General features: G+C 29.5%; 48 protein-coding genes (2 of these 48 running past the window's edge). 37 read left to right on the top strand and 11 right to left on the bottom strand.

The features are described 5' to 3' along the window. Positions 1 to 521, bottom strand: the 5' end (the start) of a protein-coding gene (locus Q4Q47_RS16530) for an HD domain-containing protein (RefSeq protein ID WP_303307743.1). The gene continues 700 nt to the left of window position 1, outside the view; 521 of the gene's 1221 nt are visible here — the first part of the coding sequence; it begins with the start codon at positions 519 to 521; its stop codon lies beyond the left edge, outside the window. Positions 522 to 769: 248 nt separating this feature from the next. Here Q4Q47_RS16530 and porX point away from each other — a divergent pair, with 248 nt between their 5' ends. The 4 genes from porX to Q4Q47_RS16510 all read left to right on the top strand — a co-directional run bounded on the left by porX (position 770) and on the right by Q4Q47_RS16510 (position 3751). Continuing rightward, on the top strand, positions 770 to 2323 hold the full coding sequence (gene porX / locus Q4Q47_RS16525) for a T9SS response regulator signal transducer PorX (RefSeq protein WP_303307742.1): 1554 nt from the start codon (positions 770 to 772) through the stop codon (positions 2321 to 2323). 193 nt (positions 2324 to 2516) lie between these two features. Further along, complete coding sequence (tsaE, locus tag Q4Q47_RS16520) at positions 2517 to 2930, top strand: tRNA (adenosine(37)-N6)-threonylcarbamoyltransferase complex ATPase subunit type 1 TsaE (protein ID WP_303307741.1); 414 nt, start codon at positions 2517 to 2519, stop codon at positions 2928 to 2930. Positions 2931 to 3117: 187 nt separating this feature from the next. After that, the gene (locus Q4Q47_RS16515) at positions 3118 to 3255 is read left to right on the top strand and encodes a hypothetical protein (RefSeq protein WP_303307740.1); all 138 of its coding nucleotides are present in this window, start codon (positions 3118 to 3120) and stop codon (positions 3253 to 3255) included. Further along, complete coding sequence (locus tag Q4Q47_RS16510) at positions 3224 to 3751, top strand: hypothetical protein (protein ID WP_303307739.1); 528 nt, start codon at positions 3224 to 3226, stop codon at positions 3749 to 3751. Before Q4Q47_RS16515 ends, Q4Q47_RS16510 begins: the two co-directional genes overlap by 32 nt. Positions 3752 to 3798: 47 nt before the next feature. Here the strand turns inward: Q4Q47_RS16510 and Q4Q47_RS16505 are convergent, their stop codons facing one another. Further along, complete coding sequence (locus tag Q4Q47_RS16505; protein ID WP_303307738.1) at positions 3799 to 6231, bottom strand: TonB-dependent receptor domain-containing protein; 2433 nt, start codon at positions 6229 to 6231, stop codon at positions 3799 to 3801. Between the two features lie 205 nt (positions 6232 to 6436). Here Q4Q47_RS16505 and Q4Q47_RS16500 point away from each other — a divergent pair, with 205 nt between their 5' ends. From Q4Q47_RS16500 to Q4Q47_RS16485, 4 genes are all read left to right on the top strand, one after another. After that, positions 6437 to 7642 (top strand): alanine dehydrogenase, encoded by a 1206-nt coding sequence (locus Q4Q47_RS16500; protein ID WP_303307737.1) that lies wholly within the window; start codon positions 6437 to 6439, stop codon positions 7640 to 7642. A 38-nt stretch (positions 7643 to 7680) separates the two neighbouring features. Beyond that, positions 7681 to 8052 (top strand): hypothetical protein, encoded by a 372-nt coding sequence (locus Q4Q47_RS16495; RefSeq protein WP_303307736.1) that lies wholly within the window; start codon positions 7681 to 7683, stop codon positions 8050 to 8052. A gap of 6 nt (positions 8053 to 8058) precedes the next feature. Next, on the top strand, positions 8059 to 8652 hold the full coding sequence (locus Q4Q47_RS16490) for a sugar transferase (RefSeq protein WP_303307735.1): 594 nt from the start codon (positions 8059 to 8061) through the stop codon (positions 8650 to 8652). 120 nt (positions 8653 to 8772) lie between these two features. Next, the gene (locus tag Q4Q47_RS16485) at positions 8773 to 9843 is read left to right on the top strand and encodes an SDR family NAD(P)-dependent oxidoreductase (RefSeq protein ID WP_303307734.1); all 1071 of its coding nucleotides are present in this window, start codon (positions 8773 to 8775) and stop codon (positions 9841 to 9843) included. A gap of 18 nt (positions 9844 to 9861) precedes the next feature. On the opposite strand, the gene Q4Q47_RS16480 is transcribed toward Q4Q47_RS16485, so the two are convergent. Continuing rightward, positions 9862 to 11034: a proline dehydrogenase family protein gene (locus Q4Q47_RS16480; RefSeq protein ID WP_303308488.1), complete on the bottom strand. Its 1173-nt coding sequence runs from the start codon at positions 11032 to 11034 to the stop codon at positions 9862 to 9864. Positions 11035 to 11165: 131 nt separating this feature from the next. Here Q4Q47_RS16480 and aroB point away from each other — a divergent pair, with 131 nt between their 5' ends. Both aroB and Q4Q47_RS16470 read left to right on the top strand, forming a co-directional pair. Continuing rightward, entirely contained in the window at positions 11166 to 12233 is a 1068-nt protein-coding gene (gene aroB, locus Q4Q47_RS16475; RefSeq protein WP_303307733.1) for a 3-dehydroquinate synthase, read from the top strand. Between the two features lie 102 nt (positions 12234 to 12335). Continuing rightward, positions 12336 to 13082 carry a tyrosine-protein phosphatase gene (locus Q4Q47_RS16470; RefSeq protein ID WP_303307732.1) on the top strand — a complete coding sequence of 249 codons (747 nt, stop codon included), beginning with the start codon at positions 12336 to 12338 and terminating at the stop codon, positions 13080 to 13082. Positions 13083 to 13196: 114 nt separating this feature from the next. On the opposite strand, the gene Q4Q47_RS16465 is transcribed toward Q4Q47_RS16470, so the two are convergent. From Q4Q47_RS16465 to Q4Q47_RS16450, 4 genes are read right to left on the bottom strand one after another with little or no spacing between them, the layout of a single operon-like run. After that, positions 13197 to 15596: a GumC family protein gene (locus Q4Q47_RS16465; RefSeq protein WP_303307731.1), complete on the bottom strand. Its 2400-nt coding sequence runs from the start codon at positions 15594 to 15596 to the stop codon at positions 13197 to 13199. Between the two features lie 6 nt (positions 15597 to 15602). Further along, positions 15603 to 16373 carry a polysaccharide biosynthesis/export family protein gene (locus Q4Q47_RS16460; RefSeq protein ID WP_303307730.1) on the bottom strand — a complete coding sequence of 257 codons (771 nt, stop codon included), beginning with the start codon at positions 16371 to 16373 and terminating at the stop codon, positions 15603 to 15605. A gap of 27 nt (positions 16374 to 16400) precedes the next feature. After that, positions 16401 to 18359, bottom strand: coding sequence for a polysaccharide biosynthesis protein (locus Q4Q47_RS16455; protein WP_303307729.1), 1959 nt, complete (start codon positions 18357 to 18359; stop codon positions 16401 to 16403). Next, a complete protein-coding gene (locus tag Q4Q47_RS16450) occupies positions 18349 to 19485 on the bottom strand; it encodes a DegT/DnrJ/EryC1/StrS family aminotransferase (RefSeq protein WP_303307728.1) in 1137 nt (378 codons plus the stop codon). The genes Q4Q47_RS16455 and Q4Q47_RS16450 overlap by 11 nt, the downstream gene beginning before the upstream one ends. A gap of 601 nt (positions 19486 to 20086) precedes the next feature. Here Q4Q47_RS16450 and Q4Q47_RS16445 point away from each other — a divergent pair. The 4 genes from Q4Q47_RS16445 to asnB (Q4Q47_RS16430) all read left to right on the top strand — a co-directional run bounded on the left by Q4Q47_RS16445 (position 20087) and on the right by asnB (Q4Q47_RS16430) (position 24729). After that, a complete protein-coding gene (locus Q4Q47_RS16445; protein WP_303307727.1) occupies positions 20087 to 20959 on the top strand; it encodes a UbiA prenyltransferase family protein in 873 nt (290 codons plus the stop codon). A gap of 24 nt (positions 20960 to 20983) precedes the next feature. Further along, positions 20984 to 22147: a hypothetical protein gene (locus Q4Q47_RS16440; RefSeq protein ID WP_303307726.1), complete on the top strand. Its 1164-nt coding sequence runs from the start codon at positions 20984 to 20986 to the stop codon at positions 22145 to 22147. Between the two features lie 29 nt (positions 22148 to 22176). Continuing rightward, complete coding sequence (locus Q4Q47_RS16435) at positions 22177 to 22818, top strand: HAD-IB family hydrolase (RefSeq protein WP_303307725.1); 642 nt, start codon at positions 22177 to 22179, stop codon at positions 22816 to 22818. Positions 22819 to 22923: 105 nt separating this feature from the next. Next, the gene (gene asnB, locus Q4Q47_RS16430) at positions 22924 to 24729 is read left to right on the top strand and encodes an asparagine synthase (glutamine-hydrolyzing) (RefSeq protein WP_303307724.1); all 1806 of its coding nucleotides are present in this window, start codon (positions 22924 to 22926) and stop codon (positions 24727 to 24729) included. Between the two features lie 53 nt (positions 24730 to 24782). Here asnB (Q4Q47_RS16430) and Q4Q47_RS16425 read toward each other — a convergent pair whose 3' ends face one another. The 3 genes from Q4Q47_RS16425 to Q4Q47_RS16415 form a co-directional block, all read right to left on the bottom strand. After that, positions 24783 to 26642, bottom strand: a complete 1860-nt coding sequence (locus tag Q4Q47_RS16425) for an Ig-like domain-containing protein (protein ID WP_303307723.1) — start codon at positions 26640 to 26642, stop codon at positions 24783 to 24785. A gap of 426 nt (positions 26643 to 27068) precedes the next feature. After that, positions 27069 to 27986 (bottom strand): hypothetical protein, encoded by a 918-nt coding sequence (locus Q4Q47_RS16420; protein WP_303307722.1) that lies wholly within the window; start codon positions 27984 to 27986, stop codon positions 27069 to 27071. Next, positions 27987 to 29045: an MBOAT family O-acyltransferase gene (locus Q4Q47_RS16415; protein ID WP_331497746.1), complete on the bottom strand. Its 1059-nt coding sequence runs from the start codon at positions 29043 to 29045 to the stop codon at positions 27987 to 27989. 598 nt (positions 29046 to 29643) lie between these two features. Between Q4Q47_RS16415 and Q4Q47_RS16410 the strand changes: the two genes are divergently transcribed. The 23 genes from Q4Q47_RS16410 to Q4Q47_RS16300 all read left to right on the top strand — a co-directional run bounded on the left by Q4Q47_RS16410 (position 29644) and on the right by Q4Q47_RS16300 (position 57250). Further along, positions 29644 to 30666 carry an NAD-dependent epimerase gene (locus Q4Q47_RS16410; RefSeq protein ID WP_303307720.1) on the top strand — a complete coding sequence of 341 codons (1023 nt, stop codon included), beginning with the start codon at positions 29644 to 29646 and terminating at the stop codon, positions 30664 to 30666. 143 nt (positions 30667 to 30809) lie between these two features. After that, on the top strand, positions 30810 to 31805 hold the full coding sequence (locus Q4Q47_RS16405; protein WP_303307719.1) for an SDR family oxidoreductase: 996 nt from the start codon (positions 30810 to 30812) through the stop codon (positions 31803 to 31805). 4 nt (positions 31806 to 31809) lie between these two features. Then, entirely contained in the window at positions 31810 to 33189 is a 1380-nt protein-coding gene (locus tag Q4Q47_RS16400) for a nucleotide sugar dehydrogenase (RefSeq protein WP_303307718.1), read from the top strand. Positions 33190 to 33195: 6 nt separating this feature from the next. After that, positions 33196 to 34476: a nucleotide sugar dehydrogenase gene (locus tag Q4Q47_RS16395; RefSeq protein ID WP_303307717.1), complete on the top strand. Its 1281-nt coding sequence runs from the start codon at positions 33196 to 33198 to the stop codon at positions 34474 to 34476. Between the two features lie 24 nt (positions 34477 to 34500). Then, positions 34501 to 35949 (top strand): MBOAT family O-acyltransferase, encoded by a 1449-nt coding sequence (locus Q4Q47_RS16390; RefSeq protein ID WP_303307716.1) that lies wholly within the window; start codon positions 34501 to 34503, stop codon positions 35947 to 35949. An 11-nt stretch (positions 35950 to 35960) separates the two neighbouring features. Next, on the top strand, positions 35961 to 36863 hold the full coding sequence (locus Q4Q47_RS16385; protein ID WP_303307715.1) for a hypothetical protein: 903 nt from the start codon (positions 35961 to 35963) through the stop codon (positions 36861 to 36863). 28 nt (positions 36864 to 36891) lie between these two features. Then, on the top strand, positions 36892 to 37830 hold the full coding sequence (locus Q4Q47_RS16380; RefSeq protein ID WP_303307714.1) for a glycosyltransferase: 939 nt from the start codon (positions 36892 to 36894) through the stop codon (positions 37828 to 37830). 19 nt (positions 37831 to 37849) lie between these two features. After that, positions 37850 to 39391: an MATE family efflux transporter gene (locus Q4Q47_RS16375; RefSeq protein ID WP_303307713.1), complete on the top strand. Its 1542-nt coding sequence runs from the start codon at positions 37850 to 37852 to the stop codon at positions 39389 to 39391. Positions 39392 to 39404: 13 nt separating this feature from the next. Next, entirely contained in the window at positions 39405 to 40631 is a 1227-nt protein-coding gene (locus Q4Q47_RS16370) for an O-antigen ligase family protein (protein WP_303307712.1), read from the top strand. A 23-nt stretch (positions 40632 to 40654) separates the two neighbouring features. Continuing rightward, the gene (locus Q4Q47_RS16365; RefSeq protein WP_303307711.1) at positions 40655 to 41734 is read left to right on the top strand and encodes a glycosyltransferase; all 1080 of its coding nucleotides are present in this window, start codon (positions 40655 to 40657) and stop codon (positions 41732 to 41734) included. 8 nt (positions 41735 to 41742) lie between these two features. After that, entirely contained in the window at positions 41743 to 42888 is a 1146-nt protein-coding gene (locus Q4Q47_RS16360; protein WP_303307710.1) for a glycosyltransferase, read from the top strand. A 19-nt stretch (positions 42889 to 42907) separates the two neighbouring features. Beyond that, positions 42908 to 44809, top strand: a complete 1902-nt coding sequence (gene asnB / locus Q4Q47_RS16355) for an asparagine synthase (glutamine-hydrolyzing) (protein ID WP_303307709.1) — start codon at positions 42908 to 42910, stop codon at positions 44807 to 44809. Then, positions 44802 to 45962 (top strand): glycosyltransferase family 4 protein, encoded by a 1161-nt coding sequence (locus tag Q4Q47_RS16350; protein WP_303307708.1) that lies wholly within the window; start codon positions 44802 to 44804, stop codon positions 45960 to 45962. Before asnB (Q4Q47_RS16355) ends, Q4Q47_RS16350 begins: the two co-directional genes overlap by 8 nt. Positions 45963 to 46044: 82 nt before the next feature. Further along, positions 46045 to 47085, top strand: a complete 1041-nt coding sequence (locus tag Q4Q47_RS16345) for a sugar-transfer associated ATP-grasp domain-containing protein (RefSeq protein ID WP_303307707.1) — start codon at positions 46045 to 46047, stop codon at positions 47083 to 47085. Between the two features lie 549 nt (positions 47086 to 47634). Further along, on the top strand, positions 47635 to 48672 hold the full coding sequence (locus Q4Q47_RS16340) for a sugar-transfer associated ATP-grasp domain-containing protein (protein ID WP_303307706.1): 1038 nt from the start codon (positions 47635 to 47637) through the stop codon (positions 48670 to 48672). A gap of 244 nt (positions 48673 to 48916) precedes the next feature. Further along, entirely contained in the window at positions 48917 to 49537 is a 621-nt protein-coding gene (locus tag Q4Q47_RS16335; protein ID WP_303307705.1) for a sugar transferase, read from the top strand. Positions 49538 to 49580: 43 nt separating this feature from the next. Further along, positions 49581 to 50909, top strand: a complete 1329-nt coding sequence (locus tag Q4Q47_RS16330; protein ID WP_303307704.1) for a phenylacetate--CoA ligase family protein — start codon at positions 49581 to 49583, stop codon at positions 50907 to 50909. Further along, positions 50896 to 51927: an ATP-grasp domain-containing protein gene (locus Q4Q47_RS16325; RefSeq protein ID WP_303307703.1), complete on the top strand. Its 1032-nt coding sequence runs from the start codon at positions 50896 to 50898 to the stop codon at positions 51925 to 51927. The genes Q4Q47_RS16330 and Q4Q47_RS16325 overlap by 14 nt, the downstream gene beginning before the upstream one ends. Before the next feature lie 56 nt (positions 51928 to 51983). After that, positions 51984 to 53015: a peptidoglycan bridge formation glycyltransferase FemA/FemB family protein gene (locus tag Q4Q47_RS16320; RefSeq protein ID WP_303307702.1), complete on the top strand. Its 1032-nt coding sequence runs from the start codon at positions 51984 to 51986 to the stop codon at positions 53013 to 53015. A 36-nt stretch (positions 53016 to 53051) separates the two neighbouring features. Then, positions 53052 to 53780 carry a class I SAM-dependent methyltransferase gene (locus Q4Q47_RS16315; RefSeq protein WP_303307701.1) on the top strand — a complete coding sequence of 243 codons (729 nt, stop codon included), beginning with the start codon at positions 53052 to 53054 and terminating at the stop codon, positions 53778 to 53780. 30 nt (positions 53781 to 53810) lie between these two features. Further along, entirely contained in the window at positions 53811 to 55055 is a 1245-nt protein-coding gene (locus Q4Q47_RS16310) for a GNAT family N-acetyltransferase (protein WP_303307700.1), read from the top strand. Positions 55056 to 55061: 6 nt separating this feature from the next. Next, complete coding sequence (locus tag Q4Q47_RS16305; protein WP_303307699.1) at positions 55062 to 56012, top strand: hypothetical protein; 951 nt, start codon at positions 55062 to 55064, stop codon at positions 56010 to 56012. 65 nt (positions 56013 to 56077) lie between these two features. Continuing rightward, the gene (locus Q4Q47_RS16300) at positions 56078 to 57250 is read left to right on the top strand and encodes a GNAT family N-acetyltransferase (RefSeq protein ID WP_303307698.1); all 1173 of its coding nucleotides are present in this window, start codon (positions 56078 to 56080) and stop codon (positions 57248 to 57250) included. Positions 57251 to 57310: 60 nt separating this feature from the next. Here Q4Q47_RS16300 and Q4Q47_RS16295 read toward each other — a convergent pair whose 3' ends face one another. Next, positions 57311 to 57671, bottom strand: partial view of a hypothetical protein gene (locus tag Q4Q47_RS16295; protein ID WP_303307697.1) — the 3' portion only. Its footprint extends 176 nt past the window's final position; 361 of the gene's 537 nt are visible here — the last part of the coding sequence; its start codon lies beyond the right edge, outside the window; it ends in the stop codon at positions 57311 to 57313.

Below are 57671 nucleotides of genomic sequence, written 5' to 3'. Positions count from 1 at the left end.
CCGGTATAAAAACTATCCCTCTTTAAATAATCGGCCCGATCCATATCCAATTGTCCGGAAATAAGCTGACACATAAATTTTCGATGATATTCTCCTTTGAAAATTTGAATAGCAAGCGTTAAACTTCCGTTAAATTCTTTATTTAATAGCTCCATAAAAAGCAAAGAAATGTCTTCGTGCGATACATTATTAACGATACTATGTTCCATAGCATGAGAGAAAGGGCCGTGACCTATATCGTGCAACAAAATAGCAGCGTACAGTCCTTTTTCTTCCTCTTCAGAAATCGCAACTCCTTTAAAACGAAGTACATTGACCGCTTGTTGCATTAAATGCACACAGCCTATAGCATGATGAAATCTAGTATGGTGTGCCCCGGGATAAACCAAATATGACATACCCATTTGAGTAATTCTACGTAACCGTTGAAAATATTTATGCTGAATTAAATCGAAAATAAGCGAATTTGGAATAGTAATAAATCCGTAAATTGGGTCGTTTAATATTTTAAGTTTGTTCAAACTTGAAAAAGTTAATGTTTAATAGACACAAATATAATTATATACAGACTATTATTTAATACATAACAAAAATTAAAACAGTGCCTCCTCGAGCACAGTCGAGAGGTCCCTTTATTATAGAGTCTTAAAAAAGAAAGTCTCGACTGTGCTCGACCCGACATTTAAGAGCTTATATTAATTTTTGTTACGTATTTAAAGAAATCTAGATAAAAGACAATTACCAATAAATGATTATTAAAAACATTTAAATGAATACAATACAAATACTTTGGGTAGATGATGAAATTGATCTACTAAAACCTCATATTCTATTTCTGGAACAACGTAATTATAGCGTTACAACATGCATGAGTGGCAGTGAAGCTATTGATGTCATAGATGATAAAAATTTTGATATCGTATTTTTAGATGAAAATATGCCTGGGCTTACTGGTCTTGAAACTTTAAATGAAATAAAGGAAAAGAAAGACAACCTCCCTGTTGTTATGATCACCAAAAGTGAGGAAGAATATATTATGGAAGAAGCTATTGGTAACAAAATAGCGGATTATCTCATTAAGCCTGTAAATCCAAATCAAATATTATTAAGCTTAAAGAAGAATTTGGATCATTCTCGATTAGTATCTGAAAAAACAACTTCAAACTATCAGCAGGAATTTCGGAAAATCGCTATGGATTTATCTATGGTTAATTCTTATGAAGAATGGGTCCATTTGTATCAAAAACTTATTTATTGGGAAATTCAACTTGAAGATATTGAAGATGCAGGGATGTTCGAGATTTTAGAGTCTCAAAAAAATGAAGCAAATATTCAGTTCGGTAAATTTATAGAGAAGAACTATGCCAATTGGTTTAAACCGAACTCAGAATCCCCCATAATGTCCCACATGCTTTTTAAAGAAAAAATTGCTCCTGAGATTAGTGAAGATCAACCAACGGTTTTAATTGTTATTGATAATTTACGTTATGACCAATGGAAAGTTTTTGAACCTATAATTAACAACTATTATAAAAAAATCAAAGAAGAGGCTTTTTTCAGTATTTTACCAACGGCCACTCAATATGCTCGTAATGCTATTTTTTCTGGGTTAATGCCTAGTGAGATGGAAAAGTTATTTCCAGAATATTGGAAAAACGATACCGATGACGGTGGTAAAAATTTGCATGAAGCGGCCTTTTTAGATACCCAGATGAAACGATTAGGATTAACTCATTTAAATTATGATTATCATAAAATCACAAATCTGAAAAACGGTAAGAAATTAGCTGATAATTTCAAATCACTTAAGTCTAACGACTTAACAGTTGTTGTCTATAATTTTGTTGATATGCTATCACATTCCAAAACAGAAATGGAAGTTGTTAAAGAATTGGCTTCAAACGATAAGGCATACAGGTCTTTAGCTTTAAGCTGGTTTAAAAACTCACCCCTTTTAGAAATGATACAGCAGGCCCAACAACTAGGGTTTAAACTCATTTTAACAACAGATCACGGTACTATTAATGTTAAAAATCCATCAAAAGTAATTGGTGATAGAGACACAAGTTTAAATCTTCGTTATAAAACCGGAAGGAGCTTAACTTACGATGATAAGGATGTATTGGTTTTTAAAAACCCAAAAGAAGCTCACTTACCGTCAATAAAGATGAGTAGCTCTTATATTTTTGCAAAAAGCGACTTGTTTTTTGCATATCCAAATAACTATAATCATTATGTAAGTTACTTTAGAAACACCTATCAGCATGGTGGTGTTTCTCTTGAAGAAATGATTATCCCTTTCGTAGTTTTTGACCCAAAATAAATATAACCGTTATTATTAAAACAGTGTCTGAATTTATAAAACTAAATCTACTATCGGAAGGAAATTAAATAACCTTTATATAGATCAATTAAAAATAAAAACTCTATGTAAAGCAAAAAACATCGATAAAATACATTTTTTTGTTGTTTTTTTGATTTTTTATGGTTATACTTGCGTATAAAATTTAATAAAATTGGAGATTAGCTTTGGATTAAATGATGTTGAAAATATTGCAAAACAGCTCATTAAAAATGTAAAAACTAAAACCTTATTGTTTTATGGCGATATGGGTGTTGGTAAAACAACATTAATAAAAAACATAGTAAAAGTTTTAGGTAGTGATGACGAAGTAAGTAGTCCAACATTTTCTATTGTAAATGAGTATCAATTAAATAATGATAAAGTATATCATTTTGATTTATATAGGATAAATGATTTAGAAGAGGCTTATAATTTTGGAATTGAAGATTATATAGACTCGGAGCATTGGAAACTGATCGAATGGCCAGAAAAGATTGAACCCATTTTAACGGATCATTTCGATAGAGTTGATTTAGAATTAAGTACTAATAATAGGATTTTAAGACTAAATTTAAAAGACATATAACTAACATAATTACTAGCTTATACAAATAAATAACATAAAAAACACTCCGAATTTTGAAGTTTTACGGGAAAACCACATTGGAAATTTAAAAAAACTCTTTTTTTAACATTTTTTTAACATTTCAAGAAAAACTTCAAAATTGCCTTTAGTTACATTTGGATATATTAATTAATAAATCCCTTTAAAAATGAAAACTAAAAAGTATGTAATTGCAATCGCAATTTTCGGAGGAATGTTGTTTATGGCTCAAGCTGCTGATGCTTACAACCAAAATGGACAACAAACAGCAAAAATTGAAAAGAGTAAAATCAGACTCCCAAAATAATAATATTAATAAAAAGGATCTAATCCTTGGGAGTGTAATAGCTACTTTGGTAGCTATTACACCTTATTTGTTCGATTTATACCAAAGTGTTCCAGATATAAAAATTTGGAACACTTTTTTATTTAACTATGAGAGTACACATTATGAAAGCGTTCGAACTGTAGCATGGACGCTTACCAATAAATTAGTTCCTTTATTATTAATATTTCTATGGTTTTTTACATGTCGTCATTGGTGGTATCATGCATTACTAGTGCCAATTGCTATGTATTTTTATCAAATAATTATGACTTTTAATGATGATATTGAATACTTAGATTCTAATCACATAATGTATTTAATACCAGTCATGGCAATTGTAATACCTACCATTTATTTGATTAGGGCAAGAATATTTAATAGCTTATCTGAAGTCAATAAATCAATGCAAGAACTTGAAGATGAATTTAAAATGTCTCCTAAAAACTTTTGGGGTAAGGTTAAGAATTATTTTTAGCTTAACACACTTTCGTTTGATTACTGCCAATTTTAATCAAAAATCAATTAATTTGTATTTTCTTTAAATCGCTCTCGCTCATTTAGATCTATTTCTTTTTTATTTGTACGCAATCTAAAGTTTCCAAACTTATAATTAAACCCAAAAGTAAGTAATCTGTTTTCTCTTCTCGATTTTAAAAACACATCTTGATTTAGGTATTGAGTAATTGTTTTAAAGTTTTGAGTATTAAATATATCTGTAGCTCCAATACTAAGTGTTGCTTTTTTATTCCAAAATGTTTTTTTTATACTTATATCAATTCCCGATCGTGCACTTGCATCTGTTGGCCCATTAACTATAGGTGATATATATAAATAGGAAATATCTGCTGTTAAACTATGATCTTTTAAAAAACTATAGTAATTGATTATTTGCCCAAAGATTGACCATCTGTTATTTACTAATAGGGCGTTACTGCTTTTTAACGCAAAAAATTCTTCTTCATAATAAAAAAGAGATGATAACACATATAAATTCCAGTTATTAGCTAACTTTTTATATGTTGTAAAATCTAAGCCATATGAAATACTACGATTTATATTAGTATCTACATATGTTAACTTATTATTGTCATTGTCTTGAAATATGATTCGAATTGTTGGATCAGTTTCATAGCGATAATAGAGCTCAAAAGCATAATCCTTTTTTAAAGTGTATCCTAAAGTAAATGTATCATCAATTTGAGGCTTTAAATTTGGGTCTCCAGTTATATATACATTATCATTTAAAAAATACTTAAACGGGTTTAATTCATTATATCTCGGCCTATGTATGCGTTTATTATAGTTAAAATACAGTTCATTATTATCGTTTAACTTATGCAGTAAATGAAGAGATGGAAACAACTTTAAATAATCATTATTACTATTTTGACTAGTAGATAATGAATTCCCTTTTATATCCGTATGTTCAACTCTTAGTCCAGATTTAAAACTCCAACGCTCCCAATCTTTGGAATAACTTATATAGGCTGCATAATTAATTTCATCATATAAAAAAGTATCAGAATTTTGTAAATCCTCTATTTTTATATCATTTTCAAAAATAAACTGATTTAAGATACTTTCAGAATTAATATTAGAAACCTTGCCTCCTGCTTCAAATTGTGCTGAACCATTTATTGGCAATTCATAATCTAGCTGACCTGTATATAATTTTATAACCTGACTTGAAAATGTTTGAAATCGATTACTTCGTATGAGTATATTATCAGGAAAACGATAGTCTGTATCTACATTTTGGAAACTCGAAAAATCATAATTTGTATGATGCGTACTTATAGAGAGCTTCTCCCCTTCCTTTTTAAATTTATGCACATAATCAAGTGTGAAAGCCAGATTGAAGGTTTCATCCACCTTACGGTTTAAAGTATTAAATGTAGAATCTAAAGTTTTATTTGCGTTAAAAACTTCGGTTAGAGAATTAACAAAAGTGTTTGTATGGTCTCTTGGAGTGATTAACATGCTTGTTGAAAAACCAAGACTATTACGATCATTTATATCATAATCTATATTGGCATTTATATTTTGGTTTGAAGTTTCGCGTGTTCTTTTATAATCTGTTTCCCAACTTGATGTATTTTGATTGTTGTCATTTAAAAAGTTTATAAATTCGTTATTATGCTGAAAATCCTTTCTAGGGCTTATACTATAGTTTATATAGGTGTTGAGTTTTTTTGCTTTAAAAAAGTGACTCGTTCCAAATGAATATTTTGGAAATTCTGAGCCTTGTCTATAATTCCCAAAAACACTTCCGTTATAGCCTGCTATAATATTTCTATTGGTTACAATGTTAAGCACGGCACCACCTTCTGCTTCATACTTTGCAGGAGGATTTGTTATGACTTCAATCGATTTTACATTAGTGGCAGAGGTGCCTTCTAAAAGTTGCTGAACCTCGCTTGAAGACAAATGCACCCTTCTGTCATTTATATATACCGTGGGTGTTGATTGTTTTACAGTTATAGTACCATCATGAACCAAAACACCAGGTGTATGCTTTAAAACATCTAAAACATTATCATTCGATAACGTAGAGTTTTCTACATTAAAAACCAAGCGATCTACCATGCGATTAACTGTAGGTCTCTTTGCGACCACCGTTATTCCATCAAGCGTTTCTAAATTTTCTTCAAGTATTATAGTATCAAAATGAATGTTTCTATCGAGTTCGACTCTTGTAGAATATGTTTTAAACCCAAGGAATCTAATTTTTAATATATAATCCCCGGCTTTTAGATTTTCGATTATAAAATAACCTTTTTCATCTGTAGAAGTACCATTTGCAATTTTTGAACCTCCTAAACTAGTAATTAATATATTAGAATGCGCTATTGGATTATTATTGTCATCTTTAACATAGCCATTTAACCTATATTCTTGAGAAAAAGATGAGAGAGAAAGCAACAGAATAAAGTGATAAAATAGATTTTTAATCATGGATGTATTTGATAATGCAAACTTATAAATAATTAATTTAAAACATTTTATTGAGGAGTTATAAAAATAATAATTATTTTCTTACAAGAATTGAAATTAAAATATTAATCTTGTTAGCTTTTAAAAAACTAAAATAATTATTTTCAGTTTGTGTTAACAATAGAAAATTTATTTGTAATTTGATTTTTTATTAATTAAACTAACCATGTCGAAACCACTCTCGCCTTTTACTAAGGAACAACTTTTACCTCAAGAAGAAACTCTTGAACTACTAAAACGCAAGGGAGAACTGTTTATAGGTATACCTAAAGAGACTGCTTTTCAAGAAAAAAGGGTATGTTTAACACCGGATGCAGTATTTGCTTTAGTAAGTAACGGGCATAAGGTATTGCTTGAATCTGGAGCAGGAAATGGTGCCAGTTTTAGTGATAAGGATTATAGTGAAGCTGGTGCTGAAATTACAAAAGATACGGCTAAAGTATATGCTTGTCCTATGGTTCTTAAAGTGGAACCTCCAAGTATAGAACAAATTAAACTTATTAATCCGCAAACCATATTAATATCTGCGCTTCAGATAAAAACCCAATCTAAAAAATATTTTGAGGCATTAGCCTCAAAACGCATCACAGCATTAGCTTTTGAGTTTATTCGTGATGCCGATGGTGCATACCCTGCTGTAAGATCATTAAGTGAAATTGCAGGAACGGCTTCTGTCTTAATAGCTTCAGAGTTATTATCTGATACTAAAGACGGTAATGGTAATGGGTTAATGTTTGGAAACATTAGCGGCGTACCTCCTGTAGAGGTTGTCATACTAGGAGCTGGTACCGTTGGGGAATTTGCAGCTAGAAGCTCGATGGGGTTGGGTGCAAATGTAAAGGTCTTTGACAATTCTATTACAAAATTAAGACGTATACAAACAAATCTAGGCAGGCCATTTTTTACATCTACAATTACTCCAAAAAATTTAACAAAAGCTCTAAAACGCTGTGATGTTGTTATTGGAGCGGTGCGAGGAACAAATAGAGCTCCTGTAATCGTTTCTGAGGATATGGTGCGATCTATGAAAAAAGGAGCCATCATAATAGATGTAAGTATCGATATGGGAGGTTGTATTGAAACCAGCGAAGTGACTACACATAAAAACCCAATATTTATTAAGCATAATGTGATACATTATTGTGTTCCTAATATTCTAGCCAGATACTCGCGTACTGCCTCTGTTTCCATAAGTAATTTTTTTACACCTTATTTATTAAAAATAGCAGAAGAAGGCGGTATAGAAAATTCTTTAAGATTTGATAAGGGTTTGAAAAATGGATTGTATTTTTACCACGGAATTTTAACTAGTAAATCTGTAGGTGATTGGTTCGATTTGGATTTTAGCGATGTTAATTTGCTTATTTTTTGATTGATTGCAATTCTGATTTATTTCACTAAACACATTAAATGAAACTTATACAGCGCGTTGGTTATTATCTTGGTGGTTTTTCTATCGGATTAATAATTTTAGCTTTCTTTTTAAATGGAAAAAAAACATCATGCAGCTATGGTCCAGATGCTAGAGTTTTAAAGAATATTAGGCTGAAAAAAATAGTTTATAGCAATCATATTCAATCTCATTTAGAGGATTATAATTTAGATTCTGTAGCTATAAATTATATTTTGAAAAAAGGAAGTATTGATTTTTCTAAAAGTAATGCAAGACAAAAGCCATGCGGTATGTACAATATTGAAGGTGAATTTGAAAAGAAAGATATTATTTTAACTGTTGAAAATTGTGATAGTATTGCGACTATAACTACTTTAAAAATAGAATAAACCATAATGCTTAAACGTAGTTTCGATGTTGTTTTTTCTATAATGGGGTTATTTATTCTATCTCCATTTTTAATATTAATTGCTGTTTTAATTAAATTAGATTCAAAAGGACCTGTTCTTTTTGTTCAGGGACGTGTTGGCAAAAACAATATAGACTTCAACATTTTCAAGTTTCGTACTATGCGTGTACAATCTCAAGGGAAGGGACTCCTTACCTTAGGAAATAATGATTCTAGAATAACTAAAGTGGGTTATTTTTTAAGACGTTATAAAATTGATGAGTTTCCACAACTTATTAATATTCTAAAAGGAGACATGAGTTTTGTAGGTCCAAGGCCAGAATTAAGATATTATGTGAATTTTTATAGTGAAAGTGATATGAAAATTTTCGCTGTTAGACCAGGTATTACAGGTCTAGCATCTTTAAAGTACAGGAATGAAGTAGAGCTTTTGAAAGCGGCTAAAAATCCAGAAGATTTTTTCGTTAATACCATTATTCCAGACAAATTAAAATACAATAAGGAATATATTAGAAGACAAAATTTCTTTTTTGATTTAAAACTTATAGGTATTACCATAATTAAAGTTATTACCAAATAGCTTAATGTGAGTTTAAGTATTGGCACTATTTCACAGTATTTGGCATAAAACATTATTATTCTTATTTTGCAAATGAAACTCACTTCGTAAAACATATGTTAAGCGAAGCTAAACCCTAAAATGAATACATCTAAAACTAATCATATAGATCAATTATTGATTGATTCTGGGTTGTTTCCTACTAAAAAAGCATCGCAAAAACCATTAAGTAATTTTGATTTCTCTGATGAAATCATTTTAATCACAGGAGCAGCTGGTTCTATAGGTAGTGAACTTTCAAAACAATTGTTAACATGTAATTATAAAAAGCTCGTCCTTATCGATATTGCTGAGTCTCCTCTTTATGACCTTATAAAAGATATAGAGTTTGAAGATACCAGTAAGATTGTTTTTTTACTTCTAAATATTACAGAAGAGCAATCTCTAAAACACCTTTTTGAAACCTACAAACCTACATTTGTTTTTCATACTGCTGCTTACAAACATGTGCCATTAATGGAAGCAAACCCACATGAAGCGATTAAGCTTAACATTTTTGGAACGAAGTTACTGGCTGATTTATCAATAGAATATAAAGTAAAAAAATTCATCTTTATTTCTACAGATAAAGCTGTAAATCCTAAAAGTGTTATGGGGATGTCTAAGCGTATAGCAGAAAATTACCTAAATTATTTCTTGACTAAATCAGAGACACAATTTATCATAACTCGATTTGGAAATATCTTAGGCTCTAATGGGTCAGTTTTACCACTTTTTAAGAAGCAAATTAAATCAGGTATGCCACTCACGGTTACCAATAGTATTATTTCTCGATATTTCATAAGCAAAAATAAAGCATGCGCCTTAATATTGGAGATTGCTACTTTCAATAATAAAGAAAACAATATTTTTACTTTTAATATGGGTGAACCAATTAAGATAATTGATTTAGCTGAAAGACTCGTGTCACTATATAACAATATTGGTGAAAAAATTGAAGTAAAAATCACAGAATTACGCCCAGGAGAAAAACTTCATGAGCATATCATTTCAAAAAATGAAATATTAGTGCCAACCGATAATAAAAATATTCTATTGGTCAACTCAAAAAATAATTTTGAAACTCAGAAAATTGATTTTACTAAATTAGCAAACATCACACCAAACATGTCAAGTTCAGATATCAAATCTATTTTAGAAAAATATGTTTAAAAAACGATAATAGTTTTATTATATTTTCCGTCGTTTCTTTTCCTTGGTTATAAGCGATAATTCCCTTCCGGTTTGTCCTGCTACAGAAGTGTTTTCTTCCGCTCTTCTAATTAAATAAGGCATCACATCTTTTACAGGTCCGAATGGTATATACTTGGCGACGTTATAACCTTTATCTGCCAAATTAAAGCTAATATGATCACTCATACCATATAATTGACCAAACCATATGCGCTTATCATTATTTTTTAAGTTTTTACTTGCCATTAATTCCATTAACAAATATGAACTATTCTCATTATGGGTTCCTGAAAATATAGACATGCAATCTAAATGGTCAATCATATATAGTAACGCATTGTCAAAATTATCGTCGGTAGCCTCTTTGCTTATACAGATAGGAGACGTATATTCTTTTTCTTTAGCTCTCTCATTTTCTTTTTCCATATAAGCGCCGCGAACCAATTTATAGCCAAGAAAATAATTGCCTTCTTTTGCTTTTTGATGTTCGCTCTTTAAAAAAGCCAATCGATCATGTCTGTACATCTGCAAAGTATTATATACTATAGGTTTTTCTGTATTATACTTTTGCATCATTTTTGTTACTAAATCATCCGCAGCATCTTGCATCCAGCTTTCTTCTGCATCAATTAAAACAGCAATATCATTTTCTTTGGCTTTTTTGCAAACCATATCAAACCTATTTACAACATTAGCCCATTCTTTCTGCTCATTTTGAGTTAATGCTTCTCCACTACCAACTTTTTCATATAATTTTAATCGACCAAACCCTGTTGGCTTAAAAACAGCAATAGGGATAGCTTCAATATTTTTAGCAAAATCAATAATTTTGAGTACTGTATTCATAGCGGAATCAAATTCCTTTTCACTCTCTTTTCCTTCTACAGAATAATCTAAAACTGAACTTACTCCTTTTAAAAACATGCTATCTATTACAGATAAACAATCCTTTTCATTAACACCACCACAAAAATGATCGAACACTGTGGAGCGAATTAAACCTTCAATAGGCAAATTAGCTTTAAGAGCAAAGTTTGTAGCGGCTGTACCTATCCTGACTAAGGGTTGGATAGATATCATTTTGAATAAAAAATAAGCGCGCTCTAATTCAGAATCATTCTTTAATGAGAATGCTATTTCTGTGTTGTCAAATATTCGATCAGTATTCATATAAAAAATTTGTGCAAATATAATTATATCCATATTTCATTTTGTATGATTAAGATCATTTTATATAAAATACTATCATTTTATATAAAATCTCCTTAATTTCACCAACTTTTAATGACAACAATTATTTCATGGATTCAATTACCACAAATGAATGCACAATTCATTTTAATAACGCCTGTTATGAACCTTTAAACAATCATATTAAGGACAGGAATTTTTCTAAGATTTTTATTTTAGTTGATGAGAATACGCATCAACATTGTTTGCCATATTTTTTAGAAAAGCTGGAAACAGATATCGTTGTTGAAATTATCGAAATTGAATCTGGGGAAATTAATAAAACAATAAATACTTGTGTTGGCATTTGGAATACACTTTCTGATTTAGATGCAGATAGAAAAAGCTTACTTATAAATATTGGAGGTGGTGTCATTACAGATTTAGGAGGCTTTGTTGCCTGCACTTTTAAAAGAGGTATCGCTTATATCAATGTCCCTACTACCCTATTATCTATGGTTGATGCATCGGTTGGTGGAAAAACAGGAGTCGATCTAGGGCATTTAAAAAATCAAATAGGTGTTATTAGCAACTCTGATTTGGTGCTAATAGACTCAAAGTACCTGAATACTTTACCACAAAACCAAATGCGTTCGGGTTTAGCCGAAATGTTAAAGCACGGGCTAATTAGTGATGAGACTTACTGGAATAAATTCAAAGACTTGTCAAAATTGACTTTGGACGATCTGGACGTTTTAATTTATGAATCTGTATTAATAAAAAAGAATGTTATTGAAATAGATCCATTTGAAGATAATTTGCGAAAAACTTTAAATTTTGGCCATACGCTTGGTCATGCTATAGAGTCTTATTTTTTAAGCAATCCTAATAAAAATACATTGCTACATGGAGAGGCCATTATAGTCGGAATGATTTTAGCATGCTATATTTCTACGGAATTAGCAAATTTCCCTAAACAAACAACTCTAGATATTAAAAACTTATTCATTGATTATTATGGCAAAGTTAAAATTAATGAAGATGAATATCCTGCCATCATCGAATTGCTTAAATATGACAAAAAGAATAATCATGGTAATATTAATTTTGTCCTTTTAGAATCGATAGGCAATCCCAAAATAGATTGCTTAGTTGACGACAAAGTAATAGTAGATGCTTTTCATTTTTATGACAACTAATAGTTCAACTACCAATTTTGAAAACATTGCTTTGCACTTTTTAAAGTTAAATTTTCCTGCCGCGCAATAAGCGTGGACTAATATAAATTTGTAACCCAAAAAATGCTTCATTTTTTTTCTAAAAAACTATTCTTAAAAGATTTATTAGAAGATTTTGTAGATATTCATAACCACATCCTTCCTGGTATTGATGATGGAGCAAAGAATATCAAAGATTCTTTGTCTTTAATAAAAAAGATGAAAGGATTAGGGATAAAGCAGTTTATACCTACACCTCATATTATGCAGGGCTTTTATCCCAACACAGATGAAACTATTGGAAATGCTTATCACAATTTATTGGGTGCTTTAGATTCAAAACAACTTAAAAGCATTACATTAAACCCTGCTGCCGAATATATGCTCGATAATCATTTTGAAAGTTTATTGGAAAACAGGGATTTATTTACTTTAAAAAAAGACTTCGTACTTGTTGAGATGTCATATTTACAAGCACCTTTAAATTTAGAAAGTATCATTTTTAAAATTAAAACTAAGGGATATTTACCCGTTTTAGCACACCCAGAACGTTATTCTTTTTATCATAACAATCTAGCTTATTATAAAAGACTTAAACAGCTGGGGTGTTTTTTTCAACTTAACATGCTTTCTCTAAGTGATCATTATGGAAAAAAAGTTGAAAAAACGGCTAGTTATTTAATGGAAGAACAATTAATTGATTTTGTTGGCACAGATATTCATAATGAAAAACACATAGATAAGATATCTAATCTGATAGTGAATAAAAAAACAAGTGAAAACCTCAATGAAATAATTAAAAACACGAATCGAACCTTTTCAGTAATTTAACGTGAATCTTGTTTAAGCGTTCTAGATGTCACTTCGAGCGAAATTATGGAAGAATTTTGTATCGAGAAGCTTTTCAAACTGACATGAATTTTCTTATCCAAAATTCACTTTAATCTAAGCTTTTCTTCTAAAAAAACCTTTCTTTTGAGGTGCTCCATAATAACCATATTTTGCACCATACCCAAAGTTAGATTGCTTTACATCATTTACAACTAACATCATACCATTAAGCTTCTTTTCAGCATGCAGTTCTTTAGCAAAATTCAGGATACGCTTTTCGGTATAATCTGCTCTTGTTAAATAAATAGTGTGTCCGGCATATTGACTCATCAATAATGTATCTGTAACAAGCATAGAAGGTGCTGTATCAACAATAACATAATCATATTGATCGGATACAGAATCAAATAAATCTTTTATTCTATCACTCATTAAGAGCTCTGCCGGATTAGGAGGTACTTTTCCAGAAAGTAAAATATCAATATTGATTCCATTAATGTCGTAGGTATTAATAGTTTCCCCTACTATTATAGATTTGTCAACTATGAATTCTGTAAGCCCAACCTTTGAATGATCTTTTCCCTTTTTATTTTTAATTGCAGAATAAATTTGAGGGTTTCTGATATCTGCTCCAAGAAGTAAAACTCTTTTGCCTGTATTAGCTAATGTAAGTGCCATATTTAGGCTAAAAAAGGATTTTCCTTCCCCATTGATAGTTGATGTTACAAAAATTACATTTTCATAATTATCTACTTCTCTACCTCTTTTTACATAATCAAAATTTGTTCTTATAATTCTAAATGATTCAGATAAAATCGATCTATCATTACGCTCTATTAAATTTTTATCATTACCCTTTGCATTTGGAATCTCACCTAAAACTGTTATGTTTCTAATCTCTTTTTCTAAATCTTCTTTATTATGAATTTTGTTATCTAACAAATCTCTGATATAAATAACCCCAAAAGGGATAAGTAAACCAATCATCATAGATGCTAAGTAAGTCATCGTTTTTTTAGGAGAGACCTGAGTATAATTGGAATGAGCTTCGTCTATAACCTTGGCATTAGGAGATGTAGAAATCATCGATATTGTTGCCTCTTCACGTTTTTGAAGAAGATATAAGTATAAGGATTCTTTAATCCCTTGTTCTCGTTGAATATCTCTTGATTTTCTTACTTGCCCCGGAACTGCATAAATTTTTGAGTTTATCTTAGCTGAACGATTTTCAAGACTACTAATTTGAATACTTATTGCTTTGGATGTACTGTTCAAACTTTGTCTTAAGTTATTCTTTAAATTCCCCAGCTGTTGATCTAAATTTACAATAATTGGATTTTTTTCACTAGAACTTTTAAGTAATTTATCTCGTTCATCTAATAGGTCGTTATACTTTTTTGCAATTAAGTTTATTGAACCATCTTTTAAACCAACATTAGACGGTATGCGTTCAAAAGAATCATCACTAATTTGATTCTTCATATAGTTAATCATACTATACTGTGTTCTACTTGCTGCCAAATTTCGTTCTGTCTGAGCATTAGAATTTAAATATAAATCTGCCTCAGAAGTTATGTCTGTTAATTTGTTACCTGTTTTAAATTGTTCTATTTCATCATCTACTTCTGATAAGTCGGTTGCAATTAAATTTATTCTTTTATTAATAAATTCTGCTGTATTGTTAGATTTATTGCTTTTATCCTCAATTGAAACCCTATTATATTCTTCTATTAAAGTATTTATAACGGCTTTAGCTTTTGGTACAGAAGGATCCTTTAAAGATAGGTTAAGAACTTTAGAAAGGTCTGCTGCTTGTGATATTCGTATTGAACTTTTGAAACTTTCTGCAACTCTATCCAAAGATTTAAGTTGAACATAAACAACCTGATTTGCTAAATTTGAAATTTTCTCAACATTAGGTGTTACTATGATATCACCTACCGGTGTAGGTACATTTTTTCCAAAAAACATTTTTTTCGAAATCTCTTCTTTTTGAGATCGCGGTTTGTAAATAAAATCAAATGTAGTTTCAGAAGTAATTCGTAAACTAAAAGTAAAATTTGATTTGTAAATAATAGAATCTGAAGCAAGAAAATTTATTTTAACGGGAGCCTTTTCATTAGGAAAAAGCTGTGTATCATGTAATCTTCCTTTAAGGTAAAACTGTTTATTTAAATTTAGCTTTTTAACAACACCCGTCATTAATTTTCTAGACTTAAACACTTCTATTTCGTCTTCTATTGCTATTTTATCTGTATTGGAAATCTCTCCCAAATCTTTAAGTAATGCATCAGCTGGATTAGTTATGCCATCATTTTCCATCAACATTATTTTTGCATATGCATTATACTTAGGAGTCGTATATCTCAAATAGAAAAAACCTAATCCAATAAATATCATGCAGCTTAAAACAAACCACTTCCATTGCTTTAAGTAAATGGAAAGCATTTTTTTTATATCAAGCTCATCTTGAGGTTTTTTAGTATTACTACTTTTATTAGATAGAGTTTCCATAAATAATTATCTTAATAGTACTATGGCAGAAGTAATTAATATTGAGGCGATAGAAATTGCTATACTAGACCGAGAATCTAAAAAAGCAGTACTTATGGCAGATTTATTTGGCTCTACATATACGATATCATTTTGTGTTAGATAGTATACAGGAGAGTTAAATAGTTCTTTATTTGTTAAATCAATTCTAGTATATGTTTTAGTGCCATTAAAATCTCTAATAACCAACACATTTTTTCTTTTTCCCTTAATAGCCAAATCACCTGCCATGGCAATGGCTTCTAGAAGAGAGATTCGTTCGCCAGAAATATCGTATCTACCAGGTCTATTCACTTGACCTAAAACAGAAATCCTAAAATTTAAAATTCGGATGTTTACTATTGGGTCTTTAAGGTAACCTTCAGAAAGTTTTTCTTTAATCAAGTTTTTAGCTTCTTCAACTGTTAAACCTAACAGTTTGATTTTACCTAAAACAGGGTAATCTATATTACCATCTATATCAACTAAATAATCAACAGGCTCTGAATTTCGTGTTTCAGCACCACCTTTTAGTAAATTAAAAGGTCTAACGGCATCTAGATTAAATGTAGAAACATAAATGCTTACAATGTCATTTATCTTGAATTTTGGAGTAAAAGTATCAGTATCTACAATAGTTTCAAAATCCTTAGCATTCTGAAAGTATACGACTTTTTCACTAGAACCACATGATACTAAAAACGTTGCAACTAATATGTATATTATGCCAATTTTCTTTCTGCTTAAACTTAAAATCATATTTATGTTTGGAGCTTATTTTATTAATTATTTTACAGATTTAAAAATATTTGAATCCTGTTTATTCTCATTAATTCCTTTTGCTTTTTTATAAAGATTAACTCTTTTATCGAACTTTTCGTATTCTGAATTGTTCGATTTATATTCAGGAATCAAACTTTTCATTTTCATAACAATATTATTGTTTTGGAAACGATTTGTAATACAAAGCTCTTCTATTTCAGATTTTACTCTGGCATAATCTAATTCTCTCGTTTTACTTATTAATATCTTTTTATGATAGGTTGACAAGGTGTTCTCTCCATTTGCCAACAATTCTTCATATAATTTCTCGCCAGAGCGAAGTCCAGTAATTTTTATATCAATGTCTTCTGGGTATCTTAGACCTGATAATTTAATCATATTCTTAGCAAGATCGTAAATTTTCACCGATTCTCCCATATCAAATATAAAAATTTCCCCACCTTTACCCATGGTCCCTGCTTCAAGTACGAGTTGAGATGCTTCTGGTATGGTCATGAAATATCTTGTAATATCCTTATGTGTTAAGGTTAACGGGCTTCCATTTTCTATTTGTTTTTTAAACAATGGAATTACAGAACCGTTAGAACCTAAAACATTTCCAAAACGTGTCGTGATAAATTTCGTTTTACTTTCTTTTTGGAGACAGCTAATATACATTTCGGCCATTCTCTTAGTCGCTCCCATAACACTAGTTGGATTAACCGCTTTATCTGTAGAAACAAAAACAAACTTTTTCACATTATAACGAGAAGACGTATCTGCTAATAGTTTTGTACCGTTAACATTTATTTTTATGGCTTCATAAGGAGATTTTTCCATTAACGGAACATGCTTATATGCTGCAGCATGAAATACCATTGTAGGTTTGTGCGTTTGGAAAATAGAATCAATTCTTAATCCATCTCTTATATCTGCAACAATGGCTGTGTAATTATGCTTCCCATCGCGTTTTAAATCCTGTTGGACATCGTACAATGCTGATTCTGCCTGATCAACTAAAACCAATTGCTTTACATCAAAATTAGAAAGCTGTTTAACCAGTTCACTACCTATAGAACCTGCTGCTCCAGTTACTAATACTGTTTCCCCTCTAAACTCATTCAATAAATTAGGATTATCAATTTTAATTGGAGGACGCCCAAGTAAATCTTCAATCTGTACTTGCTTTATCTGTTTAGTATTTAATTCTCCATTAATCCATTGCTCAATTGGTGGTACCTTAGTAACTTTAACATCAGAATCTACCAAGCCATCAACAAGTTTCATTAATTTACCGTTATCCGCATTTTGATCAGCTACAATTATTTCGTCAATATTATTTGAATCAACATAATTTCCATTCAAACGATTGTAAGACAAAATGGGTACGCCATTAATAGATCTTCCTTTTTTCTTAACATCATCATCAACAAAAGCGATAATATTAAAACTTGTTCTTGCGTTATTCAATAAGGCATTATAAGTTGCTATTGCTGAGTCTTCTATACCGTAAATAAGCACTCTTTTTGTTAATAATAATTTACATTTTAAATGCTTATAAGTCATTTTAAAAAGTAGTCTGCTTGCACTAAGCACTACAAAACTTAATAATGCGTGCATAACTATTATTGAAAGAGGAATGGTAAACCCTGGTAATACATCAGCAAACCTATTGAACAAAACAACAGCAACACATGTAAAAGACATTAACACTATTGATTTGAATACATTTACTACATCTGTAAATCCAGTATGTCTTATAACACTTTTGAACGATCCTACAACTAAAAAGCTTATAGCAGCTAAAGCTAAAATAAATGGAAGCTGAACTAAAAATTGAGTTAAATCAAAGCCAAGCGTAAAATTAAACCTTATAAAATAAGCCATAAAGAAAGTAGCAAGAATTGACACTAAGTCAATACCAAGTACTAACCACTTAGAAGCATATTTTTGAGAGTAATAAGCGAAGTAATTATTTATCATGAACTGGGTTTTTATTAATTATACTAACAATTCTTTCTAAGTCATTTTCACTTAGGTTTGATCCACTAGGCAGGCAAAGACCTTTTTCAAAAAGTTTTTCCGACGTTCCATCCGTAAAATGTAAGCAATCTTTAAAAACAGGCTGCATGTGCATAGGTTTCCATAGAGGTCTAGATTCTATGTCATCTTTTAATAATTCTAATCTTATGCTTTCTCTTTGTTCAAATGAACTCGTTTCAACACAAGTGATCCATCTATTTGAAAAGAGGTTTTCAGGCTCTTCCAAAAAAGAAATGTTATTATTCTTTGATATATTCTTTTTATAATATTCGAAATTTCTTCTTCTGGCATCCACCCTATCATCAAGCACTTCCATTTGTCCTCTTCCAATTCCGGCTAAAACATTACTCATCCTATAATTAAAACCTATAGACGAATGTTCATAATGGGGTGCATTATCTCTAGCCTGAGTAGATAGAAAAACAGTTTTCTTTTTCAAGCTTTCAGTATTTGCAATTAAAGCACCTCCACCAGATGTCGTTATTATTTTATTTCCGTTAAATGATAAAATACCAATATCAGAAAGCGTTCCACAAGCTTGACCAAAGTATGTGCTTCCTAAAGCTTCAGCACTATCTTCAATTACAGGGATTTCATATTTCTTAGCAATGGCATTTATCTCATTAGCTTTATATGGCATACCATATAAATGTACTGCGATTATGGCCTTAGGCTTTTTGTAATTCTCAATTCTGTCTTTTATTGCTATTTCTAGTAATTCTGGAGACATATTCCAAGTATCAGATTCACTATCAATAAATACAGGAGTTGCTCCCTGGTAAATTACTGGGTTAGCAGAAGCTGAAAATGTAAAACTCTGACATAAGACTTCGTCCCCTTTGGAGATATCCAATAATTGCAAAGCAATATGTATAGCAGCAGTTCCTGAACTTAATGCCGCAATGTGTTTGTTACCCCCTAAGTAATTTGTTAAATCATTTTCAAAACCATCAACATGAGGTCCTAATGGAGCAATCCAATTAGTATCAAAAGCATCAGCAACAAATTTTTGTTCTGAACCTCCCATGTGAGGTGATGATAAATATATTTTAGTTTTGGTCAACATCTAAAAGTTTTATAATTTCAGTTTATTGCATAAAACACCTGTACAACTTTTTATGGTCATATTATTAAATACAATTATTTTTTCTGAATGATTCCCCTCTTTGCTCATAAAACAAAATTAATTCCCCATTATTAGCTTAAATTAAAATTAGTATTAAATGATTTTTAAAATATTAATTATTAATCTATTTGTATTTCCTTTATTATAGATTAAGTAATTGAGAGATTTTGAAAATATTTTTATTTTATCTTTTAATACAATTAAATCAATATGCTATTAATCAATTCAATTTGTGTTTTACGGTGTAAATTTAGTAATTGTTTTAAAGCAACAAGATTAGATTTAGGTTAATTCGCTAAAAGAGTAATTAAAATCGGTTAAATACACATCTATTTTAATTCATAGTTAAACTTTGTAGATTATCGATTGTCAAAATAAGAATCTGAAGCTAAACTGATATTAATTAATTCATAAACCTTCTAAAAGAAGTGGAACCTCTTTATCGATTATATATGTGAGTTTAGCATTTTTTTGCAATTAATAATAAACGATGTGTTTTATTTGGATAATAATTTAGGTTTAACATTAAATTCGTTATAAAATGATTCTTCAAACACTTAAACTAATAAGAATACATCATTGGGTAAAGAATATTGCTGTTTTTTTACCTGTGTTTTTTTCAGGGCAGTTTATTGAAATATTTGATGATAACAGTATTTATAAATTGGTTATTCTTTTCTTTGCATTTTGTTTTGCAAGCTCAATAATCTATATTATTAATGATTCTATAGATGTAGATAAGGATAGATTACACCCTGTTAAATCTCTACGTCCAATTGCTAGCGGTTTTTTTACAAAAAAACAAGCTTTTTTTATCGCTGGTGTTTTTTTCATAGTATTAAGTTATTTTTTATTCTTATTAGAAGATTCTATATGGTTCGTCGTTAGTTATTTTATCTTAAATATTTTGTATTCGTTTAAATTAAAAAATATTGCTATAATAGATGTTACATGTGTTAGCTTAGGTTTTTTGCTTCGTATACTGGCCGGAGGATTTGCTATAGGTGTTATAGTTAGCCAATGGATGACTATAATTGTTTTCCTATTAAGTATGTCAATTGCTTTTGCCAAGAGAAGAGACGATTTAACTATCAAAAATGATAATACTATCTTAAGAAAATCACAAAGTGGCTACTCTATTGCTTTTATTGATATTGCAAAAGGCATTTGTTTTTCAATAACATTAATTGCTTATATAATGTACTCCATTTCGACAGAAGTTATTGAGCGTTTAGGAACGGATAAATTATACACCACTTCTCTTTTTGTTTTTATTGGTATCATGAGATATTTACAAATATCTGTTGTGGAAAACAAATCCGGATCTCCTATAAAAATTTTAAGTAAAGACATCTTTTTACAATTAGTATTACTGTGTTGGATTTTACTATTTACTTATTTTATCTATTTCTAGAATTATATAAAAATAACTGAACTGATGAGTATTTTAAAGTATTTAGTCAATTTAAAAACACTGTTTTATTTCTTTTTCTCTATATTATTTATTTGGATTGGGATTTATTTGTTTAAGCATGTAGATGGGAGTCATGGTTTTATATTAGGAGATTGGCTCGTAAATTACCATGATGGAGGATTTAAAAGGCGTGGTCTTTCTGGAAGTTTATTCTTTATTCTTCAGGATATTACTGGGTTAAAATTGAAAACATTAGTCTATTCCGGTCAGATGATTTTGTATTTTGCATTTTTTATTTTGTTAGGTAGAATTATTTATAAAAAAACCATTTCACTACTGTTTTTCACCCTCATACTATCTCCTCTTACCTTTATCTTTTATTTTAATGATGTTAATATTATTGGTAGAAAAGAGATTATCTTATTTGTGATTTTCGCTTATTTTATTTATTTGAATGACAGAAAGGAGTTTAAAGGCATAAAAGAATACTCTGTTTATATACTACTTTGTACAGCTACTTTTTTGCATGAGATTTTTATTTTTTACATGCCATATTTTTTAATTGCGCTTTATCTTTTTAACAAAGAAACTAAGGTCAAACAATATGTTTTTCTTTTTCTTAGCGTATTATTACCCACATTCTTAATCTTTTTTGCCGGAGGTCTAATTAATGAAGGAGAGTCGTTGGTAATACTCTCACAACGAGGCGTGGATTTTAATAGTGATAAAATTAATATTTTTGATTTCACTAACACACTTCTATCTAGTCTAGACAGATATAAAAGTGCCCCTGTTAGCTATTCTTTATATCTAGTTTCTTTAATACTTGGACTACTTCATTTTTCATATTATTTAAAGACCGAATCTAGAGAAAACTTCAAAATACTAATCAAAGGTTTCTTGTTTTCTTTAGTATATTCATTGCCTCTTTTTGTTTTGGTTTGCGACTGGGGAAGATGGCTTCAAATTCATTTTATTTTATTACTAGTTATTTTAGCAGCCAAATTACCGCTTTTAACTAATGGAGGAAATAGTTCATTTAAATTTTTTCTAAAAAAGAAAGAACTTGTATTTTTAATATTATTGATTCCGTTTTTTTTCACATGGAGAATTTATCATTTCAAATTTGGATTTAGCCTGGATGGCATGTTTTACTTTGCGATAAAAAAACTACTTGCAATAATATAAGTAAGCGAATTAATTTTTACACATCAAAAATGATTAAAAATATAAATACTATTGCAGTTTTTGATTTAGATGGGACCATAACATCTAAAGACACTTATCTTGAGTTTATAAAGTTTTGTAAAGGAACTTTGTTTTTTTATCTAGGGATAGTAGTTTTATCTCCATTTATTATTTTATTTTATCTAAAGCTTTACAATAATAATAGGTTGAAAGAATGCTTTTTTTCTTTTTTTTTCAAAGGATATAAAGCTTCTGAGCTTAAAAAAAAAGGAGTCGAATTTTCAGAAACAATCTTACCTGCTCTTTGTTATAAATCTGCATTAAACGTATTAAAATGGCATCAAGAGCAAGAACATGATATTATAATATTAACTGCATCATCAGACATTTGGCTAAAACAATGGTGTGCATCTAATAATTATGAGCTAAAATCTACACAATTCGAAACAATAGATGACTGTTTTACTGGTAAAATCAAAGGCAATAACTGCTTTGGAATTGAAAAAAGAACATTCCTTACCGAATATTTGAAGAACAAAAATTATGCCTTTAGTTATGGCTACGGTGATAGTTCTTCTGATAAGCATTTTTTAGAATTAACCAACCAATCATATTTGATGAAGCTGGATTCTGATAATGTAGATAAATACTGGAAAAATGAACATTTATAAGGTAGTATAAAGCATGACATCTTAACTTTTAACCTTTTTATAGATTTTCTAATATTTATATTGTATTTATAAAAAATATAAGCGTGCTTTACAAAAAAAACAAGCATGTGTGGTATATACTTAACTAATATTCCTTATGAAAAAGATCTAATAAAAGAAAAGTTAGAATCAATTTCTTTTAGAGGACCTGATTATACTGGTATAAAAAAAATCAACAATCTTTCGCTTGGACATCTTAGACTTTCTATTTTAGATTTAGATGCTCGTTCTCACCAACCAATGGTATATGAAAATTTGCATATCGTTTTTAATGGAGAAATTTACAACTATAAGGATATAAAAAAAGAATTACTGGATAAAGGCTATTCTTTTAAAACAGAAAGTGATACTGAAGTTCTTTTAATTGGTTATAATGAATGGGGAGAAGATGTTTTACAAAGACTAAATGGCATGTTTGCTTTTTGTATTTATGATGTAGCAAATAATGAGGTTTTTTCAGCTAGAGATCGATTAGGAGTAAAACCATTTTATTATTTCTGGAAGAATGGTGAATTTGAAATTTGCAGTCAGATAAGACCTTTGCTGAAAAACAAAACAGTTGACAAAGAATCTATCTCAATGTTCTTAGATTGCAAGTTTATTCCTAGCCCATATACTGTTATTGAAGATGTTTATAAACTTCCTCCAGGGAATTTCATGAAAATAGATTTAAATTCTAAAGAATTTACAATTAAAGAATATTGGAATTTAAATGATGTAAAAATTAAAAATATTTCTTATGAAGAAGCAAAAAAAGAACTTCATGATTTACTAATTGATGCAGTAAAAATAAGGCTTCAGTCTGATGTGCCGATTGGATCCTTTTTATCCGGAGGTATAGACTCAGCATTAGTATCTAGCATTGCCGCTAAAGTCTCAAAAACTCAAATAAATACATTTTCTATTGGATTTGAAGATCCTAAATTTGATGAAAGTAAAATTGCTGAACAATTTGCTAAAATCATCGATTCTAACCACAAAACAACAATATGTAGTTCTGATGATATTTTAAAACTCATCCCTAAACTAACTGAAGTTTACGACGAACCTTTTGCGGATAGTTCTGCTCTCCCCTCTTTATTGCTAAATCAAGTAACTAGAGAGCATGTAACGGTAGCTTTATCAGGAGATGGAGGTGATGAAAGTTTTATGGGGTACACTCATTTTCATTCCTTAGTAAAAAATAAGAATATAATAAATATACCATACCCAATAAGAAAGTTTTTAGGTAAACCATTTTTTTTAAAATTAATTGGTCAAAATTCTCATAGGGTTAGAAATGCCCTAAAAACAAAGACAAAAAATGACTTTATTGAGAATATTTTCTCTAGAAAAGGCTTTTTGTTAAAAGAACAAAAACAAGACTACATGAAATATTATCAAGGCTACAAAAAATGGTCTGATAATTTTTTACAAAAAGCAGCTGATTTAAATATAAAGCTTTGGCTGGAAAATGATAGCAATGTAAAAGTAGATAGAGCAAGTATGGCCTATTCTGTTGAAGTTAGAAGTCCTTTTCTGGATTATAGAGTTATAGAATTTGCGAGATCTCTTCCTATGTCCTATCGCTATGAATCAGGAAGGCAAAAAAAGTTATTAAGAGATATATTAAAAGAGTATATTCCAGAGGAAGTATTTACACAACCAAAAAAAGGGTTTTCGGTACCTATTGGCAACTGGATGAGAAACGAATTAAGAGAAGAATTTCTTTCAGCCTTAAATGATGATTTTTTAAACTCTGTCCCAAATTTGAATATTTCAAAATTTAAGAAAATACTGAATGAACATATGAACAATGTACATGACCATACCGAAAATATATGGAAACTATATGTTTTAAGCAAGTGGTATAAAGAATTCGGGTTTAGATAATAATTAATTACCCAAACCCGAATTATATAATCTTAAATATTATGTTTGAAGTTTTATTGATTCTTATCAACAGAATTTAAAAATTCTTCTAGGTTAGTGTAACCGTCTCCGTCTTTATCATCATTATTGTCTGGTACATCTGGGTTTGTTCCATACATTGTTTCCCAAACATTAGGCATGCCATCTCCATCAGTATCATAACCTGTAGGTCTAGTATTTATTGGGTTAGAGTTAATTCCAGCTATGAAATTAAGATACATAGATTCTGAAGTCCAACTTCTTACTTGATCATACATTTCATAAGGATGAAATGCCCCTTCTCCTTGATTCATAATATTGAGGTAAAATGTGTCTTGTGTATCGGTATAATAACCGACACTTCCATCTGCGTTTAGGAAAGCATTTGCTCCAACGTTTTTGATAATATCGTTATATGCATCTCTGGCAGATTTTATTGGAAGAGGAGCGCCTAATAATGGGTGTTGTACAGAAGTGAATTGTGAATTAGGTAACAAACCTACGTTTTGAAAGCCACCATTATATTCAGCCCAAAGAACCCTGTTATCAGCATTAGGATCTGTAAAAAAACCTTTATCAATTATATTTCCTGCGGTGTAAATTTGGTGACCATGTGCACTATTTGCAGCATTAACTTGATGTCCCGGATTTGTACGGTTGGATGTATATAAACTTTTTCTTGCTCCTGCCGATCCGTAATTATTAATATGGTTAGTTCGTGTACCATGTTGTAAATAAGTCATTCTATAATGCCAATCATGAGATATATTGTTTATAATATCTATTCGACCAGAACTTGCAGCGTTTGGTGTTCTATGAGATACATTAAAGTATAAACAGTTATGTATAGAATTATCATAGCTATTATTAGGACTATTACTATCAGAGTCTCCAAATAAAGACCCCGTTTTACTTTCGGCTATTAAAAGTCTTTGAAAAGTAATGTTATGCGTGTCTCTTCCTCTTATACTCATAGTTTCATCACCACCATAAGAACCTGATATATGATCTAGTACAATATTTGTGGCTTCATTGTTATCACTAAATATTTCAAACGCATCATTACCAGAATGATAAGGGCGGAATCGTAAATATCTTATTACAATGTTATCAGATGCTGCCATTCTAAGTCTCACAGAAGGTTCGTAGGTAAGCGTTATTCCTCCCTCTGGGGCAGTTTGTCCTGCAATAGTTAAATCACTCCCGCTGATAGTTAACCAAGTTTGTAGCTTAATTATTCCTGAAACATCAAAAACCACAGTAGCTGGTCTAGGCTGATTTACTGCCCAACTAAAAGAACCAGGCCCAGAATCGTTTAAATTTGTAACATGATATACATTACCGCCTCGTCCCCCTGTTGAATAAGCTCCTGCTCCATATGCAGAGGGGAAAGCTTTTAATTCTCCAGCAAAATCATCATCTATTGATTGTTTAGGAGTCACAGTTATAGTTACTGTTGCCGTATCGCATGTTTGTTGAGTTTCTGTATCGCATATTGTATACTCAAAGGTATCAGTACCCTCAAACCCAGTATTGGGTATATAACTTATTATATCATCAATAGGATTATCAGGGGTTTGATTGTTATCTACATCTAGAGAACCATTATCAGGTTCAACATACGTAAAAATAACATTATCAAAACTTATTACATCGTTAGTAAAGAGAGCAATGGGAGTAGATGTATCTTCAATTGTAGTAAATTCATCATTCACAAGAGTAATTTGAGAATCATCTTCATCTTCAGGAGTGTTTACTTCTTCATCTTCAGGGATAATTGCTTCACTCGCAAAAATTTCTTCATTGTTACAGGATAAAGTTGAAAAAAGCATTAGTAGAGAGATAATAAACATCGTTAAACATGCTTTTGCTGTAGGTTTTAAAAAAAATTCCATAATCTATTTGTTAATTGGGGTACTCGTTAGTAATTGATTCAATGTTGACATAAATAACTCAAAAAAATCGTCAAAACGTATAAGATTTTCGACAAAATACGTTTGTAATTTGATTAAATCTGTTTAAGTGTAAGATTTTATCGATAAAATGTTTTTTTGGTTAGTACTCCAATTATATACGATTCAAAATCATTTATGGATTTCAAAACGAAAAACAAAAATAGCAGAAACTCATTAAGAATATTATCATTGTTAATAACTTTCTTATTAAGAACCTTGTAATTGTTAATAACTTTATGGAATCTTGTTAAAATAAGGAAAGTAAACTACTAGTAAAAAAGTCAATAATAAACTTAAAATTTAACAAAAGTTTTAAGTTATGTTTAATGAAGGGGGAGCTTTAGCAGTTATAAATAAACAAAAAAACTAATAAAATGCATCTTTAAATTGATTAGAAAAAATTCTGGCACCTTTTTCTGATAAATGAGTAAAATCTTTCCAATTCCCTATATTTTCATTATCAAGGATGTCTGAAAAATCATAATATTTCACCTCTTTACCTCTAAAATATTCACGAATATTAAACTTGACTTTATTCTTATGCTTAATTAGAGTTGGAGAAGTAAAAAATACTAACCTCGAATTATTTTCTTCACATTTTATAATAATCCGATTAATTAATTCATTTGTAAGTTGATTTGGAGAAGAATTAAATGAGTCATTATGAAAACCATGCAGACTGTCTTTTTCCTTAAGTTCTTTAAAAATTTTGGCTTGTTCTTTACTTGGGTATAGTGGATCATACCCATTATAATTATTAAAATCGTATGTTGGAGCAATATAATTTCTTGCTATGCCCAAAACTTTACCGTTATAAGCATAGCAATTGAATATCTTAGACAAATAATTTTCTTGAGGTAAAAAGTCAAAAATAAATTCATCGATTTTTTTATTTCTTTTTATTAAATTTAATAGAATTGATATATCATCACCCTTGTATTCTGAATCAAATAACATGTCAGGGTCTATATGAATAAATATATTTTGTCTTTTTTTATTTAAAGTAGCTATTAAGGCTGCGCTATAACCAATTTTAGTTCCATCTACTCCCATATTATATGATGAGCTATCTAACAGCCTGTTATCTAAATGATGATTTGCTCTAGAACTACCAAAAACCAATAAATCAACAGAATCTTTTAATAATAAAAACTGATTAACCTTACCTACACTCTGCCCAGTAAAAACTTTCTTGTCGAATGTTTTTATAGCCAAATAAACCACTCTATCTGTTATAAAGAAAACTATGGCTAATATTAATATTAATTTTATTATTTTTTTCATTTAAAATTGAAAATATATAAAGTTACTAGAGCTAGAAAAGAACAAAACAATATTAATTAAAATAAAATTTGAAATAATTATAAAACTTAATGTACTTAACTTAGATCCTAAATTTTCTATGCTCAAATCTTTTTTAAATATATAAACATCAAAAATTAGTGCCAAAATCAAACCGTAAAAAAGCCCTATAAATCTAGCCGAATTACCTACATAAGGCATTAAATATGGGCCACTTAAAAGCTTGGAAAAAATAAGAGTGGAGTCATCAAAACTTAAAGCTCTAAAAAAAATCCAAACCAAACTGACAAGGCAAAAAATAACTAAATTTTTCGACATTGTATACTTTTTAGGTATTAACCCAAACTTTTTTTCTATACTTAAAAATAAACCATGAATTGCTCCCCAAACAACAAAATTCCAAGAGCTACCATGCCATAATCCACCTAATAACATAGTTATAAACAAGTTCCTGTATTGAATTTTAACTCCTTTTTTATTTCCTCCCAGAGGTATGTATAAATAGTCCCTTAACCAGCTGGATAATGAAATATGCCATCTCCTCCAAAACTCGGTAATAGATACAGAAAAATACGGAAGGTTAAAATTTCTTTTAAAATCAAAACCTAAAATTTTAGCCGTACCTATAGCTATATCGGAATAACCACTAAAATCAAAATAAATCTGAAAAGAATATAATACGACAGCCATAACAATACTGGATGCATTATGAATATCGGGAGCATTATAAATTCCATCAATTGTTGCTCCTATAGCATCTGCTACAACAACTTTTCTAAAAAAACCAATAAAAATTTGAAGTAAACCTTCTTTAAACCGGTTTAAATTTAATTGCCTTTCCCGTTCTAATTGAGGAAGTAAATTTGAAGCTCTTTCAATAGGCCCAGCTACAAGTTGTGGAAAAAAACTAACAAAAGTAGCAAATGCAATAAAATTTTTAGTTGGTTTAAGTTCTCCTCTATAAATATCTATTGAATAAGACATAGTTTGAAACGTATAGAAAGAAATCCCAACAGGAAGAATAATATTTAGAGTTCCCATTGACATTTCATATCCAAAAAGAGACCAAAGATTAACCCAAGATTCAATAAAAAAGTTAAAATATTTAAATACGCATAAAAGTCCTAAATTTGATATTAAGCTGATTATCAAAAACAATTTTTTTTTTGATATTGACGAATCAATTCGTATTCCAATATAGTAGTCTAAAATTGTAGAAAATGCAATGAGTGATAAGAACCTCCAATCCCACCAGCCATAAAAAACATAGCTAGCTATAAGCAATAATATATTTTGCCATCTAAAAAGTCTTTTGGGAATTAACCAATATGAAATAAAAACTATTAGAAAAAAAATTAAAAAAGCAACTGAATTAAAAATCATATATTAACTAATAGTTTGTAATTAATTGGAAGCGAATATAAATATATATCCTAGAGATGTTAAAAAATAAGCATTAATTTTCGATGTATTAAGGTATTTTACCAATAAACAGCATTATTAACTAAATTAAGACTTTATTATTTCAATCAATGTCATCGTTAAAAATATAAGTTTCAACAGCTTTTTAGTTTAATATCAATACTATTTTACATCTTTGCTTTATTATTTATAATCATTAAAAAGAAAATAATTTAAGATGAAAATACTAGTAACAGGAGCTGCTGGATTTATTGGGTTTTATACCTCTAAGGCTCTAATAAATAGTGGGCATTCAGTTGTAGGCCTTGATAATATAAATGACTACTATGATATTAGTTTAAAATATAATAGGCTTAAAGAGCTAGGCATTGCTAAAAATGAGGCTAATACTTTTAATAATTTATGTTCAAGTAAAAAGCTTAACAGTTTTTCTTTTGTTAGAATGAACTTAGAAGATAGAGAAGAGCTACCTAAACTATTTAAAGAAGAACAATTTGATGTAGTATGTAACCTAGCTGCGCAAGCAGGTGTTAGATATAGTTTAGAAAACCCAGAATCTTACGTTGATTCAAATTTAGTAGGTTTTTTAAACCTTCTTGAATGTTGCAGAAACTATAACATAAAGCATCTAGTTTATGCAAGTAGTTCAAGTGTTTATGGCTTAAACAAAAAAGTTCCTTTTTCCACAGATGATAATGTAGACAACCCTATCAGTTTATATGCAGCCACAAAAAAGAGTAATGAATTGATGGCTCACACATATAGTCACTTATTCAAAATACCAACAACAGGGCTTCGCTTCTTTACAGTTTATGGTCCTTGGGGAAGACCTGATATGGCGATGTTTTTATTTACTGACGCTATAGTTAACAATAAACCTATAAAAGTATTCAATTATGGGAAAATGGAACGCGACTTTACTTATATAGATGATATTGTTGAAGGTGTTACAAGAATAATAGAAGCTCCTACAAAACAACGAATTAAAAACAATAAATTATATAAGGTATATAATATAGGTAATAATAACTCGGTAAAACTCTTGGATTTTATTAAAGAAATTGAATTGAATTTAGAGAAAGAAGCAAAAAAGGATATGCTACCTATACAGCCAGGAGATGTAGAACGTACCTGGGCTAATGTTGATGAGCTAATCAAAGATTATAACTATAGTCCAAATACATCAATAAAAGATGGAGTTAAGTCTTTTGTCGATTGGTTTAAATCCTACTATAAATAAGACTCCCTTCATCGGAATATTAATGTATTTCAACAAAACCCATGGCGTTTATCGTTAAAATGTACTACTTAATATAATATTAATTTGTCTTTAAAATTTTTTTTTCATATTTGCTGCAATTTAATTAAAAACCCTGATCTAACATGATTAATCAATTACAAGATAAAATAAAAAATAGTAAAGTACTTGTTACTGGTGGTGCAGGATTTATAGGATCTAACCTTTGCGAAACTCTACTAAACAATGGTGCATCTGTTGTTTGTTTAGATAATTTTGCAACAGGCAAAAGAAAGAATGTTGAACCTTTTATGAGTCATCCAAGTTTCGAATTGATTGAAGGTGATATTAGAAACTTAAATGATTGTAAAGAAGCATGTAACAATATTGACTATGTATTGCATCAGGCTGCTTTAGGCTCCGTTCCAAGATCTATAAACGATCCTATTACCTCAAATGATGTAAATGTTTCTGGTTTCCTAAATATGCTTGTAGCATCAAGAGATGCAGAAGTTAAAAGGTTTGTATATGCTGCTAGCTCTTCTACTTATGGGGATCATGAAGCACTACCTAAGGTTGAAGATATCATAGGCAAACCACTATCTCCTTACGCTATTACAAAATATGTTAATGAATTATATGCAGATATCTTTCAAAAATCGTATGGATTAGATACTATTGGTTTACGTTATTTTAATGTTTTTGGGAGAAGACAAGATCCTAATGGAGCTTATGCCGCTGTAATTCCACTTTTCGTAAAACAACTGATCAATCATGAATCGCCTGTTATTAATGGTGATGGAAGCTATTCAAGAGATTTTACCTATATAGATAATGTTGTTCAAATGAATTTGCTTGCCATTACAACAAATAATGAAGATGCATTAAACACCGTTTATAATGTAGCATATGGAGACAGGACGACGCTGCTGGAATTAACTATGTTATTAAAAGAACATCTATCTACATTTGATGATTCTATTAAAAATATCGAAATAAAACATCGTGAAAATAGAGTTGGTGATATCCCTCATTCATTAGCTTCCGTTGATAAAGCAAAACAATTATTAAACTACAATCCTAAATATAATATTAATGACGGCATAAAAGAAGCTGTTAATTGGTATTGGAAACATTTATAATAAGATGAAAATTACAAAAATCTGCTGCATTGGCGCAGGATATGTTGGGGGGCCTACAATGGCTGTAATTGCCAAGAAAAACCCAGATATTAAAGTAACTATTGTTGATATTAATGCAGATCGAATTGCAGCATGGAACGATAATGATCTATCTAAGCTACCTATCTATGAACCGGGTTTAGCAGAAATAGTAAAAGAGACTAGAGGAAAAAACCTGTTCTTTTCTACTGAGATTGACAAAGCTATTGATGAATCTCAAATGATTTTTATATCGGTAAACACACCTACCAAAACTTATGGTAAAGGTAAGGGGATGGCTGCTGATTTAAAATATGTAGAACTTTGTGCTAGAAATATAGCCAAGGTTGCTACAACAGATAAAATTGTGGTTGAAAAATCAACCTTACCTGTAAGAACAGCACAAGCCATTAAAAGTATATTAGACAATACCGGTAGTGATGTTAATTTTGAAATTTTATCAAACCCAGAATTTTTAGCTGAAGGAACTGCTATTCAAGATTTATTAAACCCAGACAGGGTATTAATCGGCGGAGCGTCCGAAGATGCTATTGAAAGTTTAGCGAATATTTATGGTAGTTGGGTTTCTCAAGACAAAATATTAAGAACAAATGTTTGGTCATCAGAGTTATCGAAGCTAACAGCTAATGCCTTTTTAGCGCAACGTATATCTTCAATTAATGCAATATCTGAACTATGTGAACAAACCGAGGCTGATGTTAATGAAGTAGCTAAAGCAATAGGTATGGATTCTAGAATTGGTCCCAAATTCCTTAAAGCATCTGTTGGTTTTGGAGGTTCTTGCTTTCAAAAAGATATTTTGAACCTTGTTTATATCGCAAGAAGCTATAACTTACAAGCTGTTGCCGATTATTGGGAGCAAGTAATTATTTTAAATGACCACCAAAAAAGACGTTTTTCAGATCATTTAATAAGCACTCTTTACAATACAGTTTCTGGAAAGAAAATTGGTTTTTTAGGCTGGGCTTTTAAAAAGGACACTAATGATACGAGAGAATCTGCAGCGATTTATGTTGCCGATCATTTATTAAACGAACAAGCTAATGTTGTTGTTTACGACCCTAAAGTCTCTAATGAAAAAATGCAGTCTGATTTAAACTATTTAAATACAAGGTCTGAAGAAGAAAACAGCAAACTAGTCAAAGCTACGGAAACCCCTTACGAAGCCTTAAAAGATGCGCATGCTGTAGCTATTATGACAGAATGGGATGAGTTTAAAACTTATGATTGGAAAAGAATATACACAGAAATGAAAAAGCCTGCGTTTATATTCGATGGTAGAAATATATTAGACAAGTCAGAAATGGAGAAAATAGGTTTTGAATATTCTTCAATTGGTAAATAAAATATTATGAATAAAGAAAAAATAGCAATTATAGGATTAGGGTATGTAGGCCTACCATTAGCTCGATTATTCGCAACAAAATATTCAGTTGTTGGTTTTGATATTAATGAAAAGCGAATTTCTGAATTACAGCAAGGAAAAGACGCGACTTTAGAAATTGAAGATGATGTTTTAAAAGGAGTACTAAAAGATAGTGCTGATTCTAGAGACGGTTTATATTGCTCGTCAAATATTGATGACATAAAAAATTGCAACTATTATATTGTAACGGTTCCTACACCCATCGATAAAAATAACAGACCAGATTTAACACCTTTGTATAAATCTAGTGAAACAGTTGCAAAAGTTCTTAAAAAGGGAGATATAGTGATTTATGAATCAACTGTATACCCTGGTGTAACTGAAGATGAGTGTGTTCCTATTTTAGAAAAAATAAGCGGCCTTAAATTCAACGCTGATTTCTTCGCAGGATATTCACCTGAACGTATTAATCCTGGAGATAAAGAACATACTGTAGATAAGATATTAAAAGTAACAGCTGGATCAACTCCAGAGATTGGTATAAAAGTTAATAACTTATACGCTGATGTTATTACTGCGGGTACTCACCTTGCTCCTACTATAAAAGTTGCTGAAGCGGCAAAAGTTATAGAAAATTCTCAACGTGATATCAATATTGCGTTTGTAAATGAGTTAGCTAAAATATTCAATTTAATGGATATTGACACGCATTCTGTTTTAGAAGCTGCAGGTACAAAATGGAATTTCCTACCTTTTAAACCGGGGCTAGTTGGAGGACATTGTATTGGTGTAGACCCCTACTATTTAGCTCAAAAAGCTCAAGAGGTTGGATATCATCCAGAAATTATTTTGGCAGGTAGACGTGTAAATGATAGCATGGGGCAATACGTAGCAAGCGAAGTAGTAAAAATGATGCTTAAAAACGATATCAAAGTAAATGGAGCCAAAATACTTATGCTTGGTATAACTTTTAAGGAAAATTGTCCTGATGTTAGAAATACTAAGATCGTTGACGTTATTAAGCATTTAAAAGAATATGGGCTAGATATTACTATTTATGACCCTTGGGTAAATTCGGAAGAAGTTCTACACGAGTATAATTTAGAAGCTACTAATACTCTACCAAAAGGTCCGTTTGAAACTGTCATTTTAGGTGTTGCCCATTCGGAATTTCTTAATATGAATTTTAACAGTCTGTTAAGCGAAAACGGCTTGGTATATGATGTTAAAGGAATTATTAAAGAAAAAGTTAACGGAAGGCTGTAATATTTAACTAATCAAAAATAACATATGCTTTTCAATTCATTAGAGTTTGTAATTTTCTTCGTTATTGTATTTTTTGCATATTACAAGTCATACAATAATTTAAAATTTCAAAATGCACTCTTATTAATTTCCAGTTATGTTTTCTATGGCTGGTGGGATTGGAGGTTTCTTTCATTAATAATAATTAGTTCTATAAGCGACTATATTATTGGAAGTTTAATTGATAAAAGTAATAATAAGAAACAACGAAAAAAATTTCTTATTTTAAGCTTGTTAATCAATTTAGGTATACTTGGATTCTTTAAATATTATAATTTTTTCGCAGAATCTTTTTCGGATTTTATTTCTGTATTTGGGTTTGAAACCAACCCATTTTTATTGAATATAGTTTTACCTGTAGGTATAAGTTTTTATACTTTCCAAACAATGAGCTATACAATAGATATCTATAGGGATAAAATGAAAGCTAATAAAAACTTGCTAGAGTTTATGACTTTTGTGTCCTTCTTCCCTCAACTGGTTGCTGGACCTATAGAAAGAGCATCTCATTTACTGCCTCAGTTTGGGAAAAAGAGAAAATTTGATGTATATGAATTTAAAGAAGGTGCCAAGCAAGTTTTATGGGGGCTTTTCAAGAAAATAGTAATTGCAGATAATTGTGCTTTTTATGCAAACCAAATTTTTGAAAACTCAGATAGTTACCCTGGAAGTGTTTTAGTTATAGGTGTTATTTTATTCGCTTTTCAGATTTATGGTGATTTTTCTGGGTATTCTGATATTGCCATTGGTATATCTAGAATGATGGGAATAGATTTAATGCAAAACTTTAAGTCACCTTATCTGGCAGAAAATATTCAAGACTTCTGGAGACGCTGGCATATATCCCTTTCTACATGGTTTAGAGATTATGTATATATTCCTTTGGGAGGAAGTCAAGTAGATTCTAGTTTTAGGAGATCTGTAAACATTATAATCACCTTTACAGTGAGTGGTTTTTGGCACGGAGCTAATTGGACCTTTGTTATATGGGGAGCATTACACTCATTGTTTTATTTTATTCAGACATTCTACAGTAAGCAAATGAAAACTGTAAAGATTTTGCCATCAAACTTGGTAAAAACTTTCAATATAATAATTACATTTATTGCAGTTACTTTCGCTTGGATATTCTTTAGAGCAAAATCTTTTAATCATGCTGTAAATTATATCTCCGAAATGTTATCTAGTAGTATACTTGCTAATCCTACAAGCCACTTTAAAGGCATGGGGTCTTCAGTAATGCCATTTGTTATTGTTATTAGCTTAGTGTATTTACTTATTTTCGAAATTTCTAATAGAGATGCCAATTACTCATTCCAAGTGGGACATTTCAAAGCTCCTTATAGAACATTAATATATTGTTCTCTATTATTGTTAATACTATTTTTTAGAGCCACAAACGGTCCTATAGATTTTATTTATTTCCAATTCTAAAGTTAGCTTCGATGAAAAAAATTATAATAAAATCAGTTCCATATATAATTGTCTTTTTATTGATAAATGTGGTTTTTTATCAAACTAGCGATTTCTATAAACAAGAACGAAAATACGTGAAAAGAATTGAAACGGTTATAAACAATCAATCGGAGGTAATATTCCTAGGGGACTCTCACGTCGAAACGATTAAATTACTTGATTTATCAGATAATATTGGTAACCTTGCATTTGGAGGAGATGGTATAAACGAAATGTATATTAAGGTATTAAACATGCTTGAGTATAATAAAAATCTAAAATATATTTTTATAGCTACCGAACCTCAGATTTTCAATAATACACTATCATCAAATAGTACCTTTTTAAATAAGTATATTTCACAAGTAGATGACGAATTAGAAGTATATAAAAAGTCAAAATTAGATTTAATTTCAGAAAGAATACCGTTATTTAATGATAGTTTTTTAAGGTTTGCCTTAAACAGGGTTTATACGTACTTCAAACCTGATAACGTTGATAAAAACAAAGATAAAGATTGGAGTAAACTAACAGACTCAGAAAGAAAAGAAATAGCTATAAACACAGGGAAATTAGATCATAACTCAATAATGACTAATAATGATTACCTAGAAACCTATAAAAAAATTATAAGTCTTTGTAAGACTCATAATATAAAAGTTTTTGGTGTTAGATTTCCAGTAAGCCAACATTATATAAATCAATGTAAAGAAGAAGAAAGTTTAAAAGTTGATAGTTTTATACAAAGCTTAAACCTTCATAAACATTTTGATTATTCAACAAGAATTACCGTTCCAGAATATTTTCATGATGAAGATCATTTAAACCTAAAAGGGGTCGAAAAATTATCGGAAATTATATTTGAGAATACTAATGTAAAATTAACAAACTAGAAAACATTAACCTATTAAATATTAAGCAATGACTAATTTAATTTCGGTTATAGTACCAGTATACAATGCAGAAAAGTATTTGGAGCGTTGCGTGAATAGTATTTGTAATCAAACTTACAAAAACTTGGAGATTATATTGGTTAATGATGGTTCTTCAGATAATAGTAAGTCCCTTTGTGAGTCTCTCTCTAAAAAAGATTCTAGAATAATTCATATAGACCAAGAGAATGGAGGTTCCAGTATAGCAAGAAATACCGGACTAGAAAATGCTAGTGGTGATATTATATCATTTATTGATAGCGACGATTATATAGAAGCCATAATGCTAGAAAAAATGCTTCAACTAATGCTAGATAATAATCTTGAAGTCGTTGAAATAGAAAGAAATGCAGAATCAAACACAAAAGTCTTCGATAATAGTTTTACAATTGAAGATCCCATTACTGCTACCGAAAGAATAATAAAAGCAAATGCTTTTCAAGTTTGGAAGCGAATTTACAGAAGGCATGTTGTAGAAGAAATGAGATTTATCCCTAAAATTATTCATCAAGATGTTTTCTTTACAATTGATGTAATAAATAAAGTGTCATCTATTGGTTACTTGAATAGTCCTTTTTATATCTATAACAGAGAAAGTATTGGTATTATTCGAAGCAAATACTCTGAAATGAAAAGGGATATAGCTATAAGAGCTACGGAATATATGAAAGCTAACATTCCAAAAAGTGAAAAGTTAAAAAAGGTAATGGATAATTATATAGTTGGTTACTATACTGATCATTATTTTCTATTAAGCAGAAATGTGGTTTTTGATAAAGAAAGGAAATTTAGAAAAAAATTAAAAAGAGACATTAGAAAGTCTAGTAATTTTTCTGAGATTAGACTACGTACTTTTTTAGTGTTATTTATGCCCACTAAAGTGATGGAATTGATTTCATCAAGTTATCAGTTAGTAAAATCTAAATAAATATTTAATAGCAATTCAAATGTCTAGACTAGCACTAACAATAAAAAACGCTTGGATTGCTGTTGTTTTTCATATAGTCTACATTATAATCCAATTCTATTCTCGAAATATCTTTTTAGACAAACTTGGGGATGATTTTATCGGAATTGTTGGAACCCTAAAAAGTATTTTAATGTTTTTAAACCTGTCTGAACTAGGTATAGGTGCAGCCGTTGGTTTCTCACTTTATAAACCCATTTATGAGAATAATCGGGAAAAAATAAATGAGATTATTGGGTACCTAGGATACCTTTATAAAAGGATAGGGTTATTTGTTTTTAGTGCAGCATTACTATTAATATTTTTTTTTCCATACATATTTGAAAATACAACAATTAATGTTGGAATTATAATATTCTTGTTCATAGCTCTATTAACAAGTAATTTGCTTGGTTACTTTTTTGCATATCACGTATTCCTGATGGAAGCCGACCAAAAAGGCTATATGAGTATCTCCATTTACCAATCATCATTTGTTTTACGACTTATATTGCAATGCGTGACTCTAATTTATTTTGAAAATATTCTACTTTGGATTTCCCTTGAATTGGCAATACCGTTTATTTATATATATGCATTGCGAAAAAAAATAAGAAAAACTTACCCTTGGTTAATTTTTAAATTTAAAACAACCAAAGAGATCAGAGAACGTAATAAAGAATTGCTAAAAAAAATAAAGCAATTAAGTTTTCATAAGATTGGAGGGTTTGTTTCCAACGGTACTGATAACATTTTAATATTTGCCCTAATTAACCCAGCAACAGTGGCATTTGTTGGTAATTATCAATTAGTAATGAATAATATTAATACTCTGGTAGGTCAAGTATTTAAAGGAACAAATGCCAGCGTTGGTAACTTAGTGGCCGAAAACGATATTAAAAACATGACCAAGGTTTTTTGGGAAATGATGGCCTTACGTTTTTTTCTTGCTGGCTGTGCTTCCATAATGCTTTTTTTTGGTTTTGATGATTTGATTACGTTATGGCTAGGGAAAAAATATGTTATGTCACACTACATTTTATCGGCACTTGTTTTAATATTTTTCATATTGCAGGTTAGACAACCAGTGGATAGTTTTAAACAAGCGTATGGATTATATGCCGACATATGGGCTCCTTTAGCTCAAAGCGGATTAAATTTACTATTCTCCATCGTATTTATATTAAGACTTGGTGTTATTGGTGTATTTATTGGTACTATATTGAGTCAGATAATTATTGTTTTAATTTGGAGACCATATTATTTGTTTAAAAAAGGTTTTGGAATTGATGTTAAAAAATATTGGATAGGATTTACATGGCACCTTCTATATGTAGCACTAGCTGGAACCATTTTTTATTATATATATAAGATATTAGGTATAGAAGAAAGTTCTAATTTATTTGTCCTAGCATTAAAAGTTTTAAAATTAGGAACAATATTTACAATCATTTACTTTTCAATTTTAATATCTTTAAGTCGAGGGTTTAAGAATTTAGTTTATAGATTAACCAATTTTATGAAACGTAAATTTAAAAAGTAAAAAACAAGTAGGTATGAAATACGTTCTAGGTGGCTTAATTATTTTATTTGCATCTTATTCAGATATATTCTTATATCGAATAGGTATAATACCTGTTCCTCCTGCCGAGTTTCTTTTACCTTTATTTATGGGCGTATTTTTATTGAAGTATTCAATAAAAGATTTTATTGATTTATTTAGGTCTCATAGCTTCAAGTTATTCCTGTCCATACTTATATTCTCAATAACCTATGCCGCATTTTCTCAGGCAAGTTCTGAAATAATAACACAAAAAATTGTTCTTAACACATTTACTCTATTACTTTATACCTTTGTTGTTCATTATTTTAGAGCAGAAGACAAAAAGACGGTTATAATCGTTGTCTCTTTGTGCTTAGCAGTATTAGCAGGCAGTATGCTTTATGACTTTTTCATTGGCCTCCCAAAATATAATTTAAGACTATCTCAAAACGTAAGGAAAGGTGGTTTTGCCGAGAACCCTAATGGAGCAGCTTCTGGAATAAAATTCTTAGCTTTAGGGCTTTTAGTATTAATAAATAAAAACAAAAAACTAAGATATTTTACCATTGCAGTAATGGTGATAACTGTATTCCTAACACTATCTAGAAGTGGGATGGTATCCATTGTTCTAATTTTAATTTTTGGTACAATGAATAATTGGAGTTCAAAAATAAAGCTAGACCCCAAAACAGTTTTTTTAAGTTTCTTTAAAATTATAGCTCTCTTTTCCATAATCTATATATCATTACTTTCGTTTTCCGAAGTAATCCGAGAGAACTTCCCTCAATTTTCCAGAGGTGCTGCAGGACAACGAATGGATATGCTTTTAGGGAAAAGTGAACTTAAAATAGATGAAGGAGGTACTAGTGGTGGTAGAGGTGTCCTACTCGTAGAGTTCTTTATAGATTTTCTTGATCATCCAATGGGTAGAGGTACAGGGTATAGCTCTGACAAAAACTTCAATAATTTAAATTCACATAATTACTTTCTGTATTTGGGGATAAATTTTGGTTTATTATCATTATTAATATACTTGTATTATATTGGTTATAGTGTGAAGTTATCTCTTAAATACGATCAATTTTACTATTTGATTTTTGTTGTCCTCATGATTTTTGAAGGTTTTGTTTCACATAATATTTGGCATACCAGAACACTAATTATCTGCTTAGCACTTTTTGACAGTCAGATATACCGAAAATTCACTGATAACCAAAATGAATTACCAATAGCACAATAAAGGTCCTATTTAAAACAAATGAAATGGATAAAAAGAAGAAAATAGTATTTGTAGTTCCAGAGATCACTGCTGGTGGTGCTGAGAGGGTTATGACCTTTTTAGCTCAAAACCTATCTAAGTCACATTTTGATGTTTCGCTATGGGCTGCTGGCTATGAAAAAAACACTGTTTACAATATTGACGGAATTAATGTAAAATACTTTAATAGGCCTAGAGTTCTTACAGCTACACCTAGTTTTTTCTTTGCCTTATTAAAAAATAGACCTAATATTGTAGTCAGTTCTATATCTCATCTAAATACAGTCATGGGATTGCTATCAATTTTCTTTCCTAAAACCAAGTTTATTGGAAGAGAAGCCAATGTTTTAAGTGTACAAGCAAAATTTTATAAAAAAAGAACAGGTATATTAGGTAAAATTCCGCTCACAAAAATTGGTTATAAATTTTTAGATATTATTTTATGTCAATCTAAAGATATGTATAATGATATGAAGGCCAATCAGGATATACCACCAAATAAAATGCGCATTATAAATAATCCCATAACAGATGCTTTTATTTTAAAAACACCTAATGAGGAAAAAAATGATGTTGTAAAGTTTATAACGGTGGCTAGATTGAAAAAACAAAAAGGGCACGAACGCATTATTAGAGCCATTTCTAAATTGAATTTCCCATATCAATATACTATTATTGGTGATGGTACTGAAAAAGATAACTTATTTAACCTTATTGAAGAATTAGGGATTAAAAAAAACATAATACATATACCATATACAAATGAGGTTCCTAGATACCTAGCAGAAAGTGATTTTTTCCTTCAAGGCGCATATGTTGAGGGGTTTCCAAACTGCTTGCTAGAAAGTTGCTCTATTGGAACACCTGTAATAGCCTATCGCGCTCCTGGTGGATTAAATGAAATTATGGAAGATGGTGTGAACGGATTAGTAGCGGACAGTCAAGAGGAATATATTCAAAACATAATTAAAGCTGCAACAGAACTTGAATGGGACCCAAAAGAAGTGAACTATTCGGTATTTAAAAAATTTAATAAAGAGATAATTCTTAATAAGTACGAAGAGTTATTTCTTGAATTAGTATAATAATTTATATGAGTCTTGGAATTTTAATTTACTCGTTAGCTGGTGGTGGTGCAGAAAGAGTCGTATCTTATCTATTGGCATATTGTATTGAAAATAAAATTAAAGTTCATTTAATTTTAATGAATCCAACTATTAAATACGAAATACCTGAAGAAATTGAAATACACTATTTAGAAAAATCTAGTTTTGGCGAAAATGGTATAATCAAAACATTAAAGATTCCGTTTTTGGCATATAAATATTCAAGATTAATAAGAACTCTAAGAATAAGTCATAGTATAAGTTTTTTAACGAGACCCTCTTTTATAAATATTATTTCAAGCAAGTTAACACGCCATAGATTTAAAATAATTACTAATGAGCGTGCATATCCTAGTCTTCAATATAGCTACAAAAATTTTCAATCCTTTTTTAATAAAAAAATGATTCGTGTACTATATAAGAAGTCCGATATCGTAATATCGAATTCTTATGGGAATTCTCATGATTTAATAGATAATTTTAATGTACCTGTCAACAAAATGAAGGTAATTCATAACCCAATTGATTTAGAAAAAATAAATAAAATAGAAGCTTTAGAGGGCTTTTATGACAATACAAAATTTAACCTAGTAACAATTGGTCGCCTAGATGTTGGAAAAAATCATAGTTTACTTATAGATGCAATGAGTAAGTTGAATAATCCAAACTTAAGATTATATATACTTGGCGCTGGAAACATGAAAGAGGAATTAGAACTTAAAATCAAAAAACTAAAATTAGAACAACAAGTTATTTTAGTTGGTTTTGACCCTAATCCATATAAATACTTAAAAAAAGCTGACTTATTTGTATTTGGTTCAAATCATGAAGGCTTTCCTAATGTATTACTTGAAGCTATGTCTTGCGGCTTACCCATTTTAACAACAAATTGTAAATCTGGGCCAAGTGAAATCATGGAATTAGAAAGCGTTAAAAATGATACAATGAAAACTGATTACGGAATATTAGTTCCTGTAAAAAACGTTGAATTAATGGCTAAAGGAATTGAATATTTTATTTCTAATAAAGATTTTTTAAACACATGTAAAACTAATGTTTTAAAACGTTCAGAAAATTTTAGAAAAAATAAAATATTGAAAGAATATATAGATATTATAAGTTCAATTAATTAAAAGAAATAAGAGTTTATTCATGTGTGGAATTAACGGATACATAAAATTTAATCGAGAAAGTGAGGAACAGCTAAAAGCTGATATGAATATAATGAATGACTTAATCTTTCATCGTGGTCCCGATGAAGATGGTGTATTCAACGAATCAAACGACTCCTACTCTATCGCTATGGCAATGAGAAGATTGTCTATTATTGATTTAAGTTCTGGAAAGCAACCTATTTTCTCCAGTGATAAGAATATAGTCATTGTTTTTAATGGCGAAATCTATAACTACAGAGAATTAAAATCAAAGCTAATAGAAGAAGGCGTTAGCTTCTCAACAACAAGTGATACTGAAGTTATTTTAAAACTGTATGAAAAACATGGTGTAGAGTCTTTCAAAGAGCTAGATGGTATGTTTGCCTTTAGTATCTATGATAAAAACAAGAATAAGTTATATATAACCAGGGACTTTTTTGGAGAAAAGCCCTTATATTATTTTAAAGATGGTAATCAATTAATTTGGGCATCAGAGCTAAAATCGATAATTAAAATAATAGATAAAAAGCCTGAGATTAGTAAAAAGGGCTTGAATTTATATTTTAGGCTTACTTATATACCAGCACCGTATACGATTTATGATGGTATTAAAAAATTAGAAGCCAATCATTATATTGAATATGACATAGCAAAAGCTAACATTAGCATAAATAAAATTAACCCAGAAGAAACGCCTGAGAAGAAAAATATTTCTTTTGGAAAAGCAACTGAGGACGTAAAAAACCTGGTTTACGATAGCGTGATGAGTCGGTCTATTTCTGATGTGCCATTAGGAACCTTTCTATCAGGTGGTGTTGATTCTTCAGTAGTTTCTCTTTGTTTATCACAAGGCGTAGATTCCAAAATTGATACGTTCTCAATAGGGTTTAAAAATGCAGGATATGATGAGTCTGACAAATCCAGATTAGTTGCTAAACTCATTAATAGTAATCATAATGAGTTTATTATAGATGAAAATGATTTAAAACATAATATCCATGATATCATTTTAAATTTTGATGAACCTTTTGCTGACTCCTCTGCCCTACCAACTTTCCTTGTTTCACAAAAAACCAGTACAAGTGTAAAAGTAGCTCTAACCGGTGATGGTGGCGATGAAGTCTTTGGTGGATACAATAAACATTATATGGGTAAAATAAATAATATGTATACCTCGTATATACCCCAAGCTATCCATAAGGTTTTCTTAAAAACATCAAAATCTTTGCTAAAAACCAATAGAGACAATAGAGGAAAAAGATACAAGTTAAAAAGGATTCTAAACAGTGTTGATTATAATGGAGCATTTTATTGGGATATTATTTCTTTAGGAAACACTAGTAATGAAGTCTCGGAAATTATTAGGCCTAACTGGCATATTGGAAATGTTTTTCAAGAATATCAAACCTTATTTGGATTAGAAAAACCTAAAACATTAAATGATTTTAGAGAAATAGATAGACATATTAGTTTAGAAGGAGATATGTTGGTTAAAGTAGACCGTACAAGTATGCTAAATTCTCTGGAATGTAGAGCACCGTTTTTAAATAAAAAATTATGGGATTACACAAATACATTACCTGAAAACTACCTTATAAAAGGTTGGGATAAAAAACATATTTTAAAAGAAGCATTTAAAGATCAATTTCCAGAAAAGTTCTTAGACAAATCTAAAAGTGGATTTGGCGTGCCCGTAGGTGATTGGCTAAAAACGATTCTTAAAAATGAGTTAGAAGGTTTCATTGAAAGAAAACGTCTAGAAAAACAAGGGATTTTTAATACAGACAGTATCATTAAACTTGTAAAAAACCATTTATCTGGTAGTAAGGACAATACATTCAAAGTTTGGTCTTTCTACTGTTTTCAAAAGTGGTACTACAATACATACATAAATGAATAAGGATAAGAAAAAAATATTTAGAATAACAACTGTTCCTGGGTCATTAACAACCTTACTAAAAGGTCAGTTAAAATATATTTCGCAATATTTTGAGGTTGTTGGAGTATCTTCAAAGGGAAATAAAAATCAATTAGAAATACTAGCGAAAAATGAAGGTGTTAGGACAATTAATCTGGAGATGACAAGAAAAATTACTCCAATAAAAGATTTAATGGCCGTTACTAAATTGTATAAAATATTAAAAAAAGAAAAACCATATATCGTTCATTCTCATACCCCAAAGGCAGGAACAGTAGGAATGATTGCTGCGAAATTGGCAAAAGTACCTAACAGACTTCATACAGTTGCGGGATTACCATTAGTAGAAGCTAAAGGGTTTAAAAAAAAATTACTTGTTTATGTTGACAAGCTAACCTATTTCTGCGCTACCAAAGTATATCCAAATTCATTTGGTCTAAGAGAAATTATGTTAAACGAAAAGTTAGCTAAAAAATCAAAAATAGAGGTTATTGCAAAAGGTAGTTCTAATGGTATTGACACAAATCATTTTGACCCAAAACTTTATAATCAATTACAAAAAAAATCATTAAGAGATTCTTTAAAAATAAAAGAAAACGATTTTGTGTTTATTTTTGTAGGCAGACTAGTTAAAGATAAGGGAATTAATGAACTCGTTGAGGCCTTTGATAATTTAAACAAAAGTTTTGATAATATAAAATTAATTTTAGTTGGCAATTACGAAAAGGAGTTAGACCCATTATTTTCAGAAACAACAAAACTAATTGAAGCCAATACTAATATAATTGAAACTGGTTGGACCAATGATGTAAGACCTTACTTTTCTATATCGAACGTTTTAGCATTCCCGAGTTATAGAGAAGGATTTCCTAATGTTGTCATGCAAGCAAGCTCTATGGAGCTAGCCTGTATTGTTACAGATATAAATGGATGTAATGAAATAATCAAACATAATGAAAACGGTTATATAATCCCCAAAAAGGATACAAACTCGCTATATGAGTCAATGAAATCTACTTTGTCAAATAATGGCAGATTAAAAGAAATGGGGCAAAAATCGAGAAAGATTATCTTGGAAAACTATGAGCAAAAAAATGTTTGGAAAGCTATACTGAGCGAGTATAAAGAACTCTAGATGAATAAAAAACTCTAAGTTATAAAGAAACTATCCATCATAATGATGAGCGTCTAAATTAATAATATTAATTCAAAAGAGTATGTCACTTAAAAGAATTGGTAATTTTAAATTTTTCTTTAGCGACCCTAATAAAAAAGGTTGGGGAAGAATGTTCATAGAAATAATTCATTTTTGGTATGTTAAAAAAGAATTACCACTGGACTATTTTAGAAGATTTCTATATAGAAAAGAGGTTAAAAACTATACAGCCTATTTAGGTTATAGGCAATACGAGAAGCTTATTTTTTCAAAAAAAATGGTTTTTCCAGAAATTAGTTCTATTCTAGACAATAAGCTAAGTATGCATTCTTATTTTTCAAGTATACACTTACCAATGCCAAAATTGGTAAGTTATAATTTGAAAAACCATTTTTATTTTGATAATAATGTCTATGCAATAAACAATAAAAATGATTTGATTGATTATTTCTCTAATGTTTTTGAAAAAAGCCCATATAATGAGCTTTTTTTAAAACCTTTAGATGCTCAAGGTGGCAAAGGTATTTTTTTAATTAAAAAAGAATCTCTGGAAGGGCAAATTAATAAACATTTAAATAACTTGCTTAAAACAAGTTTCTTGCATGAAGAAGTCATTGAGCAACATCCTTCTTTAAATAAAATACATTCTAAATCGATTAACACATTAAGGATTGAAACATGCTTGAATAATAAAAATAACATGGAAGTTTTATCTGTTGTTATACGCTTTGGAGTTGGTAACAATATTGTTGATAATGCCAGTAAAGGAGGCTTTTATGTTTCTGTGAATTTAGATACTGGTCTAATTCAAGGGGTTGGTCGACAAGATTTTACTCAAGGAAGTCAAGTTTATGAAAAACACCCCGATACAAATATCATTCTTGAAGGAATTGAAGTGCCATTTTTTAATGAAGCCTGCGAATTATCAAAAAAAGCAGCTCAATATTTACCCAATAGAATTATTGGATGGGATGTAGCCATTACTCCTACTGGACCGGTTATTATAGAAGGTAATCAAACTCCGGGTATGGATATGACAGATGTGGCATATGGCGGTTATTTAAAACATCCTTTGATTAAAGAAATGCTAAATGAGGTATAGTCCATTCTATGTTAATTTTAACGAGAGACAGATTATTAAAATATTTATAAATTACTAACTCTCAGGTGACTGAAACAAATACTGAAAAAATTTCAATATAAATCATTATAATCGATCATTCATCGATAAAATAGCATACAAGAACGTAATAATGATTTAAAAACCACAAATAATATTATTTTTAGTCTTATCACGTACCTACAAAAGATAAAAACATACGAGAATTTTTTAAAAGAATTATTGACTTCTTTTTGACATTCTCAGAATTAATAGTGCTCGCCCCTATTGGTTTGAGCGTTTACTTAATATTTATTAATAAAGAAAATTCATTTTTTTATCAAAGATGACCAGATAATACAATGGCTTGATAATTCCTAAAAAGCATGTAGATTCATTATGCAAAACCATGAAATTTACTTTGTCGAATAATGACAAATTAAAAGAAACGAGAATAAAATCAGAGAGAATTTTTTAAAAATTGTAAGTAAAAAAGTGTTTGGAAAGCCATATTAGAAGAGTATAATCAATTATAATTGAAAAATAATAATTATGATTTCGAAAATTACTTATTTAAGACATTTTATCAATGACCCAAATAAAAAAGGGGTTTTTAGAATGATAAAAGAGATTATCCATTATGCTTGGGTAAAAAAAGAACTCCCTACAGATTATTTCAGAAAGTTTTTATATAGGAAAGAAATTAAGAATTACACTAATTACTTAAGTTTAAAACAGTTTACAAAGGTCATTCGATCAAAAAACATAGTCTTCTCAGAAATTAGCTCAATTTTAGGTAACAAATTAAGCATGAATTTTTATCTCAAAAACTTTAATTTACCTATTCCAGAGCTCGTAAGCTATAATCTTAAAAACAATTATGTTTACAATAAAGATATTAGCACAATAACGAAAACATCAGATTTAATTGATTTTTTTGACAATATATTTGAAACTAGCAAGCAAGAAAGCCTTTTCTTAAAACTTTTGGATTTAGAAGGAGGAGAAGGTGCGATACTTTTAAAAAAAAACACTTTCAAAAACCAAATAAAAAACAATGCAGACTTCTTACTTGCTAACAGTTTTGTTCATCAAGAAGTAATTAAACAACATCTAGAAATAAACAAAATTCACTCAAAATCTGTTAATACGCTTAGAATAGAAACTTATATAGATTTAGCAAACAACATTCATATCTTATCAGTTGTTATGCGTTTTGGAATCGGAGATAGTGTTATAGATAATGGTAGCGCAGGTGGATTTTATATTTCGGTGAACATGACCACTGGAGTACTTCAGGGTATAGGAATGCAAGATTTCAATAAAGGAGCCAAAGTATTTACAAAACACCCAAATACAGGTGCCGTGCTAGAAAATTTTAAAGTACCTTTTTTTATGGAAGCATGTGAATTGGCTAAAACAGCAGCAAAACATTTACCTAACAAAATAGTTGGTTGGGACATTGCTATTACTCTTAATGGTCCAATTATCGTTGAGGGTAATAATACACCTACCCTAAGCATTACTGATGTTTGTTATGGAGGCTACTGTACACATCCATTATTTAAAGAAATACTAGATATAACATAAAACCTTTAGAAAAACCAAATCAGCTATAACAACTTAAATGTTAACCAATTACGTTGTTGATATAAAAGTAGCAGAACATTTAAACTTCCCTATATTTAAATAAAACACCAATATCTTGAAATTATCTTAAATATCTCCCCTTATCATTCATCGATAAAATAGCATACAAGAACGTAATAATGACTTAAAAGCCACAGATAGTATTATTTTTGGGTTTGTTTAACAATAACCTACTAAAGATAAAATGTACAAGAATTTTTTTAAAAGAATTATTGACTTTTTTTTGGCTTTCACTGGATTAATAGTTCTCTCTCCAATTGGAATAATTGTTTACCTTATATTATTATTTATTAATAAAGGAAACCCTTTCTTTTACCAAAGACGTCCAGGTAAAGATGAAAAAATATTTAATATCATCAAATTCAAGTCTATGACCGATAAAAAGGACGAAAATGGCATATTATTACCTGATGCAGACAGAGTTACTAAATTTGGCACATTTATAAGAAAAACATCTTTAGATGAAATTCCTCAATTAATTAATATTATTAAGGGGGATATGAGTTTAATTGGCCCCAGACCGTTAAGAGTTCGCTACCTCCCATATTATACGACTGAGGAGAAAATAAGACATACAGTTAAGCCTGGAGTAACAGGTTTGGCGCAAATTTCTGGTAGAAATTTGTTGAATTGGGATGATAAACTAGCCAAAGATGTAGAATATGTCAAAAAATTATCTTTTTCTAATGATGTCTCTATATTTTTTAAAACAATTCGTAAAGTATTTGTTTATGACAATACTTTATATGATCCAGAAATGCTAGACTTAAAAGAATTAAGAAGCAACAATACCAAAGAAGCTTAAAAATAATTAACTTTAAGCGATTAGAATTACTAGACCAAAAAAAATGAGCTTAATTAATAAAATACGTCTTAAAAGCTTCTGGATATTGGACAGTTTAGAAGGTGGTCATTTGAAAAAAGATTTAAATGATATTAAACAAAGTTTTAAAATTAAATCATTTAGTCAACTTCAAAAAAGGAACGCACCTATATTAAAAGAATTATTAGATACAGCTGTTAATTCCTCTAAATTTTATAATCAATACAAATATTATAAAACTCTTGATGATTTTCCTATTGTTGATAAATCGATTATAAAACAAGATTTAGATTTAATAAATATAATCCCAAAGACATCAACGGGTTTACATAAAGTTAGTAGTAGTGGATCAACAGGTACTCCTTTTCAAATTTATCAAACTAAAAGAAAGAAAAGACGAAATAAAGCAGATGTTATTTATTTTGCTAATTCTGTTGGTTTCACAATTGGAGATCAACTTCTTTTTATTAGGCTATGGGTTGAAAAATATAAAAAATCATTTCTCTTAAGAAAATTAATGAATATTATTCAAATTGACGTTGAAGCCGATTTAACAGATAGTAAAATAGAAAAACTTATTTCCAAAATAAAAAATGATAATCAGCCTAAGGGCTTCATAGGATATCCTACTGGTTTTGAGAAGATATGCAAGTATTTAGATAAAGTAAAATCGTTACCATTAGAGTGTAATGTTAAATCTATTATTGCTACGTCCGAGAGTCTTTATGATGTTGTGCGCAAAAAAATGGAATATTACTTTAAAGCTCCTGTAGTATCGAGATACTCTAACGAAGAAAATGGCATCATATCTCAACAAATGATTAATGATAAACATTTCACAATTAATTGGGCTAGCTTTTATATTGAAATTTTTGACATTAACGAAGATAAACCTGCAAAACCGGGAGAATTAGGTCGAATCATTGTTACCGATTTATATAATCTAGCGACCCCTTTAATTAGGTATGACACAGGAGATCTTGGTAAATTATGCAACTTTGATAACGATAATATTCCTAAATTTGAAATTGTTACAGGTAGAATAAAAGATGTTCTCTATAATACTGAAGGAGAGATAGTAAATCCTTTCATTGTTTATAATGGTTTAACTCCGTTTCCTGAATTAAACCAGTTTCAAATCATACAAAAAAGTAAAAAAAAATATATTTTAAAAATAAACATTGATTCTGAATTTACTAGAGAGCAAGAATTATTAGCCTATTATAATTCATACTTGGGTGATGACGCTAATATTTCTGTAGAATATGTTGATGAAATACCTGTGTTAAGCTCTGGAAAAAGAAGAGTAATCATTAATTTAGACAAACCGAAAGCCAAAAATGAAAAAAAATAATATCCTATTTACATGTGCGGGAAGAAGAAATTATTTAATAAATTACTTCAAAGAAGCATTAAATGGAAATGGTAAAATTATAGCCGTAGATGAACAAATGTTAGCACCAGCAATGGCTGATGCTGATATTGCTGTGAAAGTACCCAGTATTTATGCCGATAATTATATTCCGGAATTATTGAAAGTTGTTAAAGATAATTCTGTAATGGCGATAATCTCCTTAAACGACTTAGAATTACCTATCCTATCAAAAAGTAAAGAACTATTTGAAGAGAATGGCACGAAGGTTATAATTTCAAATTCCAATGTAATTTCCATAGGTTTTGATAAATGGAAAACATACAATTTTATAAAGGACCTGGGGCTAAATACACCTAAAACTTATATAAAATTAGAAAACGCCCTTGAGGATATCGAGGATGGTATTTTAAAATTTCCCTTAGTTATTAAACCGCGTTGGGGAAGCGGCTCTATAGGCATTGATTTTCCGGAATCCATTGAAGAATTAAAATTGTCGTATAAACTACAAAACATCAAGCTCAAAAAAACCATTCTGAATAAAACAAGTCAGGAGGATATAGAACATGCCATTTTAATCCAGGAAAAATTGGATGGAAAAGAATACGGAATGGATATCGTAAACGACTTTAACGGTAATTACTTTGGTTCTTTTGCTAAAGAAAAACTGGCTATGCGATCTGGTGAAACAGATAAGGCAAAATCCATAATAGACTCAAGATTTGAAAAATTGGCGGAAAAGGTCAGTCAAGGTCTAAAACATGTTGGAAATATTGACAGTGATGTATTTGTTGTAGGAGACAAGCTTTATTTACTTGAAATTAACCCTAGGTTTGGAGGGGGGTATCCCTTTTCTCATGAAGCCGGAGCAAATATAGCAGCATTGTACATAGAATGGCTTAATGGAGCTAAAAATGAAGACTTAATAAAGTATAATAATTATAAGGAAAACATAATTTTTTCAAAATGTGATAGACTTATAAAAATTCATCGGAAATAGTAAAAAAAATTCTATTAATTAGTTTAATAAAAAACACTACATGGTTTTATAACAAAATGATAGAAACAATAACAAACAAAGAAGATTGGAATTTCTTGTTATCAGAATTTGATATGCATGATTCATATCATACTTTTGAGTACCATTTAATTGCCAAATCAAAAGGAGAAAACCCAATTTTAATTAAATATGTCGAAAATGATATAATCATTGCGATCCCGCTGTTAATTAGAGATATAAAAGGGTCTGCTTTTAAAGATGCTACATCTGTATATGGGTATACAGGACCTTTGTCAAAAGGCATTAACAACAGTTTTGATAATAGCAATTTTATTAATTCATTAAATCATTTTTTTAATGAAAATAATATTATTTCTGTCTTTTCAAGATTACACCCATATGTACCTAATCAAACTCATGTATTGAAAAATTTTGGAGCTATATTCCCTATGGGCAAAGTAGTGAATATTAATTTAAAATTAGATAAAACAATACAAAGGCAAAATTATCACAGAAGGCTTAAAAACCACATTAATAGATCAAGAAAAAATTGTAGTATAGTAAAGGTTGATAGTTATGAAGGGGTCGATAAGTTTATTGAAATCTACAATGAAAGCATGGATCGGGTTAATGCTGAAAAATCTTATTATTTTGACAAAAAATATTATTATAACTTATTTAATAGTACAGATTTTGAAACAGAGCTTCTTTTAGCTAGAGACAATGAATCTAAAAATATCATTTCTGGAGCGATTTTTTTTAAAAAGAATGGCATTGTTCAGTATCATTTGTCCGGTACTAAAAGTGATTTTTTCCATTTAATGCCAACAAAACTTCTTATAGATGAAATGAGAATTAGTGCGACAGATGAGGGCTATCATACTTTTAATCTAGGAGGCGGATTAGGAGCCTGTGAAGACAATTCTTTATTTAGGTTTAAATCTTCGTTTTCTGATGAATATCACCAGTTTTTCATTTGGAAACTCATTGTAAATGAAAAAGCTTACAAAAACATATGTGATAAAAATAAAATAACCAACAAAGAATCTAATTTCTTTCCATTGTATAGGCTTAAAGTATTTATTTAATCAAAAAATGACTATTAAGGGATTAATTAAAATTCAATGAAAAATAATTTAAATAAAGACCTTTATTCTGACCAGTTATTTAAAGTTTGGGCAGAAAAAAATGATTTGCTATCAATTGAGTCATATTTTATTAAAAAGTACCTTTCAAATAAAGAAGGGAAAGTTATTGAAGCTGGTACAGGTGGCGGTAGGATAATTTTTGAAATTGAAAGACTTGGATTTTATAAACTTGAAGCCTTTGATTATGTTGAAAACATGATAACCTTTTGTAATAAAAAGAAAAAGGAATTAAATGCTTCAATAAACTTTAAGACTGCAGATGCAACTAATCTGATCACCTATACCGACAACTCATTCGATTATTTAATTTATTTGCAACAAATCCTATGCTTTGTAGATAAAGAATTGCTTCCCAAAGCCTTAAAAGAAGCACATAGAATAGGAAAAGTAGATAGCACTTATATATTCTCATTTCTTAATTGGCATTCAAAATTTTACAATCCAATATTAAGCTTTTTAGTTAATTTTTTTAGAATTATAAGAAACGATAAGATTCGTAAGTATGAGTTACCATGGTTGAATATTGATGGTAAATTTAATTGGAAATTCTTAAATAAAAAGCAACCTCGAAATATATGGTTTAAAGAAAGTGATATCATTACTATTCTTAAAAACAATGGGTTTTCTATTCTTGAAGTTAAAACACAAATAGAACCTTCAAATAAAATGCAGCACATACATATAGCCTGTAAAAAATCTCAATAATGTCCAAATTATACATCACTATAGTGTTAAATGGAAACTAAAAACACCCCTTTTACGACCGGTACATTTCAAAAGATTTGGAAAAAGCATTTCATTCCAAACAAATCAATAAACACATTCAAGTTCATTAGTGGTATAAATTTTTATAAAAGCGCTTTTTTACCTCTCTATTTTAATGCTGGAAAAAACCTAACCAAAGGAAACAACTACAAGATATACGATTGTGCAGATTATAAAAACAAATGCTATGTTGTATATGATACATTGCCACATTTAAACGATGCCTCTACCGATTTTTTAAAGGATCTTGGGATTTACAAATCAATTCAATATCCTGGATTTCTAATAAACTTAGACAAATTTAAGACTATAGATGAGTACTTGCTTTCTACTTTTAGCAAGAACACAAGAATGAAGATGCGCAAGTTCACTAAGCGTTTAGATATATGTTTCAATATATCCACCAAAATGTTCTTTGGAGGTATTAATAAAGATGAATATGAAGAGGTATTTGATTCTTTTATGATCTTATTGAAAAAGAGATATCAGGACAAACAGATTTCTTATAACAATATGCAACCTTCTGAATGGAATTTCTATAAAGAGGTAGCATATCCATTAATACTCGAAAAAAAAGCCTCCCTTTTTGTTGTTTATGATAATAAAACGCCGATAGCAATTACCTATAATTATCATACCGAAGATACGCTTATAGACGCCATTACTGTTTTTGATATTGATTATTCAAAGTTTAATATAGGCTACGTAAACAATTTAAAATTGCTTTCCTGGTGTTTTGACAACAATCTAAAAACATTAGATTTTTCGAAAGGGTATTTCGATTACAAAAAAAGAATGTGCACGTTAGAATATAATTTTGAGTATCATATTATTTATGACAAAAAATCAGTTATATCAAAGTTTATAGCTTTTAGTTATTATAATTTTCTGGAATTTAAAACCTACTTAAGAAGCAAAAAACTAGATGTTAAATTTCATAAAATCACATATTTTTTAAAAAACAAAAAACACTCTAAATTATATAAAGAAGCTCAAATCACTAAATTGGAGACTCTACCCTTTTCCAATGATTTGCTTAAAATAGATATTAAAGAGAATACTAACTATCATTTTTTAACAAAACCTGTTTACGACTTTCTTTATTTAGTAGTTAAGTCTTATAACGAAATTGATATTTATAAAATGAAAAATGAAAATAATACTTATATTGTTTCCTGTGACACCTTAATTCAGCAAGTGAAATTTATGCAGTAAAAACTCATGAAAAAGCTTTTTATAAAATGTATATTATACCTGTTTCTTATACTAATCGCCTTAGAGGTTTTTGTTAGGGTTTTTCACCTATATACTGAAGTACCCATAAGATATATAGATGAATTTGGTGTTGAAAAGAGCTTGCCAAATCAAACAGGGTATGCTGTAACTGGCAATAGAAGACAAAATCATTCAGAATATAAAATAAATAACTTTGGGTTTAATTCTTATAGAGATTTTACACCATCAAAAGATAAAATAGAAATAGCGATAATTGGAGATTCTTTTATAGAAGGGATGCATCAGGATTATTATGATTCAACAGGTAAAAAAATTGAGAACAAACTAAAGAACATTGAAGTATATGAATATGGGTATGCTGGTTATGATTTAGCTGATCAACTAAATTTAGTCAATATCTATAAAGAACACTTTAAATTAGTTGATCATATTATTATTTACTTAAAATATGATGAAGATTTAGAACGTGTTGAATATAAACCAAACAACGAAAGGATAGCTTTGCTTAAGTCTCCATTGTTTAGAATGCGAGATAAAATCAAACTACTTTCATATGCATCTTCTATTGGAATAGTAGATCCTATTAAAAATATGGCAATTAGTATTATTAATAGAGGAGTAAAACCTAAAGCAGTAGATACAACGTACAAAATTGATGAAGACTTAAAAAGGCTAGAAAATTTTAAGGCTCTAATAGACACTTTTGGTTTTGATAAAAGCAAAATGTCTTTTTTATTAAACTCTAAGGCTACCAATAAAGACTTTTTAGACTATTGTAAAGCAAATGGGTTTCAGATTATAGACTACGGCATCCTTTTCGAAGAATCTGAGCAAACTCCTACTCTAATTTACGACCAGCATTGGAATGATCATGGCAGGGAATTAATTTCTAAAGAAATCGCTAAATATTTTTCACAAAGCAAAACAATAAATTAGATTCCAGATATATTATTCATTTAAATATTAAAATTCTTTTAAATTAGATTATCACATTAAAATCCATGAGCGAACCATTAGACTTAAAAGAACAAATATTCCTATTAGATAAACTTCCAGGATTTTATAAAACTTTAAGTAGTAATTCTTTAAATGGGTTTAACTACACCAATGATGATAGTAATTTTAAAAGCCCTAGAAACAGTTTTCAAGTAATAAAAGATATCCCTGAATATTTTGAACTAGAGTACAAACAGTTACCTAAAAACATTAAACATGTTACAGTAGAACAATATCCTGGTTTTTCTATAAGTTTTGAAGGAATAAATGATGTCAATGATTATTTAAAAACTCGATTCGGAAATTCTAGCCGATATAAATTACGAAGATCAATTAAAAAGCTAGAAGCATCTTTTGACATAAAGTATAAAATGTACTATGGAGAGATGTCAAAGGAGGAATATGATTTCATATTCAAAAAGTTTTTTAGATTATTAGAACTAAGATCAATTGAAAAAGGAATTTTAGACAATATAAATATTAAACGATCTGATTATTTTTATAAAAAGTTTTACCCACTTATATTACAAAAAAGAGCTTCCTTGTTTGTCATTTATAATGGTGATAATCCTATAGATATTTGTCTAAACTATCACAACAATAGTATTGTCTACCAATTTATAAGAACTTATGATATTGCTTATTCAAAATTCAATACAGGGTATATAGATTTAATAAAACAAATTGAGTGGTGTATCAATAATAACATTGATTTTATTGACTTTTCGTTTGGAACTTATTATTGGAAAAAGCGTTGGTGCAATACTAGCTATAAGCATAACTACCATATATTTTACAATTCAAAATCCTTGTTATCTATTATTAAATCTAAAGTATATGTGTCTAAGATTAAAATAAAACATGTATTAAGAGAACGAGGATTAATAGATAAGTACCATGTAAAAAAGCAGAAATTAAAGAATACTATAAAGCCTTTAAAGAAAACAGAAATTAAAATTAGTAATATCGATTTTAATGTAGAAGTAAATATTGGAGATGAAATTAATATTTACGAGACTGAACATCATTTTATAAAGAAAACGGTTTATGATTTTCTCTTTAATTTTAATGCTAATGAAAAAGACATTAAAGTCTATGAAGTATTAGATACCTCTAATAAATATTTAATTATAGGTAATGAAAACAAAGTAATAATTGATGCGATATTCAATTCTTAATACCTGGACTTAATGATAATAAAGGGTTTAAAAACTAGCTTTCAATAAACTTTATATAGACTAACTACTTCGGAATTTCTTAAACAATTGAAATGCATACACGCAAAACAGAAAAGAAAGTATAACTTCAAAATGCTCCATGTTATACCATGAAATAAGTGGTAATAAAAATGCAATTACTAAAAACTTCTTTGATGGAAGGTATTTTTTTGTAACCCAAAATAATGCTTCATACCTCCTATTATTGGTAAAAGCAAAAAACACCAAACAACACAGAGATATAACTAAATATATAAACGGATGATAATCTGGAGGTATTAGGTTGTGAACAGTAATTTCTTCTTGATAGTTTATATGCTTAAGTGATTCTGGTGTTTCAATGTTAAAAATACGTTGCCCCCAACTAATTTCCTCCGTACCA

Origin of the sequence: Flavivirga spongiicola (genome assembly GCF_030540825.1) — a bacterium.
GTDB lineage: Bacteria > Bacteroidota > Bacteroidia > Flavobacteriales > Flavobacteriaceae > Flavivirga > Flavivirga spongiicola.
This window is presented reverse-complemented; position numbering and strand designations above follow the sequence as displayed.

What these genes read in the sequence shown, in the direction of transcription:
- porX (WP_303307742.1), top strand. Translation starts at nt 770, where the DNA reads ATGAATACAATACAAATACTTTGGGTAGATGATGAAATTGATCTACTA.
- Q4Q47_RS16515 (WP_303307740.1), top strand. Translation starts at nt 3,118, where the DNA reads ATGAAAACTAAAAAGTATGTAATTGCAATCGCAATTTTCGGAGGAATG.
- Q4Q47_RS16505 (WP_303307738.1), bottom strand. Translation starts at nt 6,231, where the DNA reads ATGATTAAAAATCTATTTTATCACTTTATTCTGTTGCTTTCTCTCTCA.
- Q4Q47_RS16500 (WP_303307737.1), top strand. Translation starts at nt 6,437, where the DNA reads ATGTCGAAACCACTCTCGCCTTTTACTAAGGAACAACTTTTACCTCAA.
- Q4Q47_RS16495 (WP_303307736.1), top strand. Translation starts at nt 7,681, where the DNA reads ATGAAACTTATACAGCGCGTTGGTTATTATCTTGGTGGTTTTTCTATC.
- Q4Q47_RS16490 (WP_303307735.1), top strand. Translation starts at nt 8,059, where the DNA reads ATGCTTAAACGTAGTTTCGATGTTGTTTTTTCTATAATGGGGTTATTT.
- Q4Q47_RS16485 (WP_303307734.1), top strand. Translation starts at nt 8,773, where the DNA reads ATGAATACATCTAAAACTAATCATATAGATCAATTATTGATTGATTCT.
- Q4Q47_RS16480 (WP_303308488.1), bottom strand. Translation starts at nt 11,034, where the DNA reads ATGAATACTGATCGAATATTTGACAACACAGAAATAGCATTCTCATTA.
- aroB (WP_303307733.1), top strand. Translation starts at nt 11,166, where the DNA reads ATGGATTCAATTACCACAAATGAATGCACAATTCATTTTAATAACGCC.
- Q4Q47_RS16470 (WP_303307732.1), top strand. Translation starts at nt 12,336, where the DNA reads ATGCTTCATTTTTTTTCTAAAAAACTATTCTTAAAAGATTTATTAGAA.
- Q4Q47_RS16465 (WP_303307731.1), bottom strand. Translation starts at nt 15,596, where the DNA reads ATGGAAACTCTATCTAATAAAAGTAGTAATACTAAAAAACCTCAAGAT.
- Q4Q47_RS16460 (WP_303307730.1), bottom strand. Translation starts at nt 16,373, where the DNA reads ATGATTTTAAGTTTAAGCAGAAAGAAAATTGGCATAATATACATATTA.
- Q4Q47_RS16455 (WP_303307729.1), bottom strand. Translation starts at nt 18,359, where the DNA reads ATGATAAATAATTACTTCGCTTATTACTCTCAAAAATATGCTTCTAAG.
- Q4Q47_RS16450 (WP_303307728.1), bottom strand. Translation starts at nt 19,485, where the DNA reads ATGTTGACCAAAACTAAAATATATTTATCATCACCTCACATGGGAGGT.
- Q4Q47_RS16445 (WP_303307727.1), top strand. Translation starts at nt 20,087, where the DNA reads ATGATTCTTCAAACACTTAAACTAATAAGAATACATCATTGGGTAAAG.
- Q4Q47_RS16440 (WP_303307726.1), top strand. Translation starts at nt 20,984, where the DNA reads ATGAGTATTTTAAAGTATTTAGTCAATTTAAAAACACTGTTTTATTTC.
- Q4Q47_RS16435 (WP_303307725.1), top strand. Translation starts at nt 22,177, where the DNA reads ATGATTAAAAATATAAATACTATTGCAGTTTTTGATTTAGATGGGACC.
- asnB (WP_303307724.1), top strand. Translation starts at nt 22,924, where the DNA reads ATGTGTGGTATATACTTAACTAATATTCCTTATGAAAAAGATCTAATA.
- Q4Q47_RS16425 (WP_303307723.1), bottom strand. Translation starts at nt 26,642, where the DNA reads ATGGAATTTTTTTTAAAACCTACAGCAAAAGCATGTTTAACGATGTTT.
- Q4Q47_RS16420 (WP_303307722.1), bottom strand. Translation starts at nt 27,986, where the DNA reads ATGAAAAAAATAATAAAATTAATATTAATATTAGCCATAGTTTTCTTT.
- Q4Q47_RS16415 (WP_331497746.1), bottom strand. Translation starts at nt 29,045, where the DNA reads ATGGGAACTCTAAATATTATTCTTCCTGTTGGGATTTCTTTCTATACG.
- Q4Q47_RS16410 (WP_303307720.1), top strand. Translation starts at nt 29,644, where the DNA reads ATGAAAATACTAGTAACAGGAGCTGCTGGATTTATTGGGTTTTATACC.
- Q4Q47_RS16405 (WP_303307719.1), top strand. Translation starts at nt 30,810, where the DNA reads ATGATTAATCAATTACAAGATAAAATAAAAAATAGTAAAGTACTTGTT.
- Q4Q47_RS16400 (WP_303307718.1), top strand. Translation starts at nt 31,810, where the DNA reads ATGAAAATTACAAAAATCTGCTGCATTGGCGCAGGATATGTTGGGGGG.
- Q4Q47_RS16395 (WP_303307717.1), top strand. Translation starts at nt 33,196, where the DNA reads ATGAATAAAGAAAAAATAGCAATTATAGGATTAGGGTATGTAGGCCTA.
- Q4Q47_RS16390 (WP_303307716.1), top strand. Translation starts at nt 34,501, where the DNA reads ATGCTTTTCAATTCATTAGAGTTTGTAATTTTCTTCGTTATTGTATTT.
- Q4Q47_RS16385 (WP_303307715.1), top strand. Translation starts at nt 35,961, where the DNA reads ATGAAAAAAATTATAATAAAATCAGTTCCATATATAATTGTCTTTTTA.
- Q4Q47_RS16380 (WP_303307714.1), top strand. Translation starts at nt 36,892, where the DNA reads ATGACTAATTTAATTTCGGTTATAGTACCAGTATACAATGCAGAAAAG.
- Q4Q47_RS16375 (WP_303307713.1), top strand. Translation starts at nt 37,850, where the DNA reads ATGTCTAGACTAGCACTAACAATAAAAAACGCTTGGATTGCTGTTGTT.
- Q4Q47_RS16370 (WP_303307712.1), top strand. Translation starts at nt 39,405, where the DNA reads ATGAAATACGTTCTAGGTGGCTTAATTATTTTATTTGCATCTTATTCA.
- Q4Q47_RS16365 (WP_303307711.1), top strand. Translation starts at nt 40,655, where the DNA reads ATGGATAAAAAGAAGAAAATAGTATTTGTAGTTCCAGAGATCACTGCT.
- Q4Q47_RS16360 (WP_303307710.1), top strand. Translation starts at nt 41,743, where the DNA reads ATGAGTCTTGGAATTTTAATTTACTCGTTAGCTGGTGGTGGTGCAGAA.
- asnB (WP_303307709.1), top strand. Translation starts at nt 42,908, where the DNA reads ATGTGTGGAATTAACGGATACATAAAATTTAATCGAGAAAGTGAGGAA.
- Q4Q47_RS16350 (WP_303307708.1), top strand. Translation starts at nt 44,802, where the DNA reads ATGAATAAGGATAAGAAAAAAATATTTAGAATAACAACTGTTCCTGGG.
- Q4Q47_RS16345 (WP_303307707.1), top strand. Translation starts at nt 46,045, where the DNA reads ATGTCACTTAAAAGAATTGGTAATTTTAAATTTTTCTTTAGCGACCCT.
- Q4Q47_RS16340 (WP_303307706.1), top strand. Translation starts at nt 47,635, where the DNA reads ATGATTTCGAAAATTACTTATTTAAGACATTTTATCAATGACCCAAAT.
- Q4Q47_RS16335 (WP_303307705.1), top strand. Translation starts at nt 48,917, where the DNA reads ATGTACAAGAATTTTTTTAAAAGAATTATTGACTTTTTTTTGGCTTTC.
- Q4Q47_RS16330 (WP_303307704.1), top strand. Translation starts at nt 49,581, where the DNA reads ATGAGCTTAATTAATAAAATACGTCTTAAAAGCTTCTGGATATTGGAC.
- Q4Q47_RS16325 (WP_303307703.1), top strand. Translation starts at nt 50,896, where the DNA reads ATGAAAAAAAATAATATCCTATTTACATGTGCGGGAAGAAGAAATTAT.
- Q4Q47_RS16320 (WP_303307702.1), top strand. Translation starts at nt 51,984, where the DNA reads ATGATAGAAACAATAACAAACAAAGAAGATTGGAATTTCTTGTTATCA.
- Q4Q47_RS16315 (WP_303307701.1), top strand. Translation starts at nt 53,052, where the DNA reads ATGAAAAATAATTTAAATAAAGACCTTTATTCTGACCAGTTATTTAAA.
- Q4Q47_RS16310 (WP_303307700.1), top strand. Translation starts at nt 53,811, where the DNA reads ATGGAAACTAAAAACACCCCTTTTACGACCGGTACATTTCAAAAGATT.
- Q4Q47_RS16305 (WP_303307699.1), top strand. Translation starts at nt 55,062, where the DNA reads ATGAAAAAGCTTTTTATAAAATGTATATTATACCTGTTTCTTATACTA.
- Q4Q47_RS16300 (WP_303307698.1), top strand. Translation starts at nt 56,078, where the DNA reads ATGAGCGAACCATTAGACTTAAAAGAACAAATATTCCTATTAGATAAA.